This is a genomic window from Deinococcus deserti VCD115, assembly GCF_000020685.1.
In the GTDB taxonomy this organism is placed as follows: Bacteria; Deinococcota; Deinococci; order Deinococcales; family Deinococcaceae; genus Deinococcus; species Deinococcus deserti.
Map to the genome: position 1 here is coordinate 2,666,023 of NC_012526.1, position 54,440 is coordinate 2,720,462.

Genomic DNA, 54,440 nt, shown 5'->3' on the forward strand with positions numbered 1-54,440 from the left:
CCCCTCGCAGTGGCACAGGCCGGAAAGCAGCGGTTGATCCATTCGACAGCCGCTTCCTCTGCATGGTCATAAGACAAAAAGCTGCTCTTCGGCTCTGCAGGCCGCCCGACGGTGAAACCGGAAGGCATGCAGGCGCAGGCTCCGGATCATGCGTGTTCCGGCAGATTCCCAGGTCAGGGGACGCACCGGTTTTCCGGCTGTCCTCAGGCCTTTGTCCAGACTGACGAGCTGCCTGCAAGAGCAGTCTCTGAACAGTTAGAACACGCGCCAGCGGTAGAACAGATAGGCCAGAGTGCCAGACAGGGTAATGGCGATGCCCAGCACGAACCACATCCCTACCGGACTCTCCTGAAACGGCAGAGGAACATTCATGCCGAAAATGCTGGTAATCAGCGTAGGAATAGCCACCAGAATGGTCGTCACGGTCAGGACCTTGACCACCTGATTGACGTTGTTGCTGATCACGCTGGCAAAAGCGCCTGCCATGCTGGTCAGAATGTTACTGGCAATCGAGGCCATCTCGATGGCCTGCAGGTTTTCGATCAGCACGTCGTCAAGCAGATCCGAATCTTCCTCGTACATCTCGAAGATCCGGTCGCGTTTCACGCGCTCCATCATGGCCTCATTGGCCTTGAGGCCGGTCATGAAGTACACCAGGCTTTTTTCCAGCTTCAGCAGGTTAAGCAGCTCACGGTTCTGCTGGCTGTTTTCCAGCTTGTCCTCGATGGTATCCACGCGTTTGTTGATCTGGCGCACATCGATCAGGAAGCGCTGGGCATTGCGCAAAAACAGCTGCAGGGTCAAACGGTTTTTCTTGGCGGTGCTGACCCGCCGCACCAGTCCGCTGATCACATCCTTGATCACGGGGTTTTCCGGCAGCGCACACACCGTCACCAGACAATGATCGGTGTGCAGAATGCCCAGCGGCACGGTGTCGTAAAGGATGTCACTGTCCTCGGGCAGACGGTAGCTGGTCTGCATGATGATCAGAAGCTGGCCGTTGTCACGCTCGAAACGCGAGCGTTCGTCCGGGTCAAGGGGATAGCTGAGATAGTCCAGGTCCAGACCGGTCTCACGGCTGATCCGGGCCAGCTCCTCGGCGCTGGGGTCAGCAGCATTGATCCAGCAGCCGTCGATATACCCGTCGACAGTGGTCAGCTTTCCGGCAATGCTGCGGTAGTAGGTCAGCACGGGCCGCCCCCCGTGTTCACGCGTGATCTGTGGTCGGTGTGGCGCATGGCGTCCTCCGGTGGTGGGATGGCGTGAAAGGTGTACTGGGCGGTTCCTGCTCCGGATGTTCGTTCACGTCATCACCTCCTTTCCGGCACGCAGTGCGGGCGCGGTCATGCTAGCCGCGCAGATGGGCCGGAAGCAAGAGGGGTACATAAAAAAGCTCCCGGCCAGACACAGGCCGGGAGCCGGGAGCCGCTGAACTTCAGAGACCGAAGTGTTCGCGGTTACGGGCGATAAAGGACTCTTCGCCGGCGGGCACATCCTCTTCCGGGAAAATGGCGCTGACGGGGCAGGCGGGCACGCAGGCCCCGCAGTCGATACACTCATCCGGGTGGATCAGGAACATTTCGCCCGCGTCGTAGATGCACTCCACGGGGCAGACTTCGGTGCACGCCTGGTCCTTCGTGCCAATGCAGGGGCTGACGATCACGTGAGGCATGGGGGACAGTATGCACACGCCCGCATGTAGGCGCAAGGGCAACAGGTTAGCCTTTTTTCACGTGCAGCCGCTTAAATCTGAGCATAGCACTCAGGTTTTATAAGCCCGGTTTCAGGCCTCGGGCAGGTGAGCTTCAGCCAGGGTCAGGTCCTCTTCCTTGTCCACGTCGGTGCCTACCGCCGCGTGCGGCGTGATCAGGGCGCGCGCCGGTACGCCCAACACTTGCGAGACCTTCTGTTCCAGCTTGTCTACACTCAGGCGACCGGTCAGCAGGCTGACCAGCACTCCGGGCCCGATCAGCCTGGCCAGCTTCCAGGGCGTCTTGCGGGCGTCAAGAACTTCCCGCAGGCGCGGCAGAAACTGAGAAATCAGCGCCGGATCCAGGAGAAACAGGTTCCCGCCGGTAAACGTGCCGTCGCGCACCCTCACATAGGTTCGTTTGACTCCAGGGTAGGCGGCCTCACAGGCTTTCCTGGTCACCACCGGATACACCAGAGCGGCGTCGGGAGCACTGTCCAGTACGTCGCAGAGCTGCTGCGCACGGAGCATGGGAATATCGGCCGTGACCACCAGCACCCGTTCGCCAGGCTTCAGCCCGGCAACGCGCAGGGCCTCGACCCCGGCTTCCAGATTGCTCAGCAGGGTACCGTGATCGGTCACCCGCAGATCCACCAGGGCGTCCAGTTCAGGGGTGGTCGGCCCGACGTAGGCCACCCGGGCCACCCGGCCACTGCCGCGCAGGGCACGCAACACGTGGGCAGCCATGGGCTCTCCACGCAGCGGAATCAGAGGTTTGACCTTCACACCGTGCCGTGCCGCAAACGGGTCGCCGGGATCGCCGCCGCCCAGCACTACGGCACTCCAGCTTCCGCCTGCCAACGCTGTCATGCCGAGAGCGTACCAGAGGTCTGCGGCGCGGGGAGCCAGAGCACAGCCGTAAACCCCTGACCGGGGGCGCTGCGCAGGGTCAGGGTGCCGCCATGCAGTTCCGCAGCGCGGCGGGCCAGCGCCAGCCCCAGACCGTGGCCGCCCAGCCCCAGATGGTCTCCAGTGCGGCTGGCATCAGGCCGGTAGAAAGCCTCACCCAGCCGCGCCAGGACTGCTGCGTCCACACCCGGACCGTGATCCTGGACGGTCACCGCCGCGCCGCCTGGGTGCTTGCTGACCGTGACCGTCACTGCAGCGCCTGGGGCGTGCCGCACCGCGTTCATGGTGAGATTCCAGACCGCCTGGCCCAGCAGAACCCGGTCTCCCTGCACCGTCACAGGCTGCGTGGCGTGCAGGTCGACGTCCGCTTCCGTCAGCTCCCGGGCGCGGTCGACCGCGTCGGCCGCGAGGTCACGCAGCGGCACCGGTGCCTGAGCCACCGCACTGGGGTCACGTGCCAGCAGCAGCAGATGGTTGGTCAGGGTAGCCAGGCGGTTGAGATCGGTGCCGATCTCCTTGAGGTCACTGCGGTAGCGCCCGGCGTCGCGGTCACGGGCCAGACTGCCCTCCACCCGCGCGCTCAGGGCCGCCAGCGGACTGCGCAGGTCATGCGCCGCCGCACGCAAAAAGGCCTGTTCCCGGTCCCGGGCGTCGGCCAGGCGTTCAAAGCTCCCCTGCAGGGTCAGCGCCAGACGGGACAGTTCGTCGGTCGTCCCGGCACCCGGCAGGGGCTGGCGCAGCTCCCCGCTTTCGCCTACCTGCCGCGCCGCCTGCTCCAGCGTCCGCACCGGGCGCAGCAGCCGTCCGGCCACCGTCCAGCCCACCCCCAGCGACAGCAGCAGCGAAAGGGGCAGCAGCCACGCCAGGGCCCGCGTGAAGGCGCGCTGAGCGTCGCTCAGTGCGCGGGCGTCAGCGGCCACCTGCAACAGGACCTGATTGGCCAGCAGGGGCCGGACCAGAATCAGGTGGGTGCCTCCTGCCGTGAGGTACGCGCCGGGACGCAGATCGGCGCGGATACCCCCAGGAAAGCGTGGGGTCTGGACCTGCGCCAGCTGCCCGCCCTGCACGGTCACTACCCGGAGATCCAGGTCGCGGCGGCTCTGGGGATCGCTCTCCAGCAGGCGCTGCAGGGTAGCCACATCCAGCTGATAACCCAGGAGCAACGCCGATCCACTCTCGGCCTGACGGCGCAGGGTGTCCTCCACCCGTCCCTGCACGGCCGTCGTGGCGCTCAGCAGGCGCTGCTCCTGGGCCTGACGCAGAAAGCGGCTCACCGCCAGGAACAGCCCGGCTGCCACCAGCAGCGTAGCCAGTCCGGTGGCCAGCGCGGCCCAGAGGGCCAGCCGTGCGCGAAGGGTCAGGGGCGGAATCAGGCGCACAGCCAGCCTACTTCTCTATCCGGTAGCCCCGGCCACGTTCGCTGGCCACGGCCTCGGGAGCCAGCTTGCGCCGCACGTAGCGCACATACACGTCCACAATGCGCGCCTCACCGCCAAATTCCGGCCCCCATACCCGGTCGAGCAGTTCCTCACGGGTAAACCAGCGCTCGGGGGCCAGCGCCAGCGCCTCAATCAAGGCGTACTCGCGTCCGGTCACGGAGATCTCCTGGCCATCCCACCCGACGGTGCGGGCCACCGTATCCAGGGTGCCACGGCCGTTGGCGAACGTCACCCGTGGGGCGCCCTGTCCCCGCTCACGCCGCGACAGGGCGCGCAGGGTCGCCAGCAGTTCAGGCATGGCAAAGGGCTTGACGAGGTATGCGTCCCCGCCCAGGTCCAGGCCCTCGATCCGGTCGGCAAGCTCCCCACGCGCAGTCAGAAACAAGATGGCGGAGTCCACGCCACCGGCGCGCAGTTCCCGGGCAACCTCAAAGCCGTCCAGACCAGGCAGCATCACGTCCAGCACAATCAGGGGGTACTCTCCCAGCATCGCCGCTTCCAGACCTTCCGGGCCGGTCTGCGCCCAGGTGACCGCGTACCCGGCCTCGCGCAGCACCCCGGTGGTGGGCTGGGCAATCCGCGGATCATCCTCGACGAGCAGAAGGCGCATGCGGCCCAGTCTAGGCCTGAGGGTTAACCCGGGGTTAGTTGCCCAGCAGCGTCCACAGCAGTACGCCTGCTCCCACAAGAGCCAGCAGGCCCAGCGGCAGCACCCAGGGCAGTCGGGCCGCACGGGCCTGCGCCTGTTGCAATACCGGCGCTGGCAAGCGCCGCGCCGCCAGGGCCAGCACCGTAGGCACCACCAGAGCGTCATCAACCACCCCCAGCAGAGGCAGCAGGTCAGGCAGCAGGTCCACTGGGCTGACGGCATACAGCAGCGCCAGCAGGGCTGTCAGTCGCGCCTGAGCAGGGGTACGGCGGTCGCCCAGCGCCAGCAGCAGGGCCAGAGCGTCACGCCAGATCAGCCGGAAGCGGGTCAGCACACTTCCTGATACGCGGCATAGGGCGGCAGCGTTCCGGCAGCCAGGTGTGACGAAAGGCGTGGTGGGCTGTGCACTGCCTGCTATGCTGAGAAAAGCAGTGGCATCTCCAACGAGGCCGCCCGGAGGTTACAGGACTTGAGGCTCGCGCCTGCGCGAGTTCACGTGTACCGCGAGGACACGTCAGACAGAACGGGAACACGCACGCAACACACCACTTCTCCTGCCCACAGGGGAACGTTGCCTGCTCCAGACCCGTTCCGGCCGCTTGTTCTGCTCCGGTTCGGGGTGTTCCCGTCTACCCAGACGCGCCCGGTTTGTGCTAAAGTTTTTGCTTGGTGACCCGCGCCTTCTCAGGCCGGGTGTGCGAGCAGGACCCCTAGGTGCATCTTGCATGCTTCATAGGGCAAGGTTCATCAGGCCCCCCGCTGGCAGCGTTCCAGCGGCCCGGGCGTCAGCAGGAGGAAAGACCGATGTTTGCAATCATTCAGACCGGCGGGAAGCAGTACCGCGTGCAGGAAGGCGACGTTATCCGCGTCGAGAACCTCAAGGGCGAAGCGGGCGACAAGCTCGACCTGACTCCCCTTTTCGTGGGCGGCGATCAGGCCCTGTTCGGCGACGCCGTCAGCAACTTTGTCGTGAACGCCGAAGTCGTCGAGCACGGCCGCGGCCCCAAGATCTACATCCGCAAGTACAAGAGCGGCGTTCAGTACCGCCGCCGTACCGGCCACCGTCAGGATTACACCGCCATCAAGATCCTTGGGATCAAGGGCTGAGGGGAGGACTGAACTCACATGGCACACAAGAAAGGCGTAGGTTCGTCCAAGAACGGACGTGACAGCAACCCCAAGTACCTGGGCGTGAAGAAGTTCGGCGGCGAGCAGGTGCTGGCCGGCAACATCCTGGTCCGCCAGCGCGGCACCAAGTTCAAGGCAGGGGCCAACGTAGGCATGGGCCGCGACCACACCCTGTTTGCTCTCGAGCACGGCAAGGTCGTGTTCACGAACAAGGGCAACAAGGGCCGCTTCATCAGCATTGAAGTCGCCCAGACCGAAGTCGCTGCCGACTGACCGGAGGCATGAGCCCCCGGCGCCCTGCCCATCTGCGGGCAGGGCGTATTTTTGTATTAGGGCAGCAAGCCAGGAGGACGCAGCATGGCGTTTCGTGACGTACTGAACATTGAGGTGGCCGCCGGCAACGGTGGAGACGGCAGCATGAGCTTCCACCGCGCCAAATTCATGGAAAAAGGTGGCCCGGACGGCGGGCACGGCGGCAAGGGCGGCAGCATTATCCTGCGCGCTATCGAAGGCGTCGAGAGTCTGGAGCGTCTGGTGGGCCGGCGCAAGTTCAAGGCCCCCAACGGCGCCTACGGCGAAGGCCGGCTTCGGCAGGGCTCCGACGGCGAGGACATCTACATTGATGTGCCGGTAGGCACCACGGCTTTCGACGAGGACACCGGCAAGGTGATTGCCGACCTCGTGCGGGTCGGGCAGGAAAAGGTCATTGCCAAGGGTGGCCTGGGTGGGCGCGGCAACAGCACCTTTACCAGCAGCACCCGGCAGGCCCCGCGCTTTGCCGAACTGGGCACGCCCGGGCAGAAACGCCGCGTGCGCCTGGAGCTGCGCCTGATCGCGGACGTCGGCCTGGTGGGTTACCCCAACGCCGGCAAAAGCAGCCTGCTCGCAGCGCTGTCGCGCGCCAATCCGGCCATCGCCGACTACCCATTTACCACCCTCTCCCCCATTCTGGGTGTGGTGGACCGGGTGGATGCTCACGGCAGCCCGCTCGACGAGCGGTTCACGCTGGCAGACATTCCCGGCATCATTGAGGGCGCGTCGGAAGGCAAGGGGCTGGGACTGGAGTTCCTGCGCCATATCAGCCGCACCCGGCTGCTGATTTACGTTCTGGACGTCACCCGTGACCCGGTGGAGGAACTGCGGCAGCTTCAGGCTGAACTGCAGGCCTACGACCCGACCCTTCTGGACAACGTCGCACTGATCGCGCTGAACAAGGTCGAACTGGTCGAGGATGATCTGGCCGTCATGGTCGAAGATGAGCTGGCGACCTACGGCCTGCCTGTGCTCAAGGTCAGCGCCAAAGAAGGCACCGGTCTGGCCGAACTGCGCGAGATCATCTTCCAGATGCTGCCTGACCGGGAACTGTGGGCCCAGAACCGCGCGCTGGAAGTCGAGCCCGAAACGGTGGTTGCTGAACCACTCACGGTGGTGTTCCGCGAGGACGCCCCAGCCAGAGGCGTGGGGATCGTGGCGACAGGCAAGCCCGAACGTGTCTGGGAAGTGCATGGAGGCGGCTTCGAGGAGCGCATCGTGCGGTTCTCGCGCTATATGGAAGACGCCTCCGAGTACCTGGGGAACGTCTTCAAGCGCCAGGGGCTCTACAACGCACTGAAACGCGCCGGAGCCCGCGAAGGTGACACGGTCGAGATCGGTGCCTTCCGCTTTGAATACTTCGACGACGAAGACGAGCGGAGCTAGGACCAGAACCAGAAGCAGGCGAGGTGGAGCAACTTCCCACCTCGCCTGCCCTTTTTTTAGTTATCCCTTGGTTGCGATCCGTACGGTCAGAATTCTGTCTGCCACGGCGCCGGCAACTTCCTCGTTGCTCTCGTTCATGGTGCGGGTCAGTTTAGGCAGCAGGTCGTCACCCTGCACGACCTTGCCGAAAATGGTGTGCTTGCCGTTCAGGAAGTCCGTGGGGGCAAAGGTGATGAAAAACTGGCTGCCGTTGGTGGCGGGGCCACTGTTGGCCATGGCCAGGATGCCGGGACCGTCGAAAGTCAGTTTGGTGCGGAACTCGTCGGCAAACTGGTAGCCGGGTCCGCCAGTGCCCCACTCGGCCTTCTTGGCCTCATCCACGCTCAGCGGATCGCCGGTCTGGGCCATAAAGCCCTCGATCACGCGGTGGAAACGGATGCCATCGAAGTAGTGGTTGCGCGCCAGGTTCACGAAGTTGTTCACCGTCACCGGCGTCTCCTGCTCGTAGAGGTCGGCCACGATCTGTCCGCGATTGGTATCGATCACCGCGTAATAGTCTTTGCCGTCTTCCAGGCTCATGTCGGGCTCTGCCTTGAATTCGCGAACCGGCTTGTCGCTTATGAAGGGCACCAGCTTGAAGCCTGCGGGAAGGGCAGCAGGGGCTTTGACCTCTGGTGTGCTTTTGGTTTCACCGGCTGGCTTCGTCTCGGCCGTCTCAGTGGACTTGGTGGTTTCAGTCTTGGTGGTTTCGGTCTCAGTGGTCTTGGTGGCCTCGTCCTTTTTCTGACAGGCGGTCAGGGCCAGCAGGCCACAGAGCATCAGGGAAGCGTATTTCATGTGCCCCCAGTCTAGCGGCCTGCTCCCTGAACTGCCCACCAACAAAAGATGCAGGGCGGACCCTACACTGTTCTGATGATTGTCACCATTGACGGCGTCGCCGCCAGCGGAAAATCCAGCGTGGCCTCGGGTGTGGCACGCGCTCTGGGTGTGCCTTATGTCAGCAGCGGTCTGCTTTATCGTGCCGCTACCCTGCTGGGTCAGGATGCCGGCCTTGACCTGACCGACCAGGCTTCACTATTGGCTTACCTGCGGGATCACCCGCTGCGGCTTGAGCCTCTGGCGGAAGGCAACCGCGTCTGGCAGGGCCAGCGGGACCTGACACCGGAACTGCACTCCAGCGCTGTAGACCAAGGGGTCAGCCAGGTGGCCGCTCACCCTGAAGTGCGCGCCTGGGTGGATGACCAGTTGCGCGCCCTCACGCCTCCTTTCGTGGCCGAGGGCCGCGACATGGGCACCAACGTATTCCCGCACGCACCGGCCAAGTTCTATCTGACAGCCAGTCCGCGCGTGCGCGCCGAACGCCGGTCCCGCGAACGCCCGGAGGCCGTGGAGGCCATTGAAGCAGCCCTGATCCAGCGGGACGCGCTGGATACGACTCAGAGTGCTCCGGCGCCTGATGCCCGGGTGATCGATACCGGACCACTGACCCTGGAACAGGTGATCGTGGCCATTACCAGTCAGCTGCCGTCTCAATGATCCTTCGACACCATCACCGTATCTGGGTGCTGTGAGTATGGCGCTGCCCCCTCAGGACATCCATCTAGCGTTTGCCAAGTTGCTGGCCACATAGAACAGCACTGAAAGAGCCGCTCCCAGTGGGAGCGGCTCTTTCCTTTTGACTGATCGCTCAGTTGGTTTTGGCGAGTTTGAGCTTGTATTTGTTGAAGGGGTTGTTATCGGCAGTGTCTTCTCCACCGATTTCCCAGCTGGTAGCCACCAGGTAGTAGGTACCTGTGGCAGGAAGGGTGAAAGTGATTTCCGAATCGCTGTCGATGCGGGGGGTACCACGATCATCGTTGAAGGCGAGCACCTTGCCATCTGGCCCGACCAGGTACAGAAGGGAATCCAACTGACCACCCAGCTGCGCGGCTGCAAGCATCTCGGCCTTGATTTGGTCACCCGCAGTACCTGCGAACTTGAAATAGTCGTAATCCTTGTCCTTACCGTAGATGTAAGCCGTATTGGTCGTCTGACCGTAAGCAATAGGCTTGGCATCAGCCGGGGTGTCATTCGGCTCATAAGGGTCGGTCGGATTGGTGTCCAGGAAAGTCGCAGGCAGCAAGATACGCTTCTCGTCGGGGTTGTAGTACGTTGATCCGCTCGTTGCAGTCAACGTCCCAATGAAGGTACCGCGCTCCTCAGTCTTTCCGCCACTGGCCGTCAGATCGGGGCCTGCAACGTACAGGTCGTACGTTCCAGGTGCAATTTCGGAGAAGCGCGCCTCACCGTTTGCATCCGTGGGCGACAGGTACAGCGGGGTGGGGTCGTCGGTGGCCCCGGCACGCATACCCTGACCGCGCAGGATCACGTCACCCAGGATTCCCTTCTGTGTTCCTTGTCCATTCACGTACGACAAGCTGATGTGCACGTTGGCACCCTTGGCAGGCAGCGCAGCGCAGTCTGTGAGGTTATGTGCAATTTTGCCAGCATCCAGTCGGCCCCAGCCGGTTTCACGGTCAAACCCATTCGGGTTGGTGCCGATGCTGCCATCCGCATTCATCTCCATAACACGGCGCACCTGGTAGGGCGTCGCAGCCGGGCACTTCTGCAGTACCAGAGCCGCCACCCCTGCTGTGTAGGGCGAGGAGAAAGACGTGCCAGAGATCAGACGGTGTCCACCGCCCAGCCACGTAGGGTTGGCCAGCATCGTGTCCTGCCCAGGAGCGCTGCTGGAAATGTGACGGCCACTGGTAGAGAAGGTAACCTTGCGGTTGCTGGCGTCAAGAGCACCTGAGGCCATCACGCCAGGAAGGGCAGCAGGGTACTGGAACTCGTCATGGTAGGAGTTGCCCATCGACGCCACGATGACCGTGCCATTGGACATGGCGTAGTCGAAGGCGTCCTTGACCGGGCCGAAGGAAATGCCACCACCCCAGGAGTTATTGATGACACGCGCGCCATTGTTCGTGGCCCAAACTGCTCCGAGGGCAATATTGAAGCTGGAGATCGCTCCAGGGTTGAACATCATGACGGGCATGAACTTCGCCTCGTGTGCTACACCGACAATGCCTTTCCCATCTTTAGGCGCGACGATGCTGGACGCCACGAACGTACCGTGTGAGTTCTCGGGCTTCTTAACGTAGTTCTTCCACTCTTCGCCGTTGGTATACGTCTTGGCCTGTACCGGATCAAAGGCCTTGCCGGCCCAGTTGGGCGCGAGGTCAGGGTGAGTCACGTCGCCGGGATCGTCAATAACGGCAACCACAACGCCCTTACCCGTCAGGCCCTTATCCCAGGCAGTCCGGGCATTCAGATGACGGGGGTCAAGCGCATACTGGGGCAGTTCGTCGAAAATCTGGTCTGCTGCGGCGGCCTGTGGAGTCAGGCCACTGGGCGTAAGCACCGGAGTTGGGGCCTCCTCAGGGGTCACCACGGTGTTGATGGTGGCGTACCGCACGCCCTCTAAATCCGAAACCTTGCCCACAACCTTCAGCGCATCGCCGCTCACCAGAATCAGAGCAGTACGGATCTCAGGAATCGTGCGTACCACTGTGCCATTCAGAGCGGCAGCTGCGGCTTGCAGTCCCGCATCGCTCTCGTAAGCAACAACCACTTCGTTTTTCACATAGCTGATGTTGCCAATGCGGGCAATTTCCGCAACGGGTGTGGCCTGGGTGGGATTGGGGGTCACGGCTGTCGGGGATTGCTGAGAGCAGGCAGCAAGGAGGGCTGTCAGGCTCAGTACACCGAGGGTTCGATTCAGTTTCTTACGCATCGTGGGTCCTCACTGTGAATAGGGTGCGCTTAGGAAGAGAACCTGAACCGCCCGCAAACAGGGGCGGTTTCAGATAAGTCATTTCTCGCCGGTAATGAAATCCCAGTTGATGTTTACAGGACGGGTCTGGTTGATGGGCGCGAAAGCGCCAGGCCAGGTGTAGACCGAATACGCCGAGATTCTGTTGTTCTCCCCCGGGGCATACTTGTACGCAATCCCCGAGTACATCTCCCACTTGTAGGGACGCAGAGGCTGCAGTGGACTGGAAACCAGTACGTTCCATGGCATGCTCACCGTGTGATCGGTCGTATTTACCGGGTACTGGTTGGGTTTTGCGGCGTCATACCTGCCACTTGTATCGGTCAGGATCCTCGTTGTTGCCGTCGGGGCACCCAGCACGGGGCCACTGCTCAGGAAGACGAGCGACTGACCAACGGGGACGCGGTTTCCAGTATCTCCGGTGCCTTCCTCTACACGAATCAGTGCATTGGCTGAGGCGCCCGGCAGGTTGAAGCCGTTCAAGTTCATGAGGTCGCGCACGCGCAGGTTATAAGCCGCACCGTCAGCGCCAATCGCCGTCTGGTTCTGGCCTAGGACGAAAGTCGGGTTGAGCGACACACCTGTGGTCTCATCAGCTGGAGCGATAAAGGTGGGCATGAACTGCGCCAGCGGAGTGGTCTGAGTCGTATTGCTGGCGACCGTATTGGCGCCGCGGGCTTTCACGCGGTAGGTGAAGGTCTTGCCAACCGTCAGATCTGCGCTGGTGTCACGGTAGTTAAAGGGACGTGCCGCTTGGTCCGTGGTCGAGCAGGCGGCATTAGCTGCGCCGCCCACAGTGCCGATCTTGGTGAAGTTCGTGCCGTCTTCCGAACGCTCGATATCGAAGGCGAACGGCTTGGCTGAGGCAGCCGTATTGGTGTAGCACCAACGCACTTCGACAAACACACCCGAGCCGTTCGGGGCAGCGTCCTGCTCGGGGGCGCTAAACGGGGTGGTCCATGATCCTTCCTGCTTCAACGTAAAGGCAGTCGCAGCAGCGGCGGTGGGAGCCACCACCGTGTTCGCTGTTGCCGTGTTCGTGTTGATCAGCTTGATCGGCACGATGTAGCGCGAGTAGTTGTAGTTGAAATCCACCGTCATGATCTCGAGGTAGACCTGTTCACCAGCAGCGCTGCCGAAACCGGCAATGAAGTTTGGGATATTGGCCGCTGTGTTTACTGGCCCAGAGTCCACCTGGCCCAGCTTGTCCTGGGGGGGCGAGAAGTTCCAGTTGCTGGCGTTGGCCGCACTGGTCACCACTGCGCTGCCGGGCGTACGTCCCAACTGTGCGTACATGATGCGAACAGGGCCGACATGGTTGGAGTCGGCAGTCGTCTGGATCCGGAAGTCCACCCCGTTCGTGAATGTAGCGCCGGCAAGTGGACTGCCATCGGCACGGGTGAACGTCAGCCTGGCAGGATCCGTAGTGCTGGTGGTGTCAAAAGCCGGACGCTGGACCAGTTGCACAGAGGGGGTCTGCGTTCCCACCACTACTCCGTACAGGTCTGATCCGGCCATGCCAGCCTTGCGGGCTTTGAGATCATACGTTCCAGCGCTCAGACCGGTCAGCGTGAATTGTCCGTTGGCATCGCTGATCACCGTGCCCAGAACTTCATTGTTCTGCATGACCGTGATGCTGCTGCCTGCCACAGGTGCACCGATGTTCTGGTCAACGACGACTCCGCGCAGTGGGTCAGTAGCAGCCGTAATTGCTACTGTGACTTCCGCGCTGGCACTGGTCTTGTTTCCTGCGGCGTCATAGGCGATGGCTGTATAGGTACGTTTACCATTCTGAACAGCATTTACAGCAACGGTTCGCTCGAAGGGTGCGCTTGTCGTTTCCCCAATTTTGATGGCGCCATCAAAGAATTCCACCCGGGTGATACCAACATCGTCCTGGGCCTGGGCCTTCAGAATGATGTTCCCGGCAGCCGTTACAGGATTGGGAGTGGCTGCCAGAGTCACCGTTGGTGCCGTGGTGTCGCTGATGGCGACTGTAATTTCAGTGCTGGCGCTCGTCTTGTTGCCCGCCGCGTCATAAGCTGTAGCGGTATAGGTCCGCTTACCGTTCTGGCTGATGTTCAGCGCCGCAGTGAACTCGAAAGGAGCGGTGGTGTCCTCGCCAATCTTCTTGTCTCCTTCGTAGAATTCCACCTTCGTAACGGCGACATTGTCCTTGGCTTCCGCTTTCAGAACGACGTTGCCAGCAGCAGTCAATGAGTTTGGAGTGGCACCCAGAGCCACGGTTGGGGGCGTGGTATCGACCTCAACGGTTCCTGTCGTACCACAGCCAATCAAAAGTGTGCCAAGCAGAAATGCAGAACCAATGGAGAATGGTTTCAAAGCCATAGGATGCAGAGACTCCTTATCAGACAAACGAAAGAGGCGTAAAGCGGCCTACTGCTCCCTACGAAAGGGAGCAGCCGAACACCTGCTTCTTCTGCCCGAAAAGAGACAGAAGAATGAACTTGGTATAGCTCGTGAATGAAATATTAGTCCCGCACCGGCGCGGGGTCAAATGTGATCGAAACGATATACGACTTAACCAGCTTCAGGGCACTCTCTGGCTCGTAAAACGATGGGAAAACCGCATCACATTAAATTTCATAATGTAGAAAGAGTTGATCAGGCCTGGTGACTTTCAGGCTGGTCAGAGGCCTGCACCGTCCAGTTCTCAGGTACGCAATCTGTACACCCGCCGTGCGTTTTCATCGGTTGCCTGTTCGAGTTCAGCTGGGTCAAGCTCCCGCAAGACGGCAATAAACTCCAGCGTGTAGCGCACGTAGCCGGGTCGGTTCGGGCGGCCCCGCCTGGGAACAGGCGACAGAAAGGGTGCATCGGTTTCCAGGATCAGCCGGTCGAGCGGCACGTTCTGAGCTGCCTGCTGGATAAGCGGAGCATTCTTGTAGGTCACGTTGCCTGCGAAGCCAAAGTAAGTTGGCGCGCTCCGCTCCAGTCCAAAACGCAGCATTCCCGCGTGTCCGCTGAAGCAGTGCAGGATGACTGGAACATCTGGCCACGCTTTCAGCACGTCCATGACTCCCTGATGGGCACTGTCCTGGTCCGCCTTGTCCCGGGTATGAATCACCAGCGGTTTGTCCAGGCGCCTGGCAAGGTCAAGCTGCCACTCAAAAGCGCTGAGCTGCTCAGTGCGGCGGGTATCGTCCCAGTAGTCGTCCAGTCCGCTTTCCCCAATCCCCACCACCCGGGGGTGAAGCGCCATCTTCTCCAGCTCGGCGCGAACCTGTGAGGAGTCTTCGCCCGTCTCGGTCGGGTGAAGGCCAACTGTGGCGTATACGTCATCAAACTGATCGGCGAGGTCAAGAGCATTGCGGGCATGCTGCAGGCTGGCTCCAATACACACCATGGCGCTCAGGCCCAGCTCTCCCCGTGCGCTGGCTGGATCTTCCAGATAATCAAGGTGCGTGTGCGTGTCGATCATGACAAGAGCGTAGTGTCATCCCGCACCCACCACTCTCATGAGGACGGCACGGTAAAGTGCACGGGTGCAGAAAATCGGGCTGTACGCACTTCTGGCCATTGTTGTGTTCGCACTGGTCTTCGCTCTTCTGCCGGTCAGCCGGACAGAGAGCCCCACGGGCGCCACACTTCAGGGCGTCCAGCTCCGGTTGTACCCGGCCCGTGACCCGGACGCCGTGTGGAGTTTCCGTGCAGCGCATGTCACCAGTGATCCCGTCACCAACGAGACCCACCTGCGCACGCTTTCAGGCGGACAGCGGGTCGTTAAGGAAAGAGACAATAAGGGCATGCTGACCGGCCGTGAGACGCTGGACGCCCGGTTGAGTGCCCCAGAACTGACGATCGATGCCCAGGACAACATGCTGACGCGTCAGGCTCGGATCACGCTGGTCCGTGAATGTGCAGATATCGACCTGACCGGCACGCCGGAGCAACCCGTGAAGATCGAACAGGGATCGGGGTTCAGTGCCGCTGTGGCGAAGGTCGATTCGCCCAGTATGTCCGGTACCGTTAATCGCCTGCGAATGAGCTTTCAGTTTGTCATCGAAGACTCCGCGGAAGACAGCCAGATGGTATTGAACTTCGATGCTACCGAGCAATGCATCAACGGCAAGCGTGTTCCAGTGCCCAGCAGTTGAGCCTGACCCAACCCCCTTAGGAGAACCTGACTGATGAAACGAACTGTCCTGATTGCTGCCCTGCTGACCACCGCCGCCACCACCGTGCTGGCCCAGAATGCCCAGAACCGCCGCCTGGAGGTCACCGGCGCACCGCGCGGCGACCTGCGCAACGGTCCGCTGACCTATACCGGCAGCCCGGTCAACGCGAAGGTCAGCACCCTGACCATCCGTGCCTCGCAAGCTGTGGTTACCGCCCCAGCCGGGACCCCCATCATGCAGGCCGAGGGCAAGAAAACCGGCACCTTCACCGGCAACGTTCAGGTCACCCGTGGGCGCCTGAGTGCCCGGGGCGAGAAGTTGACCTACAGCGAGGCCAGTGGTCAGGGGGTCCTGAGTGGCACGCCCAGCGCGAGCTTCGCTCCCGAGAGTAAAGAGGACGGCGACACTGTGAGCATCAAGGCGTCGCAGATGAGCCTGGACGTGGACAACAACCTGTCGACCAGCACAGGCAACGTCACCCTGACCAACGGCATCCAAAGTGGCCGCGCCGAGAAACTGGTGTTTGACGAGGACCGAGAGCTGGCGCAGCTGACCGGTACCCCCAGCCTGACCCGCGCCCCCAAGGGCAACCAGAAGGAACTGGTGATCACCGGTCAGGAGGTCCGCGCCCTGACCAAGGCCAAGACCCTGTACGTGCGCGGCGGCGTCAAGCTGGTCCAGGGAACCACCACCACCACCGGAGACGCCGTGTACTACGACGACCGGAAGAATGTCGCTTATGTCGTGGGCAATGCGGTCAGCACCGACAGCAAGACCGGAGCCAAGATCGTGGCGCCGGCCAGCGGTTACATCGAGCAGAACACCGCCCTGGGGCGCGTGCTGCGTAAGAATGCAGCCTACAAGATTCCAACTGAACAATTTAAACTGCGCGGCGAGAAGTAAGCTGAAAATATGCGCTCCCCTGCTCCGCTGCTGACGCTGGGTCTGCTGACGCTGGTGGCCCTCACTCCGGCACCCCTGGCCCAGACCAGTGGTCAGCCGGCTCCCCCGGGCCCGGCGGCTCCGGCTGCGCCTGCCTCGCCTCCCACCGAGCCCGCCGCACAGCCAGCCGGTTGCGTGGAGGGAGCTGAAACGTCCTGCACGGAACTGGTCCGTACGGGCAACGACGGCAAGGAACGCCGGATCCGCATCCTGCGCACCGGGACCAGCGACGAGACAGGCATTGACGCGGTATGCGGCCCGCGTGAAGGTGAGCCTGAGGGCACCCCCACCCTGCTGGTGCTGAGCGAATCCGGGGCACGCGGCATTGAGATCAGCATCGACAAGAACCTGATCCGCGTGCCGCTGGCCATCGTGACGCAGAAGGAAAAGGGAGACGGCGCCAAGAGCGACGGCCGCATCGAAGCCAGCGCCGGAACTGCCCGTGTACTGGACGAGGTCCCGGAAGGCGCCACCGACCGGCTGGCGCTGTGCGGGGTAGAAGCCATCCCCAAACCCGCGCCAGACACCGTACTGGTGACTCAGGGGCGTACCCAGCTCAAGGGCCAGAAGCTGGTCTATGACGAAGCCGACGGAGTGGCGCGCATCGACGGCCCGATCACCTTTGACCGGGAGAACGGGAAAGACTCGCTGAGTGGTACCAGTCAGCGTATCGAAGTCAACGTGGACGCGGAAACCACCACACTGGTCGGGAGTGTCGTGCTGAACAGTGCGGGAGGACGGATCAGCCGGGCCGCCCGCGTGGAGTACGACGACACCCGCAACCTTGCCCGTCTGATTGGCACCCCAGAGCAGCCTGCCGAAAGCGTCAAGGGCGGCGACAAGCTGAGTGCGGGCATGATTCTGTATGACCTTGAGCACAATGAGGTCTATGCGGTCAAGGCCGAGGGCGGCACCATTACAGGGGAGTTTCTGGAGCAGGAAGAGGCGCCTGCCACCGATGCTCCTGCTCCTGCGCCGACGGCACCCCCAGGCTCTACGCCTGCAAACCCGCCGACGCGTCCCTGAGTACCTGAGCGCTGGCTTCCAGCGCCTGCTGTTCGTCTGCGTTCAGGCGGGGCATGATCGTGCCCTGCACGCCGCCTGCGCTGACAATGCGCGGCAGGCTGAGGCTTACCCCGAACTCCGGGGTAGGCGCACTGACTGTCAGAACCGCACGTCGGTCACCCAGAATGCGTTCGGTGATGCGGGCCAGCGAGGCGCCGATGCCGTAGTAGGTAGCGCGTTTGCCGTCGATGATATGCGCGGCGGCGTCCCGCGTGCCGGTTTCAATCTCGGCGCGCATCTCCGCGGTCCAGGGCAGCCCCCGGGCAGCCATGAACTCGTCGACCGGGAGCCCGGCGACCGTCACCGTACTCCAGGCCAGGACCTCGCTGTCGCCGTGCTCGCCCAGAACGTACCCATGCACATGCGTAGGGTCGACCTCTGCGCGGCGGGCGATCAGATGGCGGAAGCGCGCACTGTCCAGTACGGTCCCGGAGCCGACAACAGCGTGATCCGGCGCCAGCCGCGTGGCCAGATCGGTCAGGGCGTCTACCGGGTTGGTGGCAATCAGCAGGACCGCCCCGGGAGCGGACGCCGCCACCTGCGGAATCAGTTCACGGAAAATCGCCGCGTTCTTTCCGGTCAGGTCCAGCCGGCTCTCGCCAGGTTGCTGATTGGCTCCAGCCGCCACAATCACCACACGGCTGCCCTGCAGGGCCTCAGTGGGCCCGCTGCTGACGCGGGTTCCATGGCTGACCGGCGAGGCGTGCGCAATGTCCTGGGCCTCAGCATGGGCACGTTTCTCGTCCTTGTCGGTCAGAACCAGTTCGCTGCACGTGCCGCGCAGCGTCAGGGCATAGGCAGCGGTGGCTCCCACCAGACCCGACCCGACAACACCCACCTTCATGGCTGACGACCACCTTCATTCACACGCACGGTCAACACCGGAATGGGGCTGCGGGCCACCAGCTTCTCAGCACTGCTGCCCACAAAGAAATGTTCCAGGGCGCCCTGGGCGTGGGTCCCGACCACGATCAGCTCGGCGCCCCAGTTGCGCGCAGTTTCCAGAATGCCGGTGACCGGATCTCCGACCAGCTGCACTGTTTCCTCACCTTCACGGGCCAGGGCAGAGAGCCGCTCGGCATCAGCGCTTTCCAGGGTGTGCAGCAGCGCCGGGTCGGGGGCCGCCGGAGTGACTCCGCCCATCAGGTCCGGGGCCGCAGTCACGCGGGCGTCTGTCACGTGCAACAGCAGCAGCTGCGCGCCGGGAAAGCGGGCCCGTGCCACGTCGAGTGCGTGCAGGCTTGACGGCGAGAAGTCGAGACCGACAACGATCCTTTCAAAAGGTGCGGCGTTCTGGGTCATGCTCTGACCGTACTCCGGCCAGAACGCCAGCATGCCAAGGCTCAAGAGCACGTAAAGCGTGATCCAGACCACACTCGCGCCCTGTGGCCTACACTCGGGAGCATGCACCTTCAGAGTTTCGGGGCGGCCTGCACGGTCACCGGCAGCATGCATCTGCTGACACTGAACACAGCCGGAGGCGAGCGGCATGTCCTGGTCGACTGCGGCCTGTTTCAGGGCGCCGACGAACTGGAGGCGCGCAACCATGAGCCGTTTCCATTCGAAGCGCAGGATCTGGATGCGGTGATCCTGACGCACGCCCACCTGGACCATGTGGGGCGCCTGCCCCTGCTGGTCCGGCGGGGCTACCGCGGCGCGGTCTACTGCACCGCTCCGACAGCTGCGCTGGCCGAGACGGTGCTGCTGGACTCTGCCCGGCTACAGGTCGAGGGTTACCGTCAGGCCCTGCGCCGCGCCCGGCGACAGGGCCGTGAGGACGAAGTATTGCCGCCACTGTACGAAGAGGACGATGTTCACCGCACGCTGGCGCTGCTCCGGCCCCATCTGGAGTTTGGGAAAACCACCAAGGTCGCCGATCTGAAGGTCACGCCCGAGCGCGCCGGGCACATCCTGGGCAGCGCCTGGCTGCTGATGGAAACGCCGGATGCCCGGCTGATCATGAGCGGAGACCTGGGCAACCGCGAAAGCGGCCTGCAGCTCGACTTTACTCCGCCCCCGGCGGCCGATGCGGTGGTGCTGGAAACCACCTATGCCAACCGGACCCACCGGCCCTGGGCCCAGACCCTCGAGGAGTTTGCCGGGGCGCTGCGCACCAGCATCCGCGCAGGCGGAAAAATATTGATCCCCAGCTTTGCCATCGAACGGGCGCAGGTCATTCTGTACACCCTCAAGGACCTGATGAACCGCGGCGAGGTTCCGCACATTCCGGTGTTCATGGATTCACCCATGGCCATGCGCGCCACCTACGAGTATTTCGAGTTTGGCGACGAGCTGATCACCCCTGTTCGGGAGGCTCTCCAGAGCGGTGAAGATCCCTTCCGTCCCAGCACGCTGCATGTCGTGAACACCAGCGCCGAGTCGCAGCGCCTCAACCGCTACGACGGTCCGGCGATCATCATGGCGGGCAACGGCATGATGACCGGTGGACGTATCCAGCATCACCTCAAGCATCACCTGTGGAAACCCAGCACCAGCCTGATCATCGTGTCGTACCAGTCGCCCAGCAGCCTGGGCGGCCGGATCGTGGAGGGCGCCGAGACGGTGCGGCTGATGGGGGAAGAGGTGGCCGTGCGTGCCCAGGTGCACACCATCGGGGGCTTCAGCGCGCACGCCGACCGCGACGACCTGCTGGCCTTCCTGGACACCGCCGGCAAGCCGCACGTCTGGCTGGTGCACGGTGAAACGTCTGTGATGAGCAGCTTTCTGCCGGTCCTGGAGCAGCACGGCATGAAGGGCGATATCGTGCCGGACCGGCAGAAGGTGGACCTGCTGGGCCCCGGCTTTGCGGGCGGGCAGCCGCCGGGGCTGGTGGTGGACACACAGGCTGATCCTCATCAGACCACTGCAGAGTAACGCTGCCGGGGCCCGGTTCCTGTCTTTCCTGCCCCCTTCCGGGACACCGGGTTCTCTTCTCTTTCATGTCGAACCGTTACCCTGTTGGTCAATGAAACGCACGTTGCTGCCCCTTCTGCTCCTGAGCCTGACTGCCTGCGGAAACAAAGGAATCGAGGGAGCCCAGACCTTCAAGTATTCCGCCGGTGATCACCGCAGCGGATCGCTGGTGTACAACGAGACACCCCCAGCCGGCGGCGCCCACAATCCCGTCTGGCAGAACTGCGGCGTGTACGATCAGCCCCTGTACAACGAATATGCAGTGCACAGCCTGGAACACGGCGCGGTGTGGATCACCTACCGCCCCGACCTGGAAGCCGCGCAGGTCGCGCAGCTCAAGGCCCTGGCCCAGGGCCGGACCTATACCCTGCTGAGCCCCTACGAGGGGCTGGACACCCCCGTGGCTATCAGCGCCTGGGGGGCCCAGCTGAAGGTCGACAAGGCCGATGACGCCCGCCTGAAAGCCTTCCTCGACAAGTACGAGCAGGGAGCCACCGCACCCGAACGCGGCGCACCGTGCTCGGGTGGCTACAGCGGCACCCGCTGAGCCTGTCGGGCAGAGGCCTGAGCATCCAGCAAGATGCTCAGGCCTGACCGTTGCCCCTTCGATTCAGAAAAACAGAACGACGTGTTTGCCGCGCCGCCGACCAGGAATCCTGGCCACTCTCGCGGTTGCGCGCCTTCCTCGCCCTTTTTCTCCGGTTGTACGGCATGAGCCTGTGATTTACAGTTCCAGACCCGTTGGCGTGGTCACGGATGAGGGAATGGCCGTGACCAGCACCTCGTACTTGCCGGTTACAAAGACCTTGAAGCCCTGACGCTGCAACCGGCGCCGGGCATCAGTGACGTCGGCGGCCATCAGGCTCAGGTCCGGTCGCCTGTAATTGCGCACGCGCGCCCCGTAAGACAGCGCCCCATCACGGTAACGGGCATTCGGGTAACCCAGCACCAGGCCACCTTCGGGCGTCAGGTGATGGCGCCACAACGCGCTGAGCAGCACGTCCTGCCGGATCCCGGGGCTCTGCAGCAGGCTCAGGGCCAGAATCAGGTCAAAGCGGCCCAGGTGGGCCTGCGGCAGGGTGGTCACGTCCAGCTCGTGAACCGTCATGTCCGGATGCCGCTGCTGGGCAGCCGTCAGGGCCGAGGGCTCCAGATCCACTCCGTGCACCTCGAACGTGTGGTCCGGGAAAGCCAGCGCCAGCGCGTCGAGTTCGCGCCCGGCATTGACGCCCAGGGACAGCACCCGGCCCCCTGCTGGCGGACCCACGCGCCGCAGCGCCTCGACCAGGGTAAACAGAAACACCGGGTCTTCCAGCTTGTCCACCCGCGCCCAGTCGCCCTGCGCGCTGTAACCGGCAGCGTCGGGATCTGGGCTGGGGGCCTGAGCCCGCAACCGCACACGCACCTGCCCCTCCTCTGTACGCTCAGGAGTCAACAGGTGCGCGTCAAGCAGACTGGCAAGATCTACCCAGGTGCTCCAGGGCCGGTGCAGTCCGGCGGATGTGGCCTCGCCGGCATACAGTCCCAGGCCGCGGTCCGGGTCCGCTACCGTGAAGGCCACCTCGCCGGTGATCTGCAACTGCCGCCGTACGGCAGGCAGGACCACGCTCATGGGCTCAAAGGTAAAATTCAGGTCAGGCACGGGCTGTGAAGGTAGCGCATGCAGCGGCGTGCGGTGGGTTCAGCCTTCAGAAAGCCGGCACCACTGCGCCGTTGTACTTCTTCAGGATAAAAGCCTTGACCTCCGGACTGCGCAGTGCAGCAGCCAGTTTCAGGTAGTCGGGGTTCTTGAGCGTTTCTGCCTTGGCCGCCAGCAGGTTGGCGTACGGGCTGTTGGCGTTCTCGATCAGCAGCGCGTCCTTGAGGGGGTTGAGACCCGCGTCCAGCGCGTAGTTGGTGTTGATCACGGCGACGTCCACGTCACCCAGCGCACGGGGAAGCTGCGCGGCTTCCAGTTCGCGGAATTTCAGGCGCTTGACGTTGGTGGTGATGTCCAGCACCGTGCCTCGCACACCCACGCCGGGCTTCAGGCGGATCAGGCCAGCCCGCTCCAGCAGTTTCAGAGCGCGTCCGCTGTTGCTCGGATCGTTGGGCAGGGCGATCGTCGCGCCGGTCTTCAGGTCCTTGAAGCTCTTGACGCGGCGGCTGTACACGCCCATCGGCTCAACGTGCACCTTGGCACCCGCCACGATGCCCAGCGGGCGGCTCTTCTGGAATTCGTTCAGGTACGGCAGGTGCTGGAAGAAGTTCACGTCGATGCTGCCATCGGCCAGCGCAAGGTTGGGCTGCACGTAGTCGCTGAACTCGCGGATCTGCAGATTGACACCCTGCTTGGCCAGGATGGGTTTGACGACATTCAGGATCTCCGCGTGTGGCACGGGGCTGGCGCCCACACGGAGGGTGCCAGCAGCGGCGAAGGAGGAGAGGGTCAGGGCGGTCAGGATCAGGAGCTTATTCATGGGATTCCTCGTTTGAAGATTGAAAGCAGGCGTATTCAGAGGGAGGCGTATTCAGCGGTGGTCGGTGCGGCGGGCGGCAGCGTCACCCAGCCACTGCACGCCCTGCACCAGCAGCAGCAGCATGACGACGGTGGCGACCATCACGCCGGTCTCGAAGCGCTGGTAGCCGTAGCGGATGGCCAGGTCTCCCAGACCTCCCCCACCAATCGCACCGGCCATGGCGCTGTAGCTGATCAGGCTCACGACCATCACGGTGAAGCTGTGAATCAGGGCAGGACGGGCCTCGGGCAGCAGCACCTTGCCGATCACCTGGAACGTGCTGGCCCCCATCGCGCGGGCGGCCTCACCCACGCCCTGGGGCACACCCTGCAGCGCGCCGTCCACCAGCCGGGCCACGAAGGGAATCGCGGCGACCGTCAGCGGCACGATGGCCGCGGTGCTGCCGATGCTGGTGCCGATCAGCAGACGCGTCAGCGGAATCAGCAGAACCAGCAGGATGATGAAGGGGAGGCTCCGGCCTGCGTTGACCACAGCGTCCAGGACACGGTGAAGGGGCGCCTGAGGCTTGAGGCCACCGGGACGCGTGAGGGTCAGCAGCACGCCGAGTGCGGTCCCCAGAGCCTGGGCAATCAGCGCTGAGGGCACCACCATCAGCAGCGTTTCCAGGGTGCCCTGCCACAGCAGTGGCCAGAGTGTGTCCCAGCTCATGCGCCCGCTCCCGCAAGCTGCGCTACCCGGGCCAGGTGAGCCGGGATATCCGGCGTACCGTCCGGCACAGCCAGCCAGACGTCCACGCCCAGCGGGTGTGCGTCAGCCTGCACCACACGGGCTCCAAGTCCCGCCAGAGCCGTCAGTGTGCGCGGTGAGAGTTCCGCCAGGGTGACGCGCCGCAGCTGTTCACCGGCCGTCAGGGAAGCTGCGGGCCGGTGAGCCTCGAGCAGCGCACGGGTCACGGCGTGCTGCGGCTGGCTCAGGACCTCCCGCGTCTGGCCGAATTCGACCAGCTGCCCGCTGTCCAGCACCGCCACATGGGTGGTTGCCGCCCGCACGACCTCCAGCTGATGCGTGACGATGACCACGGTCAGGTCGCGGTCACGCTGCAGGTCGGTCAGCAGGGTCAGAATTCCGGCGCTGGTCTCGGGGTCCAGGGCGCTGGTGGCCTCGTCGGCCAGCAGGAGATCCGGCTCGGTGGCCAGGGCGCGTGCAATGCCCACGCGCTGTTTCTGCCCACCAGACAGCTGCGCCGGGTAGCGGCTGGCCAGATCGGCGAGGCCCACCTGGGCCAGCAGTTCGCGGGCGCGGGCTTCGCGCTGGGCACGCGGCACGCCCCGCAACTCCAGCGGCAGGGTCACGTTTCCCAGCGCCGTGCGCTGTGCCAGCAGGTTGAAATGCTGAAACACCAGGCCGGTCCGGGCCTGCCGTTCGCGGCGGGCGCTGGCGCTCAGGGCCGAGAAGTCCTGGCCCTGGACGCTCACGTGGCCGGCGTCGGGAAGTTCCAGGCCGCTGATCAGGCGCACCAGCGTGCTTTTGCCGGCGCCGCTGCGACCGATGATGCCGGTGCGGCTGCCACGCGGCACTGAGAAGCTCACGTCCCGCAGTGCCGGGCCGGCCTGGCCGGGATACGTCCTGCGGACGCCCTCAAAGACGAGAGCAGGGGGAAAAGAACGGGTCATCAGGTAGCCTCCGGGGCAGGTGGGCGGGATTGGAACGCCAAAAAACACGCGTCCCCTTCCTGGATGCTTGAGCAGTGGAAGGGGACGCGCGTAAGCGTCCAGTGCGAACCTGTGTAGAGGTACACCCTTCCCTTATCGTTCCCGTCGCGACTGTGGAGCCATCGTTGGCGCGTGCGGGCTGGTCAAGCACCGATGCCGTGATGAGGGCCGGTTGCTGCGGCGATAACTGGGCCAGATCCCTACGCCGCTCTGGATAAAGGTGGCCCTGTTCAGGCCGGACGACACTCTAGGATGGTTGACCTGTTTCGTCAACCATTGGCAGACTCACATTTGGTTCAGTACCCGCGGTGACGGACTTCAGCGCCTTCGCTTTCCAGCCAGGCAGTCACGGCCCCCACCGCCGCCTTCACTCCGGGCGTGATGATCGGCCCGCCGAACTTGGCCAGACGCACCAGATAAGAGCCGTCTTCCCGCCGGGTGATGCCCACCAGGACTTCCTGCGTCAGCTCGCCTTCGACCACGTGCGCCAGGGCGACCCAGCCGTCACGGCGCAGGCTGCTGTACAGGTCAAGCAGCACCACGGTCCAGTTCTGGCCCCGGGTCGTCTGCTTGGCAAAATGCGCAGGCTCAAAACTTACAGGCAGGGTCAGCACAGCGTGGGGCACGTCGGTCTCCAGTTCGGGATAGGGAGTGGTGGTGCCGTGCGGCACCTGTGGATGGGCGGTGGGCCTGAAGCGGGCATGATGGGCCCCCAGGCCCAGATCACGCCATTTGAGGGCGTACTTGGTTTCCAGGGCAGCTGGCGGCGGCTCCTGAGCGGTGTCCACCGCCATGACCCCGCTTTTCCCAGCCTCGCCGCAGGCAAATTCGAAGTACTCGTCATGGTCGGTGGTCAGCAGCACCGCCCCGCCGGGCTTCAGGCGGCTGGCAGCCAGCTCGAAAAACGGAGCGCGCAGCAGGCGGTGCTCGGTATGCCCGGCCTTGGGCCAGGGATCAGGAAAATTCACGACGATCAGGTCCAGCGCTCCGTGCGGGATCACCTCGCGGACCAGGACGTCAGCCGGCAGCTTGGTCAGCACGGCGTTGCCGAGCCCGGCGGCTTTGAGGCGACGGTGGGCCTTGAGCAGCGACACGCCGCTGATTTCCACGCCCAGATAATTCGGCGGCTGCGGGAAGGTGCGCGCGAAGTGGGGCCAGAAGCGCCCGTCACCAAAGCCCACTTCCAGCACCCAGGGACGGTCCGGCGTTTCGGGATACAGCCGCTCGGCGGGATCCGGAAACCGGAAGTCTGAAAGCCGGAAAATCATAAGCTCTCCTCCTGAGTCCCGTTACCGAGCAGTTCGGCTGCCAGTCGCGCCGCATCCTGCAGCACGCTGCCATAGGTGTGCTCACCCGGCATGCAGCGGCCCAGCATGCGCACCCGGTCGAGGCGTCTGATGCGAAATCCGTCGAGTTCTCCTGGTGCGGGTGTCAGAAAGCGCACGTCGTAGGCCGGAGCGCCGTCCACCGCGGCAGCAGTCTGCTCCGCCCCGATCAGCCACACACCGCTGGCAATCAGATCCTCGGCCAGAAAGTCATAGGCGACCTCGGACAGGCGACCGGCGTCTTCCATGGTGTCCCCGATCAGCAGCCGGCCCTTCAGGAAAGCCCCGACGGCCAGCACCACCGTGCGGGCGTGCAGCTTGGGGCCTTCCCAGGTGGAAATCACTACCTGCGTGTCCTCCTCATCCAGGGCGGTCACGGTACTTTGCAGCAGATGAATGCCGCTGGTGGCCTCGATTTCGGCCTTGAGCAGCCGGTGGAAGGTCCAGCCGTCGGTGTCCGGCGCCATCTGGTCTGCCGTCCGGGCGAACACGCTGCCCTGCGGGAAATCCGCGCCCTGGATGGTCGGCTGGTACAGGGTGCCCAGGTGGTCCAGGGCCTGCGACACCAGCAGCACATCCTGCCCGGCGCGGGCCAGGCGCCAGGCGAGCTCGGTGCCGCCCAGACCGGCACCCACGACAGCCACGTCGTAGAGGTGCCCCGGTTGTGGGCGGCTGCGGGGAGAAGGAGGACCAAACATCACCGGGAAGTCTAATACGGAGTGTCCCCTGTGCCTCGGAGCGCGCCGCTCCCTTACTCTTTGACCCATGCCGACGAATGCCGGGTACACCTACGTCACGCCGGTGCAGGTCAGTGGCGTCAGTGTGCTCGACTTCCTGAGTACGCGCTATCGGCATTCGGCGCCGGAGGTCTGGGCCGCCCGCCTGGCCCAGGGCGAGGTGCAGGTTGATGGCCTCACCGTCCAGGGTCACGAACGCCTGCGGGCCGGACAGACCCTGGTCTGGCACCGGCCGCCCTGGCAGGAAGAGAGCGTGCCGCTGCACTTCGAGGTGCTGCACGAAGACGCCTCTCTGCTGGCGGTGCACAAGCCGTCCGGGCTGCCGACCCTGCCCGGCGGGGGCTTTCTGGAACACACGCTGCTGACGGTGGTGCGCGCGCAGTTTCCCGGAGCTTCACCGCTTCACCGGCTGGGACGCGGCACCTCAGGAGTGGTGCTGTTTGCCCGCACTGGTGCAGCCGGCTCAGCCCTGGCACGGGCGTGGCGTGAACAGGATGTACGCAAGATGTACCGCGCCCTGGCCAGCGGCGTGGCGACCCAGGATGAGACTGAAATCACTGTTTCGATCGGACCGGTTCCTCACCCCCGACTGGGCGAGGTCTTTGCGGCGTGCCCCACTGGTAAGCCCTCGCGGTCGGTGGCGCGCGTCGTGGAACGCTGCAGCGGAACCACTCTGTTTGACGTTCAGATTTTCACCGGCAGGCCGCACCAGATCCGTATTCATCTGGCCAGCATCGGCCAGCCTCTGGTGGGCGACCCGCTGTACGGCCCTGGAGGCCATCCGCTGCCCGACCTGCCCGGTCTGCCCGGCGACCTGGGCTACCTGCTGCACGCGCACACGCTGAGCTTCACCCATCCGGTCAGCGGTCAGGTCATCACGGTGACGGCGCCAGCTCCCTCCGCGCTGGAGCCCACCGCACCCTAGGGGCAGAGGCTGTCAGGAATCGCGGCGCGGCCTCCCCGCCGCATGGAGGCCGGCCATGTCGCCGCGGCCCACGTCATGCGTCATACCGCCGGCCTTCAGGGACAGCTGACCCTCGATATGGCGAGCAAGCCGGGCATCCGGGAGCGGAATTCATGAGGCGTCAGATTCATAGGGTTCAGGGGGTTGTGAGACTTGGAAGTGCATCCTGAGGCCCGGTTTCATACCGCCTCCCCCTGTCATTCAGAACGCAGCCTGGGCAACCTGTCGCTGCGTGTCCCTTTACCCAAGGAGCCTCTACTGATGCGTCTTTCCCTGAATGTTGTCCTGAGCCTGCCCCTGCTTCTGGCGGCCTGCGGAACCTCCTCGACCCCTTCTGTCACTGTTCCTGCCGCCGACGAATCCGCGCGCAGCGCCCCCGCTTCCGCTCCGATCGTAGGCCTGGACAACCCTCTTGGCATTGACGGTCAGTACATCGTCGTGTTTTCCCAGGGCGAGCAGGCCGGAGGCATCAGCGCGCAGGCCGCTGGGCCGCTTGGTCAGGCCCTGTCGGCGCAGGATCACGACGGGTTGATCCGCACCCTGAGCCTGAACGAGCAGGGCGTGAGTATCAGGCATCTGTATGCCGGGTCGATGCAGGGCTTTTCCGGCACCCTGAGCGCGCAGAATCTTTCCAGGCTCCAGGCAGATCCGCGTGTGAAATATATCGAGCTGGACAGCCGCATTCAGCTTACTGCCACGCAGACCGGCGTCACCTGGGGGCTGGACCGGATTGACCAGCCGGCCCTGCCCCTGTCGGGCAGCTATACCTATGATCAGACCGGCACTGGCGTGACCGCTTATGTCATCGACACCGGCATCAACGTCTCGCATGTGGACTTTGGTGGGCGTGCGGTCTGGGGCAGCAACACAACCGCAGACGGCGTGAACTCGGACTGCCAGGGACACGGCACGCATGTCGCCGGTACGGTTGGTGCCAGCACCTGGGGCGTGGCCAAGAACGTCAAACTTGTAGCGGTCAAAGTACTGAACTGTGAAGGCTCAGGCACCACCTCGGGTGTGATTGCCGGACTGAACTGGGCCGCGCAGCAGCGCACCGGACCGGCCGTGGCGAACATGAGCCTGGGCGGCGGCGCCAGTCAGGCACTGGACGACGCCGTCGCGAGCGCCACCAACAGCGGACTCACAGTCGTGGCCGCAGCGGGCAACAGCAACGTGGACGCCTGTGGCAGCAGCCCGGCGCGCGCACCTTCAGCCATCACGGTAGGCAGCACGACCAGCACTGACGCCCGCAGCAGCTTCTCCAACTACGGCTCCTGCCTGGATCTGTTTGCCCCGGGCAGCAGCATTACCAGCACCTGGATCGGCTCGGCCACTGCCACCAGTACTCTCAATGGCACCAGCATGGCTTCCCCGCACGTGGCCGGCGCTGCGGCGCTGATCCTTCAGGCCAACCCAACGTATAGCCCCGCGCAGGTGACCAACGCCCTGATCACCCGCAGCGCTTCCGGCAAGGTGACGAACGCCGGAACAGGCAGCGCCAACCGGTTGCTGCAGGTTGGCGCTGCGCCCGTCACGTCCCCCGCGCCCTCAGGCACCACCTACACCGGATCTGTCAGCAAAGGCGCGAGCAGCTTCAAACCCGGCACGAGCGGCTTCACCTATGCCGGTGGCACGTTGAAGGCCACCCTCAGCGCTGGCAGCCTGACGGACTTCGACCTGTACCTGCAGAAACGGGCATCCAATGGAAGCTGGATGGACGTGGCTGCCAGCACAGGCAGCACCAGCAGCGAGAGCATCACCTATGTTGCCGGCAGCGGCACCTACCGGTGGGAGGTTTACGCCTACCGTGGTTCCGGCAGCTACACGCTGACAGAAACACGCTGAAGTCTATTTCTACCGGAAGTTTTCCAGGGTCCGCCATGCACGGCGGACCCTGCATGTTCTTCAGCGGTCGGTCGTAACCGTATAGGTGCCGTCTGCCTTGCCTGTAAAGGTCACGGTGCCCTGCTCGTCGGTGCGGTAGGTGCGGATACCGTTCTGGTCGTACAGCTTCAGGGCGGTCCTGGTGGGGTGCCCGTAATTGTTCTCGCCGACGCTGATCACCACATTCTCGGGGCGCACGCTGGCCAGCCAGGCCTGATGGTCCCCATTGGCCGCCCCATGGTGGATGCTCTTGTAGACCTGGAACGGACCACGGATTTCGGGCCGGTCCTGTTCGAGCCAGGCCTGGGTCTCGGGCTTCTCGCTGTCACCGGTCATCAGGGCCCTGAAGTCTCCGAACTCCAGCCGCAGACCTACGCTGTTCTCATTCTGGTCGCTGCCCATACCGGCTGGCGGGGCAATGACCCGCACCTTCACGCTGCCCAGGTTGATGACCTGCTTGTTGGCCTTCTGGAAGGTCGTGCCCTGTTCACGCAGCGCGTCCACCAGCCGCTCCCACGTGCGGGTGGTGCCGCTCAGGCCATTGTTGATAAACAGCCTGGGTCTGGCCTCGGCTGCCGCCACCAGCCCGGCGATGTGGTCTGCGTCGGCATGACTCGCGACCATCAGGTCAATCTTCTCGATGCCGTAGGTCTTCATGTGCTCGCGCATCCGCTCGGCGCTGCGTCCGCCGTCCACCAGCATGGTCTTGCCCTCGGGGCTGCGCACCAGGACGGCGTCACCCTGCCCGATATCCAGAAACCGGATGGTCACTTCACCGGCAGGCGTAGTGGTGCTGGTCTCAGCAGGTTGCTCCCGGCCCCCGAAGACCTTGCTGCCGGCGCAGGCCGCCAGACTGGCCGTCAGCAGCAGCACCAGCAGGCCCATCACGTCTGAACTGCTGGGACCGCTCCGGGCGGGAGCCTTGCCACGGCTTTTCGGCGCTGTTTTGCGGGCGGCTTTACTGTCAGCGTTTTTCCCGTCGGAAGCCTTGCGGGGGGTGGTTTTTCGGGCGGCAGCTCCACTGCGCCGCGGTGATTTCGGGTCTGGTTTTCCACTCACAGCGTAATCTCTCCGTCGTCCAGGTCCTGGCTGTTCAGGGCGTCAAGCCGGGCCTGCGCCGCGGCGCGCCGGGCCTCGGTTTCCTCGGGCAGGAGGCGGGTGCTTACACCATCCGGGCCTTCCTGAACAGCCAGGATGTCGCCCTCACGCAGCCCCTCCGGCAGGGCGTGCAGCGGCAGGGTGAAGGTCCGGCCGTCCTCACGCTCCAGTCGCACGACCGGACCGAGCGGACTGTCCTCGACCGCGTCTACCGTCCAGCGTTCGCCCTGGGGCCCCGGGTGGGCAACTTCCTTCATGCCAGACAGGGTAACGCGCCCGCACCGCCAGGCGCTGTGAAGGCAGAGGCAGTCCAGAGCAGATAAGCAAAATGGCTGAGGAAGCCGAAAGTGCGGCACCCTGACTTCCCTTTTCAAGCAGAGTGACCCACAGTGTTGGGGTGCCTGACATTTCAACCTTCGTGCTTCAGAGCGGGGGCGCGGTTTCCAGTTCTGATGGACGAGCCGTGTGGCGGATACCTGCGGCGCCCGGCTGCTTACCCACTTGCTGATGGGCTTTCCGGCGGGCGGATGCCGACACCGGAAGCCAGGAGATCCAAAGGAGAATGATGCTCGACGAAACACTGGTCAGTGATGTGCTGACGCTTGCCCGCGCGGGCGGCGCCGACTTCGCAGAACTGTTCATGGAAGACACCGTGAACACCACCCTGCGCCTTCATCAGGGAGAGCTGAAGGACGCCGGCGGCGGCAACCTGTTCGGCGCCGGCCTGCGGCTGCTGTACGGCACCCGGGTGGTTTACGCCTACACCAACGACGTGACGGCCTCTGGCCTGCGTGACCTCGCCAGTGCGGTGGCCAGCGCCCGTGGCGGCGCCGGCGAGGTGGAGCGCGGCGGAGCAGGCGGCCTGGACTTCCGCAAGGTGAAGGTCACCCCGCACTACCGCGCCCGGCAGCACCCCCTGACGGCTGCCAAGCGCGAGAAGCTGGCCCTGATGCGCCGGGCTTCGGGCGCCGCACAGGTGGGCGACGTCAAGACCGTGGACGTGAACTACCTTGACCGCGTGCAGCGGGTCCTGATCGCCAACAGCGAGGGCCTGTGGGCCGAGGACGAGCGGGTCCAGAGCCGCCTGAGTGTCAGCGCCATCGCGCAGGACGGCACGCTCCGCCAGAGCGGCTTTTACGGCCCGGGTGCCAGCCAGGGCCTGGAATTCTTCGAGACCGTCACACCTGAGAGCATCGGCACCGAGGCCGCGCGCATCGCCAACGCCATGCTGCGCGCAGACTACGCTCCGGCGGGCAAACTGCCCGTCGTGATCGGCAACGAGTTCGGTGGGGTCATTTTCCACGAGGCCTGCGGGCACATCCTGGAAACAACCGCTGTGGAAAAGAACGCCAGCGTGTTTGCTGACAAGTTCGGCCAGCGTATCGCCCAGGACTGCGTGAGTGCGGTGGACGACGGCACCCTGCCCGGCTCGTGGGGCATGGTCAACGTGGACGACGAAGGTATGCCCGCCCAGCGCACCGTGCTGATCGAAAAAGGGATTCTCAAGTCGTTCCTGGTGGACCGCGTGGGTGAGATGAAAACCGGCTATGCCCGCACCGGCTCGGGGCGCCGTCAGAACTACACCTTCGCGCCCGCCAGCCGCATGCGCTCGACCTTTATCGACAACGGTGATCAGACCCCCGACGACCTGATCCGCAGTGTCTCGCACGGCATCTACGCCCGCAAGATGGGCGGCGGCAGCGTTTCCCCCGGTACCGGCGACTACAACTTTGCGGTGAACGAGGCGTACATGATCCGCAATGGCGAGATCGCCGAGCCGCTGCGCGGCGCCTCACTGGTCGGCAACGGTGCGCAGGACCTGCTGAACATCGTAGGCGTCGCCGGTGACCTCAGCCTGGGACAGGGTATGTGCGGCAGCATCTCGGGTTCCCTGCCAACCGACGTGGGCCAGCCGCACATTCTGGTATCTGAAATCACCGTGGGAGGCCGCGCATGACCGCTACCGTCACTGAACAGCTCAGCATTGACCAGGCGCGCAGCTATCTGCTGAAGCGGGCCAAGGCCCGTGGTGTCCAGCTGGAGGTCTACGCCCTGCGCAATACGTCGACCAACATCCGGGCCTTTGCCGGCGAGGTCAGCGAGTTCAAACTGCAGGCGCGCCAGGGCGTGGGGCTGCGGGCGCTCAGGGACAGCGCCTGGGGTTACAGCTTCACCGAGAATCTGGCACAGAATGCACTGGACCGTGCGCTGGATATGGCCGTAGAAAACGCCGAACTGGTGGCACCCGAAAGCGGGGCCGGGCTGGTCGCCTGGGCTGAGCCTCCCGCACTGGACCTGTACGGCGAGGGCCTGAGTGGGGTCAAAGTGGAGCAGAAGGTTCAGGTCGCCCTGGATCTGGAGCGCACCGCGCGTGAAGCCGACCCGCGCGTGACCAGCGTGCCCTACGGCGCCTACATGGACAGCGACAGCGAGACGCTGGTAGGCAACACCGAGGGCCTGTCACGCGGCTTCAAGTCGTTGCAGGCCTTTCACTTTGTCGCTCCGCTGGTCAGTGAAAACGGCCAGAACAAGATGCAGCGCGACTGGCAGTTCACACGCGAGTTCACCGAACTCGACCCCACCCGCACGGCCCTCAAAGCGGTGGAAAAGGCAGTGGCTCTGCTGGGTGCCCGACCTGCGCCGAGCGGGCAGTTCCCGGCCGTGTTTTCTGGCGGGTGCCTGGCCGATCTGCTGGATCTGTTCTCCCCCATGTTCAGCGGCAAGATGGTCGAGGAAGGCAAAAGCCCCCTGGCCGGACGCCTGGGCGAGGCGGTTGCCAGCGAGCTGGTCACGCTGGTGGACGACGCCACGCTTCCGCGCGGCATGAATTCCCGCGCCTTTGACGTGGAAGGCTGCCCCAGCGTTCCTGTGACCCTGATCGAGGCCGGACGGCTCACGGCCTTCCTGCACAACGCTCAGACGGCGGCGCGTGCCGGCACACAGAGCACCGGGCACGCCGCACGCATGGGCTACCAGGGCGTGGTGGGCGTGGGTCCCAGCAACCTGCTGATGCTGGCCGGCAAGACCCCGGACGCCGAGGTTCGTGCGGGGGTCCGGGGTGTGCTGGTCACCGGGGTCTCCGGCGGGCACGCAGGCGCCAACCCTGTGACCGGCGACTTCAGCCTTCAGGCCGAGGGGTTCTGGCTGGAAGACGGGGGGGTCGCCCATCCACTGGAGGTGTTCACGGTGGCCGGCAATATTCTGGAAGTTCTGGCAGGCATCGAGGCCGTCAGCGATACGGTTGAGTGGACCCCCGACGCCGTCGGCGCACCGGCAGTGCGGGTCGCCCACCTGGCCATCGGCGGCAACTGAAGCGGTACCGATAGGACTGGAGGGGACACTGCGGTGTCCCCTCCTTCGTGTTGTTCGCCCCAATCCTGCGCGCTGGAGAAGGCCCCGGCGGTTACGCTGAGCCATGCCCGCCGACTTTCCGGACCTCCTGACGGAACTGGAGGGCTGGCTTTTCCTGCACGCACCGGCCATTCATGCGCAGCTGAAGTCGGGCGCCACCGACGCCGACCTGGGCAGCCTGGAACGTCAGTTGGGCCGGAAGCTGCCGGACGCGTTCCATATGCTGTACCAGCGGCACGCGTACTGGGGGCAGGCGTTCGGACTCGACCACGTGCCCCTGGGTCATGTGGCCTTCGAATGGCAGACCTGGCGTGAGCTCGAGCAGCAGTGGCGTGAAGAGCACTGGGGCCTGGACGAGGAACATGTCTCGCATCCGGCCGGCGCCATCCAGACCGAGTACGCCACGCCTGGCTGGATAGGCTTCCTCAAGGACTGGGGCGGAAACTCGGTGGGCATTGACCTGAATCCCGGCCCGCAGGGTGTCGTGGAGCAGGTCATTACCTTTGGCCGCGACGAGGACCATAAGTACGTGCTGGCAGATAGCCTGGAAGGCTTTGTAGAGTTGTACGTAGAGCGCCTGCGAACAGGACAGGTACGGGTCGAGCAACTGTCTGGATATGCGGAGCCGGCCTGGAGCATCCAGCTGACCGACGAGAGTGGCTTCAGCACCGACATGTATCAGACACTGCCAGACTTTTACCCAGGGTTCGGCGCGGCTCCTGCCCGGCGGTCCCGCTGAAATGACCGGCCCCGGGCGGCATGCGTGGTGTGTGGGGGCATCCGACTTCGTTCCTCGGCGTAGCATGCCAGCATGAAGTGGCTGTCTGACCAGAGCCTGCGTGGCGTCGTGGACAAAGTGGAGGCCGGCGAACGCCTCTCCTTTGACGAGGGCATGCAGCTGTACCACACCCGTGACCTCAACGCCCTGATGCGCCTGGCCAACCACACCAAGCAGCGGCTGCACGGCGACAAGGTGTACTTCGTGCACTCCATGCGCCTGGAGTTCACCAACATCTGCTATGTGGGCTGCACCTTCTGCGCCTTCGCAGCCCACAAGAACGAGGAGCGCGCCTGGGACTACGACCCGGACGAGGTGGTCGCCCAGGTCCGCCGGCGCTACCTTCCCGGCATCACCGAGCTGCACATGAGCAGCGGGCATCACCCCAACCACAAGTGGGACTACTACCCGGCCATGGTGCGCAAGCTGCGTGAAGCCTTCCCGGAGTTGCAGGTCAAGGCCTTCACGGCCGCCGAGATCGAGCATCTCAGCAAGATCAGCAAGAAGCCCACGCTGGACGTTCTGCGCGAATTGCAGGACGCGGGACTGGCTGCCATGCCCGGTGGTGGCGCGGAGATCTTTGCCGACCGGGTGCGCCGGCAGGTGGCCAAGAACAAGGTCAAGGCCGAGAAATGGCTGCAGATTCACCGCGAGGCGCACTCGCTGGGCATGCGCACCAACGCCACCATGCTTTACGGGCATATTGAAACGCTCGAAGAGCGGCTTGATCACATGCACCACCTGCGCGAACTGCAAGCCGAGACGGGCGGCTTTCACGCCTTCATTCCGCTGGCCTTCCAGCCGATGGGCAACACCCTGGCCCAGAACCTCGGCAAGACCGAGTACACCACCGGCCTGGACGACCTGCGTAACCTCGCCGTGGCGCGCATCTACATGGATAATTTCCCGCACATCAAGGGCTACTGGGTCATGATCGGCTCGGAACTGACGCAGGTCAGCCTGGACTGGGGCGTGTCGGACATCGACGGCACCATTCAGGAGGAGCACATCGCGCACGCTGCCGGGGCCACGAGCCCTATGGCCCTCTCGCAGGCGGGTATGGTGCGTATGATCCAGCATGCCGGGCGTACCCCGGTGCTGCGCGACGCCTACTACAACGAACTGGAGACCTTCCCCCGGACCGGCGTGGAGGCCGCCGACTGACCGTGACGGCTGCAAGTGGGGCGCCCCTGAGTGATCTGGACGAAGTGCTGACGCTCGACGATCTGTGGAACGCGGCCTACCATCTCCGCGACCCGCAGCGCATGGCCGGCGTGCTGGCAGACGACTGGATGGCCTTTTTCCCGGACGGCACCGTGGTATTTAAGGCCGACTTACTTGAAGGCATGATGCGCAACGACCCTTCCGCGCTGGTCTTCGAGCGGCACGCCAGCCGGGTCTACGGTGACGCCGCCATAACCCGCGGTACCCTCTATGCGGACGGCCAGCGGGTCCAGAGCTTTTTCCGGGTTTTTGCACGTCGCGCCGGGGTATGGCAGGCCGTCAGTGTGCAGGTCGTGCCTTGAGGGCCATGCCCGACAGTGCCGGGCATGGCCTGGCAGCCAGGACAGCGCCTATGACCTACCGCGCCGGCTGGATTCATTACACCAACGTCGCTCCCATTCTGGACTCGCTGGTGCTTCCCGATGGGGTGACCGCAATCACCGGTGTCCCCACCCAGATGAACGCCGCGTTGATGTCGGGCGAGGTGGACATTGCCAACATCAGCGCAGTGGAATTTATCCGCAACGCGCACATGCTCGAAGCCCTGCCGGATTTCAGCGTGGCGGTTCTGGGGCCGGTCTACAGCGTCAACCTGTTTCATACTCGCCCCCTGAAGGAGCTGCGACGAATCGCCCTGACCGCGCAGTCGGCCATGAGCGTGGCTCTGCTGGAGGTCCTGCTGCGTGAACGTGGTCTGTGCCCCAAGCTGGAGCGCGCCGAGGGAGAGGCCGAGGACCTGCTTGCAGCTGGCTATGACGGGGTTTTGCGTATCGGGGACAGTGCCCTGCGCGAGTGGTACCAGGTGGTCGGCCCGCTTGGAGACACACAGACCATGACCACGCTGCCCAGCACCGGGCGCGGCATCACGGTCACCGACCTGGCATGCGAGTGGTTCGATCTGACCGGTCATCCCTTCACCTTTGCGGTGTGGGCCTACCGAAAGGACAACCCACCACCCCCTGAACTTGTGCAGGCCATGCGCGAGGCCAGACGGGACGGACTGGGTCATCTGGCGCAGGTTGCCCAGCGCCACGCGGGGGCCCTGGGCCTGCCCCCCCGGGTGGTGCAGCACTACCTGTGGAATTTCCGTTATCACCTGGAGGCCCCTGACCGGCTGGGCTTGCGGCAATTTGCGTCGAAGGCCGTGCCTGGGCACGCGCCGCTGTGCTTCGGGAAAAGACCAGGCTGAGGCCAGCTGAAAGCTGCTCAGCGCGTTGCTGGTCCGCACGGGCTGGAGGCAGGCCATGCCTTCTGCGGCGGGCCAGGGGACATGCATAATCTCGTCAGCCAACGGGCATACATGCGAGGCATGCTGCGTGTCTGATCCAGGTGCGCTCACCTCATCCTCTGGACGACGGCAGGGCGGTGTCTGGCACCTGGGTACCCTGTTCGTGGTTCACAGCGAGGCGGATACCGCTCTGTAGCGGTGGCCCGGCACGCTGCTGAACAGCCCCCTCTTGCTATTCCAGAGTCTCTACCGGCCCCAGTGCGACGACGGTGAACGTTGCCAGCGGACACAGGCGCAGCACTTCTCGTACAGCCTCGGGGGTGACCTGCTGGTAGCGGCTCACCAGTTCGGCTGTGGTCAGAACCTGACCGTGCGCCAGATACTCCATTCCCAGCGTAAACAGCCGTCCCTGCGGGGTTTCGGCGCGCAACAGCGTGGACACCGCAAGTTTGCGCGCGGCGCGGCGCACCCGCTCAGGCGTAATGAGCTCGCCCGCGCCGCGCAGGACCCGGCGGTAGGTTTCCAGGGCCACGCCGGCACGTTCGGGATCACAGGTAAATCCACCTTCGAAGGCGCCGACATCGCGGTAATCCAGGTGTGCCAGATCCGCGCTGTCGCACAGGCCGGTATCCAGCAGGGCCCAGTACAGAGCGCCGTTTTCTCCACCAATCAGATCAGCCAGCACGGTTGCGGCCTCGCGCAGCGGGTGCGTGACGGGCAGGCCCGGCGCGGCCAGGGTCACGTGCACGCGGCCCAGAGTCTGGTCATGAATCACGCGGGTATGACCAGGGTGATGCGGCCCGGAGGGCAGGTCAGAGACTGCGCCTGGCGTCGTGGGCCAGTCTGCAAGATGCAGCTGTGCCCAGTCGAGCACCTCCTGAGGCTCAAAGGCTCCGGTGATGGCCAGCGTGACGCGTCCGGCCCCATACCGCTCCCGGTGGTTGCGGATCAGGACCTCACGGCTGAGCGCCTCGACCGTCTGGCGGGTGCCCAGCACCTGATGCCCCAGCGGATGCTTGCCCCAATAGTCGGCGCGCAGTTCATCCATGACGCGCACGCCGGGCTGCTCGGCGTACATGGCGATCTCTTCGAGAATCACGCCGCGTTCAGTGTGAATATCGGTCTCGCGCAGGGCCGGGCGCATCAGTTCTGTCAGGGTCTCGAGCAATTCGCCGCTGCGCTCCGGCAGGCTGGCCGCGTGATACACGGTCGCCTCTTCACTGGTAAAGGCGTTGGCCTGCCCGCCCAGATCATCCAGGCGGGCATTGAGCTCGGCGGCTCCCACCAGCTCGGAACCCTTGAACAGCAGGTGCTCGATAAAGTGGCTCGCACCCATTTCGTGCGGCAGTTCGTCACGCGCGCCCGTGTTGACGAAGTACCCGGCTGCTACCGTCTGCGCGTCCGGTGACGGCTCGAGCAGCAGCGTCAGGCCGCTGGGCAGGGTATGGCGCTGCGGACCCTCAGACATGGCGAGCCTCCGCACCCATGGACGGTTCTGCCGCCAGCGACGAGCCGCCAGGGTCCACCGGCCCGAGGGTCGTCACGGTGGCGTGGGCTGCCGGATCGTACCCAGCCAGGAAAGCATTGACGTCCTCCAGGGTCAGGGCGGCCAGCCGGGCGCGCAGTTCCGGAATAGGCCGCACCCGGCCGAACACTGCTATGTCCCGCGTCAGGCTGCCGGCCCGGCCACGCAGGCTCTCGGCGCCGAAGACCACGCTGGTGGTCAGCCCAGTGCACGCCCGCCTGAACTCCTCGGGCTCCAGGCCCTGCGGCAGGCGGGAAAGCTCGTTCAGCACGACCTCCAGAGTTTCCGGAGCGCGGTCAGGGGTGCTGCCGGCGTACACACTGAGGAAGCCCTGCCCCCCCAGCAGCACAGAGGAAGCGCTGACAGCATAAGCCAGGCCACGTTCCTCGCGCACTGCAGTAAAGAGGCGGCTGGCGCTGCCGCCGCTCAGCGCTGTCAGCGCCACCTGCCACGCCAGCCAGTCGGAGTTGACAGGTGCCACGCCGGGAGCCGTGATGCTCAGGTGGGTCTGCTCGGCATCCGCGTCGGTGTGGTGGGCGCGGCCACCCGCACGGAACACGGCCGGCACCTGAGCGTCCTGCCCCGGGCGCAGTTCACCGAGGGCGTGATGAACCAGGTCAAAGGCGTCAGCAGGCTCCAGGTCCGCCACCAGTCCCAGGACGCTTCCCGCCTGCCCGTACCGCCCCAGATGGGCACGCAGGCCAGCCGGAGTCAGGGCCTGTAAGCCCCCCGGGGTGCCGCTGGCCGGGTGGGCAAAACCCGCAAAGGGTGAGCCGGCTGGCGGGGGAAACGCCAGCTGACGGGCGTGAACCGCAAGCAGATCGGATGGACTGTCAGCCAGCCCTTCCAGGTCCTGGCGGGCCAGGTCGGTCAGGACCGGCAGTTCTGCGTCCGGAAGCTCCGGCTGGACCAGCACGCTGGCTGTCAGGCGGAGCGCCGCGCCCAGGTCGGCACTCAGACCACTGGCGGTAAAGCGCGTCGCTTCCGGACCTACTCCACCACCCCGGCGCACCCCCAAATCGTCAAAGGCGTCCTGAAGGGCGCGGGCGTCCAGACCGGCAGCCCCCTTGAACAGCCACTCCTCCAGCACCCCGGCCGCTCCTTCCTGCCCTGGAGGATCGTGGGCGTTCCCCACCGGTACCCGCAGGTCGAAGGCAAAGCCGGGTCCGCTGCGCCGCTCAAAGGCGACACGCAGACCCCCGGGAAGGGTCCACAGCTGGGCGGATGGTGCGGGGGCAGGGGGCGACGGGGACCGGGCGGGCATCGGCGGATTCTACTCCCGGGGTGACCCCGGACGACTGCGACCTTCGGTGGATTTGGTAACGGAGGTTGTGCGGCATGCTACGCGGATGAGGCGGGTCGTGCGTTGGCTCTTTGTTCTGGCCGTGGTGGGCTGTCTGCTTGTATGGCTGTGGCCGCAAATAGAAGCGGCGCAGCGCTACATGGCTCTGCTGCGCGCGCCGGTTCCGGCAGCCGCCAGCCTGCCCAACCCTCTTCCCGGCCGGGCACTGAACGACACCTGGGGCGGGGCGCGCAGCAACGGTCGGCGCCACGAGGGCATTGATATCTTCGCTCCGCGCGGCACGCCTATCCGCGCGACCACCCGCGGCATGGTGCTCAACGTTGGTTCGAACCCCCTGGGCGGGCGCACGGTCATGCTGCTGGGTCCAGGGGGACAGCGGCACTACTACGCGCACCTCGACCGCTATGTGCCGGGCCTGGAGCGCGGGGACTGGGTGCAGGAAGGTGGCGTTGTGGGCTACGTAGGAGACAGTGGCAATGCGCGCGGTACCCCGCCGCACCTGCACTACGGCATCTATACCGCGGGCGGGGCAATCAATCCGTATCCGCTGCTCAGGCAGCCCTGAGAGGTTTCAGCCCTGCTGGCACAACCGGTCATGAACTTCCGGCCAGTCCTCGGGGGTGACGCTGTACATCACGGTGTCGCGCATGGACCCGTCCGGACGGCGCATGTGACGGCGCAGCACCCCTTCCTTCACGGCACCGAGCTTCTCGATGGCCCGCTGTGAGCGCACATTGAGAATGTCCGTCTTGATCTGCACGCGCTCCATGCCCATGACCTCAAAGGCGTGGCGTAGCAACAAGCACTTCATGCGGCGGTTGACGCCCGATCCGTGCCAGCGTGGGTGCAGCCACGTCCAGCCGATCTCCAGCCCGCTGTGGACTGTGCGGATGTCCCCGTAACGGGTACTCCCGGCCAGTTCTCCACCTACTTCGATCACAAACGGCTGGTGGTCCGGCGCGTCCAGAGCCACCTGATAGTAGTCACCTGTTGTTGGACTCGTACCCATGAACCGGAGCTCGGTGGCGCACTCTCCCGCCAGCGCACACAATGCCGGGAGATCCGCAGTGAGCAGAGGCCGCAGGGTAAGGTCACCGTCTTGCAGGGTCAGGACGTGGTGCATAGGGTCAAGTATGTCGAAGGTTCATGCAGGTCAGGAGTCGCGCGGCCAGACAGGAACCCGCAGGCCACCAGCGATCAGGCCCCTGAAACGAGAGCACTGGTTTAACAGCGTCCTGGTGTCTCACTGAAGGCTACGCGCGGAATCGTCCGTCCCAAAGGCGGTCCAGAGTCCGCGTCAAGCTCACAGCTTCGGAACACCCGAATCAGTTCTCACTCTGTAGGGCACTGCCTGTGTGTCACATTCCTACGCCGGAACGCAGATATTCCACGATGCCTTCAAGGTCACCGGGCGTCAGGTTTTCCATAAGCCATTGTGTAGTGACCGGCGCACCCTGAACTTCTGCACGAACGTTCAGAAGATCGGCCAGCACACCCAGCATGGCCTCAATCAGTTCCGTTTCTGGAAGAGCAGGATCTGCTCCGATTGCCGCCAGAGCTTTCTCCTCTGCCAGCGAGAGCGGTGTTGAGGCAAAGGTCCGTTCATTGATGTAGAAGGGGGGGCGCAGTGTAGCCTGACGGCCGAATTTGATGGGTGCAGTCATGGGGCTCCTAAATTTCCGGCACAGGTCGGGGCGCGAAGTCCCGCGTGTACCCGGCCTGGGATGTCTTGACGGTGTGATCGAACCAGGGGGCAGTGTGCTCGTTGAAGTCATAATGAAACCATTCGGTGTATTCACGCAGCGCTGCATACGCTTCTTTGACACACCGCTCGAATATGGCTTCCATCTGGGTACCGCTGGAGGCGAGGATGGCCATGCTGGTTTCCTGCGTGCCGTTCGTGACGGGTTGGTCCGGCGTCATGATTACGAAATTCCGGATCCTTGGAAACCAACGCTGAATGCTGAGATGCATCTTGTAGAGCATGAGTTGCTCGGCCTCGCCACGCTGCATGTAGGGCATGAAGTCATTGGCCCCAAAACGCAGCACGGCGTAGTAAGCCCACTGTTCAGCTTTTACGGAACCGATAGTAGAGCCCATCCAATAAGACATTTCACGGTAACTGGAGTGGTCTACTTTGGTGCCTGGAGGCGCAAGCGGACTTTCCATCCAGTCCCAGAGAGAGATCACCACTCCCCCAGATCGTCTCTTCGGGCCGACGTATGAATCGAAGTGCCTAGCAAGGGCAATCCTGTTGCGATCCTGTGTCAACAGTTTGGCACTGTTGAAAGCTGCGCGAATACATTCAATTGCGTCATGCTGCAGCTCAAACAGCGCAAAGGCGTCGCCGTAATATTCCTGCCGCTCCAGATCGATATCCCACCGGAAAAGCGTGTGCTGTGCGCAGTGATGCGTCCACCCAACGTACATGGCAAGTTCATCCTGCTTTTGCTGCTCGGAAAACGGGTCGCGAAACCGCATATGCAGCCATTCGTCTTGCGGGTCGTCAAGCAGTTCTCCCACGACGCCGTCGTACCGTACCGTGTACCGACCCTCGTGCTGCTCGAGAACCTCGACCTGCCACTGGGGATCATGAATAAAGGCCTGCACCGCGTCCCAGGGCGTGGCGTAGCTCATGGGCGGGTCCACGGCGACCGGCTCACCCGTCAGAAGCCGTTTCAACCAGCCCATCAGTGGTCCCCCGTGTACTGGAGTTCATGAACCACTGTCGTGCTAGACGTTCCACCAATGGACGCCTGAGCCTTGACGAAACGGTCATATGGAGCCCCAAGCAGCAACCTGCCACCCTGCAATTCCGGAATAAACCCTGTATTGGCCGTCACGAGGTTCTTCTTCCAGTCCTCAAGTAACTTAGTCATCCCGGCCTGATGGTCAGCAGCATCCAGGGTCCAGCCCGGATTCTTCTTATGATGATCGGCAGCACCGACAATATAGGTTTTCATAAGTTCCTCGCTGAACCACCCACCAGAGGTCGCGGCTGCGGCGGCAACGCCGCCAGCGTTCCGAAGGGTGCGGAACTTATCTGCTGCATCCCGGCCGATCTGCCGTCCGCCCGCCACGTAAATTCTGGGGAGCTGGGCCAGCCAGTTCTGCTGCGGGTCAAAACCAGTCATTCCCACATGCGATTGCCTACCGTACGCCTGGGTGGCGCGCGCCATGAACCGGCCACTGGCGTGACGGATGGCGTACTGGTGAACCATGTCATCCGTGACCCTGGAGGCAGCCGCGTGCCCTCTTCCTGGCGCCGCAGGGAGGCGGCAGTCAGAATCGGCTGGGCCACCTGACGCTGTAGCGCGACCGGACGAGCTGTAAAGCGGCTCAGCTCATATTCGCTTTTCTGCTGTTCCAGTCTCTGCCGGTGAAGGGGCACCGGAGTAACCCGGGCACGCTTGAGGGCGCGCTGCGGCAGGGGTGCGGGGGCGGGTTTGCGGTCATAGTCCATGCCGAAGAACCTCCGGGAGTGTTCTTCACCCTACCGGCCTTCGCAAAAGGCCGCTGCCTCATTTGCCGCTGACGTCAGAGCTCAGGTGTCCTGGTCATCCAGCCAGATGAGGTGCCAGATTCACGCCAGTCACCAGGGCGGTGTGGCTGGTGCGGCTCAGGCGGACGGTGGTAAAGGAAGTGTCGCCAAAGGCAAACCAGACCCGCCCGGAGCCCAGCAGTTCCCGCAGCAGGCTGTTCAGGAAACCTCCGTGTGAGACCACCAGCAGCCGCTCTCCCCCACCCTGCCAGAGCAGTTCCAGGGCCAGCAGGGCGCGGGCCCGAATAGCGGCCTGACTCTCTCCACCTTCAGAGGTAAAAACGTCCAGGTCATGCCGGAACTCCGGGATGGGGTAGCGGGCCAGCGCCATTTCGCGTGACAAACCAGCCAGCGGGCCGTTATCCCACTCCAGCAGCAGCGGAGTAGTCGTCAGGGACAGCTGAAGTGCGTCGGTCACGATCTGCGCTGTTTCCTGTGCCCGGAGCAGGGTCGAGCTATACGCCCGGTCGAAACCTGGTGGGTGTGCCTGCCAGTAGGCCGAGAGCGCCTCAGCCTGCGTCCGGCCCACTTCGGTCAGGGGCGAATCGTAACGGCCTTCGTGAACACCTTCATCATCGGCGCGGCTGCGGCCATGGCGCAGCAGGGTCAGGTGAAGGTGGCTCACGCTCGCCTCGTGGCCAGAAGCACACATTCACGGGCGCTGACCTGCACCTCGGCGCAACTCAGACCCGCATGACCGAAGAGCGCCTCCCGCGCGGCGTCGCCCCCATAGAGCGCTGCGGGCAGCTGTGTAGGAGGTGTGAAATTGTCCAGCACCAGCACCCCGCCCAGACACAGGGCCTCAAGGAGACGGTCAAGCTGGGCCGCTTCACCCTTGGCCGGTGCACAGTCGGCAAAAATCAGATCGAAAGGCCCGTGAGCCAGTGCGCCGGTCCAGTCGCCATGCAGGACTTCGGCACGGGAGTCATGCTGCAACAGCCTCGTTGCCATGAGGGCGCGGTCCGGGTCGTTCTCGACCGTCAGAAGCCGGGCCGACGGGTCCATGCCCGCCAGCAGCCAGGCTGAGCCTGCACCCAGACCGGTGCCCAGCTCCAGCAGCCGTCCTGCCGGACGCGAGGTTGCCAGTACACGCAGCAGACGCCCGACCTCCAGCGAACAGCTGCGGTCAAACCCCACTTTCGCTGCTTCCGAGTCAGCCTGAGCCACCAGGGGCGGCACATCCAGGTGCTGCGGCGTCTCCCCGCGTGCCCGGAGCACCTGACGCAGCTGCATGTCGTCTGCCCATGGGAGCACGCGGGGATCAATCCAGGCCACAGGGCGCCCCTCTGGGCTGGGCTCCAGTGCAGGACTGGCCAGACGCAGCGGAAAACACAGGGAGTCTATTCCGGACGCACTGTGCAGGATGACAGGCTCACCCGCCACCTCTGCGTGAGCACCGCATTCCTCCCAGGCCTCGCGGACGGCAGCCAGAGCGGGGCTTTCGCCCGGATGGATTCCGCCACCAGGCAGGGTCCAGCCACCGCAGTCCCGGGCCGCCATCAATATGCGGCCGTCCTGTTCGATCCAGGCACAGGCGCGTCCGGTGCGCACGGGTGATGGCGACAGGTCCAGAAAGCTCATGCGCTGGCCTCCAGCAGGGTCAGGGCTTCATTCAGAGGCGCCCCGTTGGCCCGCAGTCCCCGGAGCGCCCCGGACCCATGGAGCCTGCCCGCCACCTCGACGTCGCTTGGGTGGCTCTGACGGTAGGACCGCATCAGCGAAGACTCCAGTGAAGCGTGACCATCTTCGTAAAAACCCACCAGGGCCAGCCGCAACGCCACCGACTGCACAGAGTCAGGGGCGCGGCCTACCCGGATGGCCTTGCGGCTGACATATGGGTCCTCAGTAAACAGATGGGTACACCCGGCCCACGGATCCGGCGCGGCGTACTCCACCGCGCGCACGGCACTCATGGCAATGGCCCCGGCACATTGCGGGCAGGGCTGAACCGTGGTCAGCACCGTCCAGCTGTAACACTCGGGCCTGGGCATGTCAGTCAGGGCCAGCAGGGCATTGATCTCCGCGTGGGCAAGGTCATGACCGCTGATCACTCCGGCTTCCACACGGCGGGGCTCGCCCAGGCGGTTGCGTCCACGGGCAAGAACATGCCCCTCCCGGTCCACCACGCACGCCCCGATGGGATAAGAGCCGTGCAGGTAGGCCTCCCAGGCTTCGGAAAGTGCGGCATGCCAGCCTGCAGACATCACGTCATCCACGGGGTCTGTGGTTGCGGGGCCTGTCACAACGCCTCCCGGTGACGCGCGATCAGGTCGTCCAGCGCCTCACGCAGCAGGCTGGCCTCAGTCCGGCCCAGGGCACCGGACAACTTGGCCAGCCGCTCCAGCTGACTTTTGGGGTAGTAGTTGCTTTTCAGCACCATCTTGCTTTCCACATAGATGCAAACCCGGGCGCGCCCTTCACGCTTGGCCCGCAGCAGGGCCTCGTCAGCGGCGCGGTACAGCTCGGGAAATGTCGTGGCGTGCGCGGGACGTGCAGCCAGTCCCACACTCAGTCCCAGTTGACGCGGCCAGTGCGGATCGCGGTGGATATGAAAGTGGCGGATCACCTCGTCAAACAGGATCAGGGCGGTCTCTGCGGCGGTTTCCGGAAGCAACGCCGCATATTCGTCCCCCCCGATGCGCCCGATCAGGCTGCCAGTCGGCAGGCTGCCGCTGAGCAGCCGCTCGACGCCCCGCAGCACGCGGTCGCCCTCGCTATGCCCCAGGGTGTCATTCAGGACTTTGAAGTGGTCCAGATCCAGCACGGCCAGCGTCACCGGCGCACCTCCCAGGCCATGAAAGGCGTCCTCAAAAGCATTTTTACTAAGAATGTCCGGGCGGGGCATGGGAGCTCCTTTGATCAGAAAATGGACCTGGGACGAAGATGACCGGCGCCTTCCCATCAGGCTGAAATCACATAGTCAGAATCGATTGTATGTCTGTTCTATATATATATGTTCGGAATATGAGATATCAAGTTGCTATGCCAATTGCACGTGCTGGCGCATCTTGAGCGCCCTAGACTCAGATTGTCAGATTAGGGTATTTGACATTTTTCTTATCGCAGGTCTATTCTCGCGTGCGGAACGGCAAAAACCGCTGGACAGTCCAGCGGCTGAGTGCCCCATATCCCATATCTCATTGCAGGAGGAACCCACATGCTGAAACCCTTGGGCGACCGAGTTCTGGTTGAAATCATTGAAGAAGCCGAGCAGAAGACTGCCGGCGGTCTGTACGTCCCTGACACTGCTAAGGAAAAGAGCCAGCGCGGCAAGGTCATCGCCGTGGGCAGCGGCAAGATGCTGGACAACGGCACCCGCGTGGCGCTGGATGTCAACGTGGGCGACACCGTGTACTTTGCCAAGTACGGCGGCACCGAAGTCAGCCTGGAAGGCAAGAACTACTCGATCCTGGCCGAGCGCGACATTCTCGCCATCGTCGAGTAAGAGACTTTTTCCGACCCCTCTCTTCTGCTGTCTGTCAGACCTGAATTAAAGGAGCACCATCATGGCCAAGCAACTTGTATTTGATGAAGCCGCCCGTCGCAGCCTGGAGCGCGGCGTTAACGCCGTCGCCAACGCCGTCAAAGTGACCCTTGGGCCCCGTGGCCGTAACGTCGTGATCGAGAAGAAGTTCGGCAGCCCCACCATCACCAAGGACGGCGTTACCGTCGCCAAGGAAGTGGAGCTGGAGGACAAGCTCGAGAACATCGGCGCCCAGCTGCTCAAGGAAGTCGCCAGCAAGACCAACGACATCACCGGTGACGGCACCACCACCGCCACGGTGCTGGGCCAGGCCATCGTGAAAGAAGGCCTGCGCAACGTTGCTGCCGGCGCCAACCCCCTGGCCCTCAAGCGCGGCATCGAGAAGGCTGTCGCCGCGGCCATCGTCGAAATCCAGAACCTGGCTGTGCCGGTCGAGGACTCCGACGCCATCAAGAAAGTCGCCGGCATCAGCGCCAACGACGATCAGGTCGGCGAGGAAATCGCCTCCGCGATGGACAAGGTCGGCAAGGAAGGCGTCATCACCATCGAGGAAAGCAAGGGCTTTGACACCGAAGTGGACGTCGTCGAAGGCATGCAGTTCGACAAGGGCTTTATCAACCCCTACTTCGTGACCAACCCCGAGAAGATGGAAGCCGTCCTGGAAGACGCCTACATCCTGATCAACGAGAAGAAGATCAGCAACCTCAAGGACCTGCTGCCCGTGCTGGAGAAGGTCGCCCAGACCGGCCGTCCTCTGCTGATCATCGCTGAAGACGTCGAAGGCGAAGCGCTGGCCACCCTGGTGGTCAACAAGCTGCGCGGCACGCTGAACATCGCTGCCGTCAAGGCGCCCGGCTTCGGTGACCGCCGTAAGGAAATGCTGCGCGACATCGCCGCCGTCACCGGCGGGGAAGTGGTCAGCGAGGACCTGGGCCACAAGCTGGAGAACACCGGTATGGAGATGCTGGGCCGCGCCGCGCGCATCCGCATCACCAAGGACGAGACCACCATCGTGGACGGCAAGGGCGAGCAGGCCCAGATCGACGCCCGCGTCAACGCCATCAAGGGTGAGCTCGACACCACCGACAGCGACTACGCCCGTGAGAAGCTCCAGGAGCGCCTCGCCAAGCTGAGCGGCGGTGTGGCCGTGATCCGCGTCGGTGCTGCCACCGAAACGGAACTCAAGGAGAAGAAGCACCGCTACGAGGACGCCCTGTCCACCGCGCGCAGCGCCGTGGAAGAAGGCATCGTGGCCGGTGGGGGCACCACCCTGCTGCGCATCATCCCCGCTGTCCGCAAGGCCGCTGAAGGCCTGCAGGGCGACGAGGCCACCGGCGCGCGCATCCTGATCCGCGCCCTGGAAGAGCCCGCCCGCCAGATCGCCGTCAACGCCGGCGAGGAAGGCAGCGTCATCGTCAACGCCGTGATCAACAGCGACAAGCCCCGTTACGGCTTCAATGCCGCAACCGGCGAGTACGTCGATGACATGGTTGCTGCCGGTATCGTAGACCCCGCCAAGGTGACCCGCACTGCGCTGCAGAACGCGGCCAGCATCGGCGCACTGATCCTGACCACCGAAGCCATCGTCTCTGACAAGCCCGAGAAGCCCCAGCAGGGCGGCCAGGGCGGCGGCGGTATGGGCGGCGGCGACATGGGCGGTATGGACTTCTAAAGGAAGCCCAAGTCCCCAGCGTGAACGCGGGCAAAGGGGGCACTCCCCCGACCCCGCCGGAACGCAGGAAACAAAGAGGCCTGAGCGTAGCGCTCAGGCCTCTTTGTTGTGGTCGGTACAGGGCAGTCCGACGCGATTACCTGCCCCAGAACCCCGTCCATGACCTACCCTGCTTTTTATGCTCGTCGTCTTCTCCGGCCTGCCCGGCACAGGAAAATCTTCACTGGCTCGGCTGCTGGCCCCACACCTGCATGGGGCGTACATCCGGATCGACAGCGTGGAGGCAGCCATCCTGGAAACAACGGCACAGACACCAGGGGTCACCGGTTACGCTGCGGCCTACGCCATCGCCGCTGACAATGTTGGCCTGGGACTGAATGTCGTGGCCGACTGTGTCAACCCTCTGGCAGTTACGCGTCAGGCATGGATGGATGTGGCAGACCGGGCGGGCGTACCCCTCGTGAACATTGAGGTCCTGTGCTCTGACCAGGACGAACATCGCCGGCGGGTGACTGGCCGCGCCGATGAGGCGGCCCTCTATCGTGGCCATGTTTCCCCCGCCTGGGCTCCGCCCACATGGGAATCGGTCCAGGCGTCCCGGCAGGCCTTCGAACCCTGGGCTGAACGCCGCCTTGTCATCGACACTGCCGGGCAGACGGTGCCTGAAGCCTTTGCCACCCTGCTGGCTGATCTGCATCTCAGCTACGGAGTCCCAGCTTGAGAGCCGGCTCCCCTCTGCTGCTGGTGGTTTCAGGACTGCCTGCCTCCGGCAAGACGTTCCTGAGCTCGCATCTGGCGTATGGGCGCGGAGTGCCCCTGGTCACCCGGGACGCCTACAAGGAGATCCTGTATCACCATCTGCCGGACCTCGCGCATGCCCAGGCTGGACCCGTGAGCTTTTCGTTGATATGGCATGTCACTGGAACCATCCTGGCCGCGGGAGGAAGTGTGGTTCTTGAGACTCATTTCTACCGTCCTGTCAGCGAAGGACACATTCTGGAGCTGGCGGCGACCCACGGTGCCCGGCTGGCTCAGGTCCACTGTGAGGCGCCATTGCCGGAGCTCAAGCAGCGTCACGCACAGCGGGTGGCTTCAGGCAGGCGGCCGCGTATCGATCTGCCGTTCGATCACGAGGAGCTGCCAGCCCAGGCGTGCTGGCATCCACTGAACCTGGGTGCGCCGCTGTTGCAGCTGGACACCACGCTGCCCAATTCCGGGAACGTGGCGCTGGCATGGGCAGTACAGCAAAGAGAGATTTCACTTCAACGCCAACAAAAAGAGGAAACCTCGTAAGGTTTCCTGAGTGGTGCGGTCCTGCGGCTTTCTCGCCGCACAAACTGCTCGCACGCCCGTTTTTTGATCCTGGAGGTGGGCGTCTCCCTCAAGTGCATGGGTACATCGTGGACTGCACAGTGCATAGTTCAGAATCAAGCTCGGCTTGATCAGACCAGAAACACTAGTTTACTCCACCCGACCTCCAGTGTCAAGCAGTGAACTCAGTTGACGTGCCGTGCCTGGTTTTGCCAGAGTTCAGCGCGGAGGATGAACTTCTGGAATTTCCCGCTGGCCGTCTTGGGCAGCTCATCCCGGAACTCGTAGTGCTTGGGAGCCTTGAAGCCTGCCAGATGAGCCCGCACGTGGGCATTCAGGTCCTCGGGCGTGACCTGCTGGCCCTGATGCAGCGCCACGAACGCACAGGGAACCTCGCCCCACTGTTCGTGCGGCATGGCGACCACCACCGCCTCGCGCACAGCTGGGTGGGCATACAGCACGCCTTCGACCTCCACCGAGGAAATGTTCTCCCCGCCGGAAATGATGACGTCCTTGTTGCGGTCGCGGATTTCCATACGGCCGTCGGGGTAGGTCACGGCCACGTCACCGGTGTGGAACCAGCCTCCTTTGAGCGCTTCCGCTGTCGCCTCGGGATTGCGGTAGTAGCCCTTCATGACCAGATTGCCGCGTACCATGATCTCGCCCAGCGCCACGCCGTCGTGCGGGACAGGCTGCAGGTGCTCGTCAAGCACGTCTACCTCGCCGGCCAGGAGCATTTCGTAGCCCTGCCGGGCAATCAGGGGAGCTCGCTGCGCGGTGGGCAGGGCCTCCTGTGCGGCGGACAGTTCCGCCACGGTGATCAGGGGGCTGACCTCGGTCAGGCCGTACACCTGCGTGACGTGAAAGCCCAGGTCATTCATGTCGGCAATGGTGCGCGCGTGAGGCGGACTGCCGGCGGTGGCCACCCGGACGGAGCGGCTGACACGCCGCGCCTGCGCCGGGTCGGTCAGCATAGACAGCACCGTGGGCGCAGCGCACAGGTGGGTGACCCCGTAACGGTCGATGGCGTCGTACGCCGCTTCAGCGCGCACCGCCGGAAGTGTCACGTGTGTGGCGCCCACGCCGAACGGACTCCAGACGCCACCCCAGCCGTTGGCATGAAAGTCGGGCAGCGTATGCAGGTACACGCTGTCACTGTCCAGCTTGAAGTAGTACAGCGTCTCAGCGGCGTTCAGCAGCGTGTTGCGGTGGGTGAGCATGACCCCCTTGGGGCTGCTGGTCGTGCCAGACGTGAAATTGATGGTGATGGTGTCGTCCTCGTCCTGCACCGGCACCGGCAACGGCGAGCTGTCCTGCGCCCGGAGGCGCGCCTCGAAAGCCTGAGCGGCACCCAGCGCGTCTCCCATGATCCAGACCTCAATCCCGAGCCCGGCTGCGACATCCTGCACCCGCTCTGCCAGGGTCTCGTCCACCAGCAACAATGCGACCTCCGCGTGACGCAGCTGGAACTCGTACTCCTGCGGGCTCAGGCGGGTGTTCAGGGGCACCAGCACGCTGCCGGCCCAGGGCACGGCGCTGTAGGTCAGCAGGCCACCGTGGGTGTTGGGCGAAAGCACCGCCACGTTCCGGCCGCCGTAGCCTGCCGCCTGCACGGCTCTGGCCAGTTGAAAGATGCGCTCACCCCACTGCCGGTAGGTGAACTGCACGCTGCCCGGCTCGATGACGGCAGTGCGCTCGGCGTACACGTGAAGGCCTCGGCGGACCAGGTCAAGGGGTGTCAGGGGAGTTTTCATGCGCGGGGCACCTCCGGACTGCTGTGGGATGACTGAAACAGATTTACTGTATCCCTGAGGCTGACTGTCCACCCCACGCCTGGCTGAACTCCCAGGGTGACACCAGTCGGCGGCATTCGTATAGCAACACAGCAAAACGCCCCCTGCTTCTGGGGGCGTTGAACGCTCTATTCGTCTCAGCGCTGCTGGGTGCAGCGGGTGTCTTTAGGATTATTCTTACACAGCTTCTTGAACTGGCCAGGCGGCATCTGGCCGGGCTTCTTCTGGAGTCCCGGTGCCTTGGCCCAGGCAGCCTGACGGCCCATTACGGTGGTCAGTGCCACCTTCTGGCCATTCCTGTCCTTAACGACAATGCTTTGAGGGCTGACGGGCTGCGCCACGTTGACTGGCTGAGCCAGTGGATACACCTCGCGGACGAAGTTGTTGGTCCCGGCAATAGGCGTCATGACCTGCACCTGCGTTGCCGTGGTCGTAATACCAGGACGCACAATCAGGCTGCCACTGGGGCTGACGGTGGCTGCCTGCTGCTGGTCGGGAGTCAGCAACGTGACCCGCACTCCCTGATTGAGCAGGTTGATCACATTGGCGAGTGTCTGAACAGCAGGCGGGAACTCTACCCGCACGTCGATATTGGTGCTGACGGTCTGGGCGCCGGCCGCCTGTAACGCAGGCATGAGCGTCAGGGCGGCAATCAAGAGAGTCTTACGCATATCAGAAACCTCCAGCACACGCAGAAAATGTGTGTTTAACGGCTCTTACCATGGGGTCCGAAACTGACGCTCAGCTGAACCGCCCGCTTCTGAAAACTTCAGAGAAGCGGGCGGTCCGGGTCAGATACTCAGCTGTGCTCTGGCAGCTCTGGTTCGCTCAGCCGCTGTACATCTCCGCTTTCCTGAACCACCAGCTCCTCGTGAGCCAGCGTAGCCTCAAAGGTCCGGTTCTCGGTGATGGTCCGCTTGGCGATATTGACTTCCTCGCTGACGACCACACGCTTGTCCACCAGCGCCTCCTCGCTGTAGATCACCACTTCGCGGCGCTCCCCCGGTTGCAGGGGCTGATCGTCCAGCATGACCGCCTGGGTGCCGCGGGTGTGCTCGATCACCAGTACCTCAGTGACCAGTTCCACCGGCACCTGCACCGTCTCAGTGCGGACTTCTCGGGCGAAGGTCAGGGCGCCAGCCACTTCACGCTGCTTGTTGACAATCAGGCGCTCGGCACGCAGTTCGATCATGCCCTGCGGCACGATCTCGTCACTGACCAGGCGGTTGGCCACATGGGCCTCGTCCTCAGAACGGCGGTCTGTCATGAAAGCCTCCTCTAAGCGCTGGGACCTGAGAACAGACGCGGGGCAGGCCAGTTCAGGGGCCGCCCCGCGCCAGGGAAGGGATCAGATCTTGCGGTCGAGATCGTCTTTGGTGTTGCGCAGACCGTTGGCGGCGTCGCGGCCCATCTGATTGGCGTCATCCATCAGGGAGCCGTCGCGCAGACCATCGCGGTTGTTCATCTCTCCGCTCATGTTGCGGCTCATGTCACCACTCATGCCCTGTGTGTTTACGTCTCCGCTCAGAAGCACATCACCATTCTGGTTGACGTCCAGCACTTCGCGGCCTACTTCAGCGGTGTGCGTTTCTGTTTCGGTTACCGTACGCTTGCCGACCGACACTTCTTCGGTCACGAAGGCCTGCTTGCCGACATTGGCACGCTCCGCTTCAAGTTCTACACGCATGGTCTGGCTGTCATCGCCCAGACGGACATCGCCTTCTACAGGACGGCCATCGCTCACGGCGTGGCGCTCGATAATCACTTCTTCGCGCTGCAGAGGCACATCCACACGCTGCGTGGTAGTTTCCACGTGCTTGCCGATCTCTACGCTCCCGGCCACAAAGCGGTCCTTGTTGACGACCAGGCGTTCTTCAAGAAGTTGCAGACGGTCAGGAGTACGGTACAGGGCGTCATCCTGACGGAACCCGCGGTCCTGGGTGTAGGTGCTCTCATCCATGGAGTAGGTCGAGTCCGTACTGCGCAGCACGCGCTCGTCACTGTACTGGGCATCCATGTCGTAGTCCATGCCGACCGTGTAGTCACGCATATCCTTGACCTGATCACGTGACAGGTTGTCGAAATAGACACCGTCGCTTTCAATGCGGGCCATACCAACAGGGATCAGCACTTCCTTGCTGCTGAACCAGCCACCGGCGTCCACGATCAGGTGACGGATGCGGCCGCTCTCAGGCTCCGCCAGAGCACCACGTACAGTCCCGATGCGCTCGCCATTCATGCCGTATGCGGTGCTTCCGGTGGGATCGTAGTAGTCGTTTCCCAGAACGTCGGCGTGGCGGCTGGTGATTTCGGACAGGGGAATCAATCGTGCCATAGCAGTCTCCTTTTGGGCCCTGCTCATACGCATAACTCCGGTAGATGACCGACGAGTCATATATGACAGGCAAACGCCCCGGTGAGGGTGATGTGAACGGCAGACCCCAGCCCCGAAGGGCGCTGGTGCCTTGTTCATGGGTGTCATCCTGACTGGTGAAGCTTGTCGAGTTCTGGCAAGTCGTTAAAGAAGATGGCGCGTAACTCTTGAGTCAACGCTGAGCGCTTTCGCATGCCTTTAACACGTTTGCAACTCAGATTGCAGTTGACCCCCAATCCACAGCACGGCGTCGATACAGTCAGGGACGAGATTTTTCCCTTCGTGTTCACG

The 54,440-nt window shown here is 63.9% G+C and carries 57 protein-coding genes and 1 riboswitch; of the genes, 22 read left to right on the forward strand and 35 right to left on the reverse strand.

Going from position 1 to position 54,440, the window contains the following annotated elements:
• Positions 1–255 precede the first annotated feature (255 nt).
• The 6 genes from DEIDE_RS12665 to DEIDE_RS12690 form a co-directional block, all read right to left on the reverse strand.
• On the reverse strand, positions 256–1,191 hold the full coding sequence (locus DEIDE_RS12665) for a magnesium transporter CorA family protein (protein ID WP_012694362.1): 936 nt from the start codon (positions 1,189–1,191) through the stop codon (positions 256–258).
• A gap of 244 nt (positions 1,192–1,435) precedes the next feature.
• On the reverse strand, positions 1,436–1,672 hold the full coding sequence (locus tag DEIDE_RS12670) for a ferredoxin (protein ID WP_012694363.1): 237 nt from the start codon (positions 1,670–1,672) through the stop codon (positions 1,436–1,438).
• 111 nt (positions 1,673–1,783) lie between these two features.
• Positions 1,784–2,560: an NTP transferase domain-containing protein gene (locus DEIDE_RS12675; RefSeq protein WP_012694364.1), complete on the reverse strand. Its 777-nt coding sequence runs from the start codon at positions 2,558–2,560 to the stop codon at positions 1,784–1,786.
• A complete protein-coding gene (locus DEIDE_RS12680) occupies positions 2,557–3,978 on the reverse strand; it encodes a sensor histidine kinase (RefSeq protein WP_012694365.1) in 1,422 nt (473 codons plus the stop codon). The genes DEIDE_RS12675 and DEIDE_RS12680 overlap by 4 nt, the downstream gene beginning before the upstream one ends.
• A 7-nt stretch (positions 3,979–3,985) precedes the next feature.
• Positions 3,986–4,648: a response regulator transcription factor gene (locus DEIDE_RS12685; protein ID WP_012694366.1), complete on the reverse strand. Its 663-nt coding sequence runs from the start codon at positions 4,646–4,648 to the stop codon at positions 3,986–3,988.
• Positions 4,649–4,682: 34 nt separating this feature from the next.
• Positions 4,683–5,021 (reverse strand): DUF1232 domain-containing protein, encoded by a 339-nt coding sequence (locus DEIDE_RS12690; RefSeq protein ID WP_012694367.1) that lies wholly within the window; start codon positions 5,019–5,021, stop codon positions 4,683–4,685.
• 470 nt (positions 5,022–5,491) lie between these two features.
• Here DEIDE_RS12690 and rplU point away from each other — a divergent pair, with 470 nt between their 5' ends.
• From rplU to obgE, 3 genes are all read left to right on the forward strand, one after another.
• Entirely contained in the window at positions 5,492–5,794 is a 303-nt protein-coding gene (gene rplU / locus DEIDE_RS12695; protein ID WP_012694368.1) for a 50S ribosomal protein L21, read from the forward strand.
• An 18-nt stretch (positions 5,795–5,812) separates the two neighbouring features.
• A complete protein-coding gene (rpmA, locus tag DEIDE_RS12700; RefSeq protein ID WP_012694369.1) occupies positions 5,813–6,088 on the forward strand; it encodes a 50S ribosomal protein L27 in 276 nt (91 codons plus the stop codon).
• Between the two features lie 84 nt (positions 6,089–6,172).
• Complete coding sequence (gene obgE / locus DEIDE_RS12705; RefSeq protein ID WP_012694370.1) at positions 6,173–7,513, forward strand: GTPase ObgE; 1,341 nt, start codon at positions 6,173–6,175, stop codon at positions 7,511–7,513.
• A 60-nt stretch (positions 7,514–7,573) separates the two neighbouring features.
• On the opposite strand, the gene DEIDE_RS12710 is transcribed toward obgE, so the two are convergent.
• Complete coding sequence (locus tag DEIDE_RS12710) at positions 7,574–8,350, reverse strand: peptidylprolyl isomerase (protein WP_012694371.1); 777 nt, start codon at positions 8,348–8,350, stop codon at positions 7,574–7,576.
• Between the two features lie 75 nt (positions 8,351–8,425).
• Between DEIDE_RS12710 and cmk the strand changes: the two genes are divergently transcribed.
• Positions 8,426–9,049: a (d)CMP kinase gene (gene cmk / locus DEIDE_RS12715; protein ID WP_012694372.1), complete on the forward strand. Its 624-nt coding sequence runs from the start codon at positions 8,426–8,428 to the stop codon at positions 9,047–9,049.
• Positions 9,050–9,200: 151 nt separating this feature from the next.
• Here the strand turns inward: cmk and DEIDE_RS12720 are convergent, their stop codons facing one another.
• From DEIDE_RS12720 to DEIDE_RS12730, 3 genes are all read right to left on the reverse strand, one after another.
• Positions 9,201–11,288 (reverse strand): S8 family serine peptidase, encoded by a 2,088-nt coding sequence (locus tag DEIDE_RS12720; RefSeq protein ID WP_012694373.1) that lies wholly within the window; start codon positions 11,286–11,288, stop codon positions 9,201–9,203.
• A 78-nt stretch (positions 11,289–11,366) separates the two neighbouring features.
• Complete coding sequence (locus DEIDE_RS12725) at positions 11,367–13,676, reverse strand: Ig-like domain-containing protein (protein ID WP_012694374.1); 2,310 nt, start codon at positions 13,674–13,676, stop codon at positions 11,367–11,369.
• Positions 13,677–14,001: 325 nt separating this feature from the next.
• A complete protein-coding gene (locus tag DEIDE_RS12730; RefSeq protein ID WP_012694375.1) occupies positions 14,002–14,769 on the reverse strand; it encodes a TatD family hydrolase in 768 nt (255 codons plus the stop codon).
• 64 nt (positions 14,770–14,833) lie between these two features.
• Between DEIDE_RS12730 and DEIDE_RS12735 the strand changes: the two genes are divergently transcribed.
• Genes DEIDE_RS12735 through DEIDE_RS12745 form a run of 3 tightly spaced genes read left to right on the forward strand, consistent with a single transcriptional unit; the run spans position 14,834 to position 17,434 of the window.
• On the forward strand, positions 14,834–15,445 hold the full coding sequence (locus DEIDE_RS12735) for a hypothetical protein (protein ID WP_012694376.1): 612 nt from the start codon (positions 14,834–14,836) through the stop codon (positions 15,443–15,445).
• Positions 15,446–15,478: 33 nt separating this feature from the next.
• Entirely contained in the window at positions 15,479–16,369 is an 891-nt protein-coding gene (locus DEIDE_RS12740) for an LptA/OstA family protein (protein WP_012694377.1), read from the forward strand.
• A gap of 9 nt (positions 16,370–16,378) precedes the next feature.
• On the forward strand, positions 16,379–17,434 hold the full coding sequence (locus DEIDE_RS12745) for an LptA/OstA family protein (protein WP_012694378.1): 1,056 nt from the start codon (positions 16,379–16,381) through the stop codon (positions 17,432–17,434).
• On the opposite strand, the gene DEIDE_RS12750 is transcribed toward DEIDE_RS12745, so the two are convergent.
• Positions 17,403–18,317, reverse strand: a complete 915-nt coding sequence (locus tag DEIDE_RS12750) for a lactate/malate family dehydrogenase (RefSeq protein ID WP_012694379.1) — start codon at positions 18,315–18,317, stop codon at positions 17,403–17,405. The genes DEIDE_RS12745 and DEIDE_RS12750 overlap by 32 nt on opposite strands.
• On the reverse strand, positions 18,314–18,808 hold the full coding sequence (locus DEIDE_RS12755; RefSeq protein ID WP_242402920.1) for a universal stress protein: 495 nt from the start codon (positions 18,806–18,808) through the stop codon (positions 18,314–18,316). The genes DEIDE_RS12750 and DEIDE_RS12755 overlap by 4 nt, the downstream gene beginning before the upstream one ends.
• Before the next feature lie 69 nt (positions 18,809–18,877).
• Between DEIDE_RS12755 and DEIDE_RS12760 the strand changes: the two genes are divergently transcribed.
• Together DEIDE_RS12760 and DEIDE_RS12765 are read left to right on the forward strand one after the other, a co-directional pair.
• Positions 18,878–20,347, forward strand: coding sequence for an MBL fold metallo-hydrolase RNA specificity domain-containing protein (locus tag DEIDE_RS12760; protein WP_012694381.1), 1,470 nt, complete (start codon positions 18,878–18,880; stop codon positions 20,345–20,347).
• Between the two features lie 91 nt (positions 20,348–20,438).
• Positions 20,439–20,933, forward strand: a complete 495-nt coding sequence (locus DEIDE_RS12765; RefSeq protein WP_012694382.1) for a DUF3105 domain-containing protein — start codon at positions 20,439–20,441, stop codon at positions 20,931–20,933.
• 177 nt (positions 20,934–21,110) lie between these two features.
• Here DEIDE_RS12765 and DEIDE_RS12770 read toward each other — a convergent pair whose 3' ends face one another.
• The 6 genes from DEIDE_RS12770 to DEIDE_RS12795 all read right to left on the reverse strand — a co-directional run bounded on the left by DEIDE_RS12770 (position 21,111) and on the right by DEIDE_RS12795 (position 26,580).
• Positions 21,111–22,028: a class I SAM-dependent methyltransferase gene (locus tag DEIDE_RS12770; RefSeq protein ID WP_012694383.1), complete on the reverse strand. Its 918-nt coding sequence runs from the start codon at positions 22,026–22,028 to the stop codon at positions 21,111–21,113.
• Between the two features lie 46 nt (positions 22,029–22,074).
• Entirely contained in the window at positions 22,075–22,845 is a 771-nt protein-coding gene (locus DEIDE_RS12775) for a MetQ/NlpA family ABC transporter substrate-binding protein (RefSeq protein ID WP_012694384.1), read from the reverse strand.
• A 51-nt stretch (positions 22,846–22,896) separates the two neighbouring features.
• Positions 22,897–23,553 (reverse strand): methionine ABC transporter permease, encoded by a 657-nt coding sequence (locus tag DEIDE_RS12780; RefSeq protein ID WP_012694385.1) that lies wholly within the window; start codon positions 23,551–23,553, stop codon positions 22,897–22,899.
• Positions 23,550–24,518: a methionine ABC transporter ATP-binding protein gene (locus DEIDE_RS12785; RefSeq protein WP_012694386.1), complete on the reverse strand. Its 969-nt coding sequence runs from the start codon at positions 24,516–24,518 to the stop codon at positions 23,550–23,552. The genes DEIDE_RS12780 and DEIDE_RS12785 overlap by 4 nt, the downstream gene beginning before the upstream one ends.
• 129 nt (positions 24,519–24,647) lie before the next feature.
• Positions 24,648–24,778, reverse strand: a riboswitch (SAM riboswitch).
• Between the two features lie 75 nt (positions 24,779–24,853).
• Positions 24,854–25,825: a tRNA (guanine(46)-N(7))-methyltransferase TrmB gene (gene trmB, locus DEIDE_RS12790; RefSeq protein WP_012694387.1), complete on the reverse strand. Its 972-nt coding sequence runs from the start codon at positions 25,823–25,825 to the stop codon at positions 24,854–24,856.
• On the reverse strand, positions 25,822–26,580 hold the full coding sequence (locus DEIDE_RS12795; protein ID WP_012694388.1) for an FAD-dependent oxidoreductase: 759 nt from the start codon (positions 26,578–26,580) through the stop codon (positions 25,822–25,824). The genes trmB and DEIDE_RS12795 overlap by 4 nt, the downstream gene beginning before the upstream one ends.
• A gap of 67 nt (positions 26,581–26,647) precedes the next feature.
• Here DEIDE_RS12795 and DEIDE_RS12800 point away from each other — a divergent pair, with 67 nt between their 5' ends.
• Both DEIDE_RS12800 and DEIDE_RS12805 read left to right on the forward strand, forming a co-directional pair.
• Positions 26,648–27,544: an RluA family pseudouridine synthase gene (locus DEIDE_RS12800; protein WP_012694389.1), complete on the forward strand. Its 897-nt coding sequence runs from the start codon at positions 26,648–26,650 to the stop codon at positions 27,542–27,544.
• Positions 27,545–27,844: 300 nt separating this feature from the next.
• Positions 27,845–29,428, forward strand: a complete 1,584-nt coding sequence (locus DEIDE_RS12805; protein WP_012694390.1) for a S8 family peptidase — start codon at positions 27,845–27,847, stop codon at positions 29,426–29,428.
• Positions 29,429–29,488: 60 nt separating this feature from the next.
• Here the strand turns inward: DEIDE_RS12805 and DEIDE_RS12810 are convergent, their stop codons facing one another.
• Entirely contained in the window at positions 29,489–30,526 is a 1,038-nt protein-coding gene (locus tag DEIDE_RS12810) for a ComEC/Rec2 family competence protein (protein ID WP_242402921.1), read from the reverse strand.
• A complete protein-coding gene (locus DEIDE_RS12815; protein WP_012694392.1) occupies positions 30,523–30,822 on the reverse strand; it encodes a DUF3006 domain-containing protein in 300 nt (99 codons plus the stop codon). Before DEIDE_RS12815 ends, DEIDE_RS12810 begins: the two co-directional genes overlap by 4 nt.
• A gap of 305 nt (positions 30,823–31,127) precedes the next feature.
• Between DEIDE_RS12815 and DEIDE_RS12820 the strand changes: the two genes are divergently transcribed.
• From DEIDE_RS12820 to DEIDE_RS12845, 6 genes are all read left to right on the forward strand, one after another.
• Positions 31,128–32,522: a TldD/PmbA family protein gene (locus DEIDE_RS12820; RefSeq protein WP_012694393.1), complete on the forward strand. Its 1,395-nt coding sequence runs from the start codon at positions 31,128–31,130 to the stop codon at positions 32,520–32,522.
• Positions 32,519–33,877: a TldD/PmbA family protein gene (locus DEIDE_RS12825; RefSeq protein WP_012694394.1), complete on the forward strand. Its 1,359-nt coding sequence runs from the start codon at positions 32,519–32,521 to the stop codon at positions 33,875–33,877. Before DEIDE_RS12820 ends, DEIDE_RS12825 begins: the two co-directional genes overlap by 4 nt.
• A 103-nt stretch (positions 33,878–33,980) precedes the next feature.
• On the forward strand, positions 33,981–34,655 hold the full coding sequence (locus tag DEIDE_RS12830; RefSeq protein WP_012694395.1) for an SMI1/KNR4 family protein: 675 nt from the start codon (positions 33,981–33,983) through the stop codon (positions 34,653–34,655).
• A gap of 72 nt (positions 34,656–34,727) precedes the next feature.
• Complete coding sequence (gene mqnE / locus DEIDE_RS12835; RefSeq protein WP_012694396.1) at positions 34,728–35,858, forward strand: aminofutalosine synthase MqnE; 1,131 nt, start codon at positions 34,728–34,730, stop codon at positions 35,856–35,858.
• Between the two features lie 2 nt (positions 35,859–35,860).
• On the forward strand, positions 35,861–36,220 hold the full coding sequence (locus DEIDE_RS12840; protein ID WP_012694397.1) for a nuclear transport factor 2 family protein: 360 nt from the start codon (positions 35,861–35,863) through the stop codon (positions 36,218–36,220).
• A gap of 50 nt (positions 36,221–36,270) precedes the next feature.
• A complete protein-coding gene (locus DEIDE_RS12845) occupies positions 36,271–37,107 on the forward strand; it encodes a menaquinone biosynthetic enzyme MqnA/MqnD family protein (protein WP_012694398.1) in 837 nt (278 codons plus the stop codon).
• A 271-nt stretch (positions 37,108–37,378) separates the two neighbouring features.
• Here the strand turns inward: DEIDE_RS12845 and DEIDE_RS12850 are convergent, their stop codons facing one another.
• Together DEIDE_RS12850 and DEIDE_RS12855 are read right to left on the reverse strand one after the other, a co-directional pair.
• Positions 37,379–38,614: a M16 family metallopeptidase gene (locus DEIDE_RS12850; RefSeq protein WP_012694399.1), complete on the reverse strand. Its 1,236-nt coding sequence runs from the start codon at positions 38,612–38,614 to the stop codon at positions 37,379–37,381.
• Positions 38,607–39,935, reverse strand: coding sequence for a M16 family metallopeptidase (locus tag DEIDE_RS12855; RefSeq protein WP_012694400.1), 1,329 nt, complete (start codon positions 39,933–39,935; stop codon positions 38,607–38,609). Before DEIDE_RS12855 ends, DEIDE_RS12850 begins: the two co-directional genes overlap by 8 nt.
• Positions 39,936–40,020: 85 nt before the next feature.
• Here DEIDE_RS12855 and DEIDE_RS12860 point away from each other — a divergent pair, with 85 nt between their 5' ends.
• The gene (locus DEIDE_RS12860) at positions 40,021–40,539 is read left to right on the forward strand and encodes a M23 family metallopeptidase (protein WP_012694401.1); all 519 of its coding nucleotides are present in this window, start codon (positions 40,021–40,023) and stop codon (positions 40,537–40,539) included.
• 6 nt (positions 40,540–40,545) lie between these two features.
• Here DEIDE_RS12860 and DEIDE_RS12865 read toward each other — a convergent pair whose 3' ends face one another.
• The 9 genes from DEIDE_RS12865 to DEIDE_RS12905 form a co-directional block, all read right to left on the reverse strand.
• Positions 40,546–41,097 (reverse strand): GNAT family N-acetyltransferase, encoded by a 552-nt coding sequence (locus tag DEIDE_RS12865; protein WP_012694402.1) that lies wholly within the window; start codon positions 41,095–41,097, stop codon positions 40,546–40,548.
• 235 nt (positions 41,098–41,332) lie between these two features.
• Positions 41,333–41,638 carry a hypothetical protein gene (locus DEIDE_RS12870; protein WP_012694403.1) on the reverse strand — a complete coding sequence of 102 codons (306 nt, stop codon included), beginning with the start codon at positions 41,636–41,638 and terminating at the stop codon, positions 41,333–41,335.
• Positions 41,639–41,645: 7 nt separating this feature from the next.
• Entirely contained in the window at positions 41,646–42,611 is a 966-nt protein-coding gene (locus DEIDE_RS12875; protein WP_162485468.1) for a hypothetical protein, read from the reverse strand.
• A gap of 53 nt (positions 42,612–42,664) precedes the next feature.
• Positions 42,665–43,108, reverse strand: a complete 444-nt coding sequence (locus tag DEIDE_RS12880) for a hypothetical protein (protein WP_041227276.1) — start codon at positions 43,106–43,108, stop codon at positions 42,665–42,667.
• The gene (locus tag DEIDE_RS12885) at positions 43,105–43,437 is read right to left on the reverse strand and encodes a hypothetical protein (protein ID WP_041227277.1); all 333 of its coding nucleotides are present in this window, start codon (positions 43,435–43,437) and stop codon (positions 43,105–43,107) included. Before DEIDE_RS12885 ends, DEIDE_RS12880 begins: the two co-directional genes overlap by 4 nt.
• Positions 43,438–43,531: 94 nt before the next feature.
• Entirely contained in the window at positions 43,532–44,140 is a 609-nt protein-coding gene (locus DEIDE_RS12890; protein ID WP_041227278.1) for a histidine phosphatase family protein, read from the reverse strand.
• A complete protein-coding gene (locus tag DEIDE_RS19580; RefSeq protein ID WP_012694406.1) occupies positions 44,137–45,096 on the reverse strand; it encodes an NUDIX domain-containing protein in 960 nt (319 codons plus the stop codon). The genes DEIDE_RS12890 and DEIDE_RS19580 overlap by 4 nt, the downstream gene beginning before the upstream one ends.
• The gene (locus DEIDE_RS19585; protein ID WP_012694407.1) at positions 45,093–45,758 is read right to left on the reverse strand and encodes a nucleoside deaminase; all 666 of its coding nucleotides are present in this window, start codon (positions 45,756–45,758) and stop codon (positions 45,093–45,095) included. Before DEIDE_RS19585 ends, DEIDE_RS19580 begins: the two co-directional genes overlap by 4 nt.
• Complete coding sequence (locus tag DEIDE_RS12905; protein ID WP_012694408.1) at positions 45,755–46,360, reverse strand: GGDEF domain-containing protein; 606 nt, start codon at positions 46,358–46,360, stop codon at positions 45,755–45,757. Before DEIDE_RS12905 ends, DEIDE_RS19585 begins: the two co-directional genes overlap by 4 nt.
• Before the next feature lie 312 nt (positions 46,361–46,672).
• On the opposite strand from DEIDE_RS12905, the gene groES reads away from it, so the two are divergent.
• The 4 genes from groES (at position 46,673) to DEIDE_RS12925 (ending at position 49,964) form a co-directional block, all read left to right on the forward strand.
• Positions 46,673–46,960, forward strand: coding sequence for a co-chaperone GroES (groES, locus tag DEIDE_RS12910; RefSeq protein WP_012694409.1), 288 nt, complete (start codon positions 46,673–46,675; stop codon positions 46,958–46,960).
• 61 nt (positions 46,961–47,021) lie between these two features.
• Entirely contained in the window at positions 47,022–48,671 is a 1,650-nt protein-coding gene (groL, locus tag DEIDE_RS12915) for a chaperonin GroEL (protein ID WP_012694410.1), read from the forward strand.
• 178 nt (positions 48,672–48,849) lie between these two features.
• Entirely contained in the window at positions 48,850–49,392 is a 543-nt protein-coding gene (locus DEIDE_RS12920; RefSeq protein ID WP_012694411.1) for a P-loop nucleotide/nucleoside kinase family protein, read from the forward strand.
• The gene (locus tag DEIDE_RS12925) at positions 49,389–49,964 is read left to right on the forward strand and encodes a P-loop nucleotide/nucleoside kinase family protein (RefSeq protein WP_012694412.1); all 576 of its coding nucleotides are present in this window, start codon (positions 49,389–49,391) and stop codon (positions 49,962–49,964) included. Before DEIDE_RS12920 ends, DEIDE_RS12925 begins: the two co-directional genes overlap by 4 nt.
• 203 nt (positions 49,965–50,167) lie before the next feature.
• Here the strand turns inward: DEIDE_RS12925 and DEIDE_RS12930 are convergent, their stop codons facing one another.
• From DEIDE_RS12930 to DEIDE_RS12945, 4 genes are all read right to left on the reverse strand, one after another.
• Positions 50,168–51,736 carry an AMP-binding protein gene (locus DEIDE_RS12930; RefSeq protein ID WP_012694413.1) on the reverse strand — a complete coding sequence of 523 codons (1,569 nt, stop codon included), beginning with the start codon at positions 51,734–51,736 and terminating at the stop codon, positions 50,168–50,170.
• Positions 51,737–51,912: 176 nt separating this feature from the next.
• Positions 51,913–52,446, reverse strand: a complete 534-nt coding sequence (locus DEIDE_RS12935) for a hypothetical protein (protein ID WP_012694414.1) — start codon at positions 52,444–52,446, stop codon at positions 51,913–51,915.
• A gap of 128 nt (positions 52,447–52,574) precedes the next feature.
• Complete coding sequence (locus tag DEIDE_RS12940; RefSeq protein ID WP_012694415.1) at positions 52,575–53,042, reverse strand: YsnF/AvaK domain-containing protein; 468 nt, start codon at positions 53,040–53,042, stop codon at positions 52,575–52,577.
• An 81-nt stretch (positions 53,043–53,123) separates the two neighbouring features.
• Positions 53,124–54,110 carry a PRC and DUF2382 domain-containing protein gene (locus tag DEIDE_RS12945; protein WP_012694416.1) on the reverse strand — a complete coding sequence of 329 codons (987 nt, stop codon included), beginning with the start codon at positions 54,108–54,110 and terminating at the stop codon, positions 53,124–53,126.
• Between the last annotated feature and the right edge of the window lie 330 nt (positions 54,111–54,440).

Excerpts from the sequence above, each read along its gene's own strand:
- DEIDE_RS12670 (WP_012694363.1), bottom strand. The coding sequence starts at position 1,672 with ATGCCTCACGTGATCGTCAGCCCCTGCATTGGCACGAAGGACCAGGCG.
- DEIDE_RS12675 (WP_012694364.1), bottom strand. The coding sequence starts at position 2,560 with ATGACAGCGTTGGCAGGCGGAAGCTGGAGTGCCGTAGTGCTGGGCGGC.
- DEIDE_RS12685 (WP_012694366.1), bottom strand. The coding sequence starts at position 4,648 with ATGCGCCTTCTGCTCGTCGAGGATGATCCGCGGATTGCCCAGCCCACC.
- rplU (WP_012694368.1), top strand. The coding sequence starts at position 5,492 with ATGTTTGCAATCATTCAGACCGGCGGGAAGCAGTACCGCGTGCAGGAA.
- rpmA (WP_012694369.1), top strand. The coding sequence starts at position 5,813 with ATGGCACACAAGAAAGGCGTAGGTTCGTCCAAGAACGGACGTGACAGC.
- obgE (WP_012694370.1), top strand. The coding sequence starts at position 6,173 with ATGGCGTTTCGTGACGTACTGAACATTGAGGTGGCCGCCGGCAACGGT.
- DEIDE_RS12710 (WP_012694371.1), bottom strand. The coding sequence starts at position 8,350 with ATGAAATACGCTTCCCTGATGCTCTGTGGCCTGCTGGCCCTGACCGCC.
- cmk (WP_012694372.1), top strand. The coding sequence starts at position 8,426 with ATGATTGTCACCATTGACGGCGTCGCCGCCAGCGGAAAATCCAGCGTG.
- DEIDE_RS12720 (WP_012694373.1), bottom strand. The coding sequence starts at position 11,288 with ATGCGTAAGAAACTGAATCGAACCCTCGGTGTACTGAGCCTGACAGCC.
- DEIDE_RS12725 (WP_012694374.1), bottom strand. The coding sequence starts at position 13,676 with ATGGCTTTGAAACCATTCTCCATTGGTTCTGCATTTCTGCTTGGCACA.
- DEIDE_RS12730 (WP_012694375.1), bottom strand. The coding sequence starts at position 14,769 with ATGATCGACACGCACACGCACCTTGATTATCTGGAAGATCCAGCCAGC.
- DEIDE_RS12740 (WP_012694377.1), top strand. The coding sequence starts at position 15,479 with ATGAAACGAACTGTCCTGATTGCTGCCCTGCTGACCACCGCCGCCACC.
- DEIDE_RS12745 (WP_012694378.1), top strand. The coding sequence starts at position 16,379 with ATGCGCTCCCCTGCTCCGCTGCTGACGCTGGGTCTGCTGACGCTGGTG.
- DEIDE_RS12750 (WP_012694379.1), bottom strand. The coding sequence starts at position 18,317 with ATGAAGGTGGGTGTTGTCGGGTCGGGTCTGGTGGGAGCCACCGCTGCC.
- DEIDE_RS12755 (WP_242402920.1), bottom strand. The coding sequence starts at position 18,808 with ATGCTGGCGTTCTGGCCGGAGTACGGTCAGAGCATGACCCAGAACGCC.
- DEIDE_RS12760 (WP_012694381.1), top strand. The coding sequence starts at position 18,878 with ATGCACCTTCAGAGTTTCGGGGCGGCCTGCACGGTCACCGGCAGCATG.
- DEIDE_RS12765 (WP_012694382.1), top strand. The coding sequence starts at position 20,439 with ATGAAACGCACGTTGCTGCCCCTTCTGCTCCTGAGCCTGACTGCCTGC.
- DEIDE_RS12775 (WP_012694384.1), bottom strand. The coding sequence starts at position 22,845 with ATGAATAAGCTCCTGATCCTGACCGCCCTGACCCTCTCCTCCTTCGCC.
- DEIDE_RS12780 (WP_012694385.1), bottom strand. The coding sequence starts at position 23,553 with ATGAGCTGGGACACACTCTGGCCACTGCTGTGGCAGGGCACCCTGGAA.
- DEIDE_RS12785 (WP_012694386.1), bottom strand. The coding sequence starts at position 24,518 with ATGACCCGTTCTTTTCCCCCTGCTCTCGTCTTTGAGGGCGTCCGCAGG.
- trmB (WP_012694387.1), bottom strand. The coding sequence starts at position 25,825 with ATGATTTTCCGGCTTTCAGACTTCCGGTTTCCGGATCCCGCCGAGCGG.
- DEIDE_RS12795 (WP_012694388.1), bottom strand. The coding sequence starts at position 26,580 with ATGTTTGGTCCTCCTTCTCCCCGCAGCCGCCCACAACCGGGGCACCTC.
- DEIDE_RS12800 (WP_012694389.1), top strand. The coding sequence starts at position 26,648 with ATGCCGACGAATGCCGGGTACACCTACGTCACGCCGGTGCAGGTCAGT.
- DEIDE_RS12805 (WP_012694390.1), top strand. The coding sequence starts at position 27,845 with ATGCGTCTTTCCCTGAATGTTGTCCTGAGCCTGCCCCTGCTTCTGGCG.
- DEIDE_RS12815 (WP_012694392.1), bottom strand. The coding sequence starts at position 30,822 with ATGAAGGAAGTTGCCCACCCGGGGCCCCAGGGCGAACGCTGGACGGTA.
- DEIDE_RS12820 (WP_012694393.1), top strand. The coding sequence starts at position 31,128 with ATGATGCTCGACGAAACACTGGTCAGTGATGTGCTGACGCTTGCCCGC.
- DEIDE_RS12825 (WP_012694394.1), top strand. The coding sequence starts at position 32,519 with ATGACCGCTACCGTCACTGAACAGCTCAGCATTGACCAGGCGCGCAGC.
- DEIDE_RS12830 (WP_012694395.1), top strand. The coding sequence starts at position 33,981 with ATGCCCGCCGACTTTCCGGACCTCCTGACGGAACTGGAGGGCTGGCTT.
- mqnE (WP_012694396.1), top strand. The coding sequence starts at position 34,728 with ATGAAGTGGCTGTCTGACCAGAGCCTGCGTGGCGTCGTGGACAAAGTG.
- DEIDE_RS12845 (WP_012694398.1), top strand. The coding sequence starts at position 36,271 with ATGACCTACCGCGCCGGCTGGATTCATTACACCAACGTCGCTCCCATT.
- DEIDE_RS12850 (WP_012694399.1), bottom strand. The coding sequence starts at position 38,614 with ATGTCTGAGGGTCCGCAGCGCCATACCCTGCCCAGCGGCCTGACGCTG.
- DEIDE_RS12855 (WP_012694400.1), bottom strand. The coding sequence starts at position 39,935 with ATGCCCGCCCGGTCCCCGTCGCCCCCTGCCCCCGCACCATCCGCCCAG.
- DEIDE_RS12860 (WP_012694401.1), top strand. The coding sequence starts at position 40,021 with ATGAGGCGGGTCGTGCGTTGGCTCTTTGTTCTGGCCGTGGTGGGCTGT.
- DEIDE_RS12865 (WP_012694402.1), bottom strand. The coding sequence starts at position 41,097 with ATGCACCACGTCCTGACCCTGCAAGACGGTGACCTTACCCTGCGGCCT.
- DEIDE_RS12870 (WP_012694403.1), bottom strand. The coding sequence starts at position 41,638 with ATGACTGCACCCATCAAATTCGGCCGTCAGGCTACACTGCGCCCCCCC.
- DEIDE_RS12875 (WP_162485468.1), bottom strand. The coding sequence starts at position 42,611 with ATGAGCTACGCCACGCCCTGGGACGCGGTGCAGGCCTTTATTCATGAT.
- DEIDE_RS12880 (WP_041227276.1), bottom strand. The coding sequence starts at position 43,108 with ATGACTGGTTTTGACCCGCAGCAGAACTGGCTGGCCCAGCTCCCCAGA.
- DEIDE_RS12885 (WP_041227277.1), bottom strand. The coding sequence starts at position 43,437 with ATGGACTATGACCGCAAACCCGCCCCCGCACCCCTGCCGCAGCGCGCC.
- DEIDE_RS19580 (WP_012694406.1), bottom strand. The coding sequence starts at position 45,096 with ATGAGCTTTCTGGACCTGTCGCCATCACCCGTGCGCACCGGACGCGCC.
- DEIDE_RS12905 (WP_012694408.1), bottom strand. The coding sequence starts at position 46,360 with ATGCCCCGCCCGGACATTCTTAGTAAAAATGCTTTTGAGGACGCCTTT.
- groES (WP_012694409.1), top strand. The coding sequence starts at position 46,673 with ATGCTGAAACCCTTGGGCGACCGAGTTCTGGTTGAAATCATTGAAGAA.
- groL (WP_012694410.1), top strand. The coding sequence starts at position 47,022 with ATGGCCAAGCAACTTGTATTTGATGAAGCCGCCCGTCGCAGCCTGGAG.
- DEIDE_RS12920 (WP_012694411.1), top strand. The coding sequence starts at position 48,850 with ATGCTCGTCGTCTTCTCCGGCCTGCCCGGCACAGGAAAATCTTCACTG.
- DEIDE_RS12930 (WP_012694413.1), bottom strand. The coding sequence starts at position 51,736 with ATGAAAACTCCCCTGACACCCCTTGACCTGGTCCGCCGAGGCCTTCAC.
- DEIDE_RS12935 (WP_012694414.1), bottom strand. The coding sequence starts at position 52,446 with ATGCGTAAGACTCTCTTGATTGCCGCCCTGACGCTCATGCCTGCGTTA.
- DEIDE_RS12940 (WP_012694415.1), bottom strand. The coding sequence starts at position 53,042 with ATGACAGACCGCCGTTCTGAGGACGAGGCCCATGTGGCCAACCGCCTG.
- DEIDE_RS12945 (WP_012694416.1), bottom strand. The coding sequence starts at position 54,110 with ATGGCACGATTGATTCCCCTGTCCGAAATCACCAGCCGCCACGCCGAC.